The sequence below is a fragment of the Streptococcus parasanguinis genome, assembly GCF_016648925.1.
Taxonomy (GTDB): Bacteria; Bacillota; Bacilli; order Lactobacillales; family Streptococcaceae; genus Streptococcus.
In genome coordinates, this window is record NZ_JACLQX010000011.1 from 1 (window position 1) to 55,567 (window position 55,567).

Below are 55,567 nucleotides of genomic sequence, written 5' to 3' on the forward strand. Positions count from 1 at the left end.
AGCTTTTACAGCCCTACTCAACTGTGCGGAGGTGGGACAACGAAATCGAATTCTAACGAATTACCGATTTCTGTCCCACTCTCTATTTTTCAATGATGACAGGGCCATCTGGTGTCCCTACAATCACTTTTGAAATCATATTCAAGAATAAACCGTGCTCTACAACCCCGACGGTGTGATCCAGTTCATTTGCCAGAGCTTCTGTATCCTCGATCACCTTGAGATCCAAGTCAATGATAAAGTTACCTTGGTCGGTGACAAAACGTTGATCATCCGCGAGACGGAAAGCAGGATGGTAGCCTTTTTGCTCAAAGTGACGGAAAAGATTTTCAGCCCCGTATTGCACTACTTCCACTGGAAGTTTGAAAGCCCCAAGAGTTGCGACTTGTTTGGATTCATCCACGATCCAAATGCAATCTTTTGAATTGGTTGCGACGATCTTTTCCATGAGGAGAGCACCACCGCCACCTTTGATCCCATTCAATTGAGGATCCACTTCATCTGCACCATCCACTGTCACATCGACCACTTCGACATCGTCGATAGCCTTGAGCGGGATGCCTAAACTTTCAGCCTGATCATAGGTCACACTCGACGTTGTGACAGCTGTGATCTGCAAGCCTTCTTCTTTGATGCGACGACCCAATTCAGCCACAAAATAATAAGCAGTTGACCCTGTACCGAGACCGACAATCATGCCGTCTTTGACAAACTCAGCCGCTTTAATACCTACCTGTTCCTTTAGGTTTACCATCATAGACCTCCTTTTATATTCTATTACAGTATAGCATATTCTGTAAGAGATTTCACTAATTATTTGAAAACCTTTCCATCTTTTAGTTCTAAAAGCAAAACCTTGCCCGTCTGCTGACTTTACGATAGAATAGAGATGAATCTACAGGAAAAGAGAAATGACATGATTACTAAAGAATTTGATACCATTGCTGCCATCTCGACACCTCTTGGTGAGGGGGCGATCGGGATCGTCCGCTTAAGTGGGACAGACAGTTTTGCCATCGCGCAAAAGATCTTTAAGGGAAAAGATTTAAGCAAGGTGGCTAGCCACACGCTCAACTACGGCCATATCGTAGATCCAGATAAGAACGAGATTCTCGACGAAGTCATGGTTGGAGCCATGCGCTCGCCGAAGACCTTCACCCGTGAAGACATCATCGAGATCAATACCCACGGCGGGATTGCTGTGACCAATGAAATCCTGCAATTGGTGATCCGTGAAGGCGCTCGTCTGGCAGAACCTGGTGAGTTTACCAAGCGGGCCTTTCTGAACGGTCGGGTCGATTTAACACAGGCCGAAGCCGTCATGGACATCATTCGCGCCAAGACCGACAAGGCTATGAACATCGCCGTTAAGCAACTAGATGGTTCCCTGTCTGACCTCATCAACAACACCCGCCAAGAGATCCTCAATACTCTGGCTCAGGTCGAAGTCAATATCGACTATCCTGAGTACGATGATGTTGAAGAAGCAACCACTGAGATCATCCGTGAAAAGACCAGTGAATTTGAAGCCCTCTTGACCAACCTCCTCAAGACTGCCCGTCGCGGTAAGATCTTGCGTGAAGGGATTTCTACTGCTATCATCGGTCGTCCAAACGTCGGCAAGTCCAGCCTCCTCAATAATCTTCTTCGTGAAGAAAAAGCCATCGTGACCGATATCGAAGGAACCACCCGTGACGTTATCGAGGAATACGTCAACATCAATGGGGTTCCCCTCAAACTAGTCGATACAGCTGGTATCCGGGAAACCGAAGACATCGTTGAGCAGATCGGTGTCGAACGGTCGAAAAAAGCCCTCAAGGAAGCTGATCTGGTTCTTCTGGTTCTCAATGCTAGCGAGCCCTTGACCGATCAAGATCGCCAACTCCTTGAAATCTCTCAAGATAGTAACCGCATCATTCTCCTCAATAAGGTCGATCTCCCGCAGCAAATCGAGTTGGACGAGATTCCTGCCGATCATATCAAAATTTCTGTCCTGAAAAACCAAAATATCAACCAGATCGAAGACCGGATTAACGCCCTCTTCTTCGAGAATGCTGGACTGGTCGAGCAAGATGCTACTTATCTCTCAAATGCCCGCCACATCTCTCTTATTGAGAAAGCCGTTGAAAGCCTCCAAGCAGTCAACGAAGGCCTGGCTATGGGCATGCCAGTGGACCTGCTCCAAGTCGATCTGACCCGCACTTGGGAAATCCTTGGAGAGATTACAGGAGATGCTGCACCAGACGAGCTCATCACCCAACTCTTCAGCCAGTTCTGTCTTGGTAAATAACAAAAATGCGTATGTTTGCACACATACGCATTCTTTTTTTGTTTTATTTTCCTTGTTCTAATCGCTCGACGGTTTGATAAGCTTGGTAGATTAGGAAGAGCCCGGTAGCATTCAAAACTGGAATCGCAATCGGCAACTCGGTCACGATTTGTGAGAAGGGTGAATTTCCAACAAAATGGAGTCCAAACCCAGCTACTAAATAACCCCAGCCTGCTAGAGCTAGATCCTTGCGTCCTCTGCTAGCTTGGACAATCAAGTAGAAACCGAGCATGACAAGACCTGTGTAGACCCAGTGAGACATGGGTGCATTGGCCACACGACCAAGAATCCCTGACACCGTGTAAGAGAAACCTTCCGGCATATCCTGACGGATATAGGCAAAGTCCTCCACGATCTGGAAACCAAGACCAGAGGCAATCGCCAAGAGGAAGATCGACTTGATGCGACGGACACTGAACAAATAGAGAACAAAGAAGATGGGAATCAACTTAAAGGGTTCCTCAAAGAGTGGCGCAGCGATGGCACTCTCGTACTGGTTCCAAAAGTCGCTATTTGGAGCGATCGCTTGAATCATGTCATGGAAATAGGTATTGGCAAAGCTAGACAACCAACCGGCAACAAAGCCTCCACCTAGTAGAGAAAAGAGCACCGGTACCCATGACAACTTCCACTTCTTAGCAAAATGAAAGAGAGCCCAAACAGCAGGAAGTGCATAAACCAAAAGGATGAGGGTAGAAAGTCCCACAATCCCGTACTGACTACCAGACATCCAGCCTTCTGTCAGTGACTGGGTCTCATAGGCCAGCCCGATCGCTAGCAAGAGTATATAGAGAAACAAAATCGATTTGCGTTTCATAAAAGACCTTTCTATGGTGAAATGAAAAAGGCTGGAGGACCAGTCTTTTCCGTGTAGTATCATTGTAACAGGATCAGCTTAAAAAAACAATAAACTGAGCCCTCAAATTCAGATTTTACTTCAGTACGGCAAGAATCTGACGAATCATATCTGGATCCCCATCTGGCAAAGTCACCGTCTCCGCATGATCCAAGATTCCTTGGGTAAATTGCGTCATAAACTCCTCACTATTGAGCTCATCCGCAGACTGTTGCCAGTGGCTCGGTACAGGATAGATCGTCACCGTCCCATCACCGTTGGATGCATAAGTTACATGACCTTCTGCAGAAATAGGTGTAAACAACTGACGAACATCTTTAGGATAGTCAACTCCTAACCCACCAAAGTAAATTTTTGTACCAGCACTCTTTTCATTAATACTCAATTCTGTCGGTACAGACTTGATCACATAAGCCCAGACACGAGCAACTTCAACCTGAGCAGAGGTGTAGCCTGGATAATCATTCTGGTCTGCCTTCTTCGAAGACTTGACCTCACCATCCGAGCGAGTATTCCACTTCTTGGCTTTACTCATCTTAGAGGGACTACTGCTATCGTCTGTATCAGCTTGTTCCCGATCTTTCGGCTGCTCTTTCTTGCGATAGTAGAAATTGTCATTATCGCCATATGCCGGTGACTGACCAGCCCAGATCCGATCCTTGGACTTATCCGAAGCATCATCTTTGCCAGCTTTCTGACCTTTTGGAAGGAGCAAGAGACCGTATCCTCCAACACCCGACTTGGCACTGACCGTCATCTCTGCGATCTGGTCCTTCTGCTTAAAGCTCGATGCATCAAGCTCAACATCCTCGCTGACCAAGCCCTTGTCATCAAAGACCAGCTCATTGCCACGACCATCAATCCAAGTTCCCTTGATACTCGAGTAGTCCTTAGCCTTGATGGCTTTCAAGTCCATGCCAGATTGTTTCTTTTCTTCAGTGCTTGTCTGCTTGGTATCCGAACTCTTAGGCATCACCGTCTTCTGAGGACGACCACACGAAGCCAAGACCAAAGCAGAAAGCACAATCAAAAAACCTTTTTTCATATCAATCTCCCTTCACACACCTACTATTTTAGAAAAATAAGAAAGGAGAGTCAAAGAAAAAGAGGAGGGGGCATAAAAGTCTGTAAAATTATTATTTGAATTTCTAAAGAAATAGAAGTTCAATGTATCGAGCTCCTAGACCATCATTTTTTGTTTTTCTTGTTTTGGGATCATTCGAAAGAACACAGCTCTAAAACAAGGAAACATTGATACTATCAACTCCACACATCCTACATAGACAGTTTCCCTTATTTTTTTAATATGCTTCAAAACTATATTTTAAACAATTTATTTAATCTTTCTAACTCTGATACATTCATATATATTTCTACTCCAGTAACTACCCCCTTACTATAAATAATTCCACAAGAAAACACAATCCTCTTCTGACTCAAAATATTTGACAATATTACAAATGATTCCAAAACATAATCCTCTATAGTAATAAAACAATTATTTTCATCTTTAAAAAACTCTATAAATCCAATATCCTTACACGTATCACCCAAATGAAACCTAAGTGATTTTAAAAAATAATCAAAAAACACATCATTTTCCATAGAAAGCCCTTTCATTTTTAAAATATTATGTTATATCATACAAAAAATAGTTTTGGGACCATAGCTCCTCCAACTTCTTTAAAGAAGCTAATTTCGTAATAACCATCTGTTTCATATACAACAAATCCATCGCCTCTATGTACAATCGTATTGGAATGATTATAATCATCTAACTCATCTTTCTTTGGCCAACGATGATGTTCACAATAAAACATTACTTCTAAAGCATCTTTTTCTGATTTTGAAACACGTTCTGCTAATTTTTGGCTAATGGGAAAGTTAAGCACTTCTTTCCCTCTACTCCACAGAATCTGATAATCATTATTGTTTTTTAATACCGTACAATTTTTGTATTGTTGAATTTCTGTTGTCATACTATTTCTTTTTGTCTATTTCAATGGTGACACATAATCATCTGGAAGTTTGCCTCTCCAGTCAATCCATTTTTGTTCAGCAAGTGGAATTAATGTCTCAAGCTCTTCCTGAGTAAATAATTCCCAACTCTTAGGATTAGCTATTAAAGGAGTTAAGCCTTTTAATACAAATTGTTTCTCACTAGCCTTCTTTTCTTCTTCCGTCGGTGGCCAAGAATCGTGTTTAATCTTCCAAGATACTTCGAGTAGTGATCTCTCTCCACTATCTAATAGAGAGAATAATTCTTGGGGTAAATCATAGACTGCTAACCAAGAAGCCACAGTTCCCTCTTCTGAAACTAAAAAATATTTATCCTCATTTTTCCAAATTAACTTCCCGTATCCTTTTACTTCTTCAAACTGGATAACATCTTCCCATTTTAGGTTTGTTGGTTTCATTTTATATCTCCTAGTGCAGGTTATTTTCTCAACCAGAATATCATAAAATCAGGCTTCTTTTTCTCCTCCTCAATAGGCAATGCCATCTTTTACCCATTTTCTAGTTTCTAACTCCAAATTAAAATAGAAATCACTTCGACCAAATTTATCAAAGGAATCTTCTTTAAGAGCCTCGCATACAATTCTCAGTTTCTTCTTACTTATCTCAGAAATATATAGCATAGTAAACCCTGCAGGAGATTCAATTTGGTCAATTTTCTCACCTTCTAAATTATAAATCTCTAATTCTGAAGGGAGTCCAAAGTCACTTGATGAGCGAAATATACTGAAGATACGCTGATATTTAGGGCTAAAGCGAAGATGATGTAAATGATGAAAAACAATCTGGTGTTGACCATTATGATTCCAATCTACGGTTCCTTCTAGTAGATTTTGTTGCCCTAACAATTTTCCTTCTAAGCTAAAGTAGAAAATGATTTTACTTACAAAGTTTTCTCCACTATAGACGATAACAATGTTCTCATTTTTATTATATTCCGCATGAATGATATCTGGTAGTTCTATCTTTATTACACAACCATCCCACTCCCATGTGACCATCTGTTCACTGTAATCGATTCTCATCATCCTTCTCCTACTCTAACTCAGATAAATTCGATCTGTATTGTTTGCTCAGTCATCATGGAATCCACTTCCTCAACAAGTTTATCTATCTCGCTCTCTGTGATACGAATGTGGTTGTATGGTGGCTCCCAATTCTGTATACTTGACCTATATGCAGTAAAACTTCCATTGGTTAACAATTCTCCCTTTGCTTTTAAAACATAACCATTTTCATAGTCAAATGTGATGATAGACTTTGTACCAGAAATTTTCATTTTCTCACTTTTCTTATATCCCTTTCAGATTAAACTTTTAGAGCACTCATAATTTTTTTAATTTGGTATTCAAAAAAGGTAGGACTACCTTAAAATTCAGTGTCTCTTTTTCCACTATTATACCATACAAGAACTTTCCCTAAGATCCATCCTTGTATAAACCAAAAAAAAACACTGGCGAATCAGTGTTTTACTTATCTATATTGTCCCCTGCCGGAATCGAACCAGCAACTACTCCTTAGGAGGGAGTTGTTATATCCATTGAACTAAGGGGACCGATAAAAAAAGAAGCGAGATCACTCCCGCCTCCTTGTTCGTCTTAACGACGGATTTCTTTAATACGAGCTGCTTTACCTTGCAATGCACGAAGGTAGTACAATTTCGCACGACGTACTTTACCGTAACGTACAACTTCAATCTTTTCTACACGTGGAGTGTGTACTGGGAATGTACGTTCAACACCGACACCGTTAGAGATTTTACGAACAGTGTACATTTCAGTGTGTCCTTGACCTTTACGAGCGATAACAACGCCTTCAAAGATCTGGATACGTTCACGAGATCCTTCGACAACTTTCGCGTGTACACGAACAGTGTCACCAGGACGGAATGCAGGGATATCAGTACGAAGTTGACCTTCAGTCAAGCTTTGGATTAATGGATTCATTTTATTCTCCTATCTTCGTCAATCTTGAGGGACCTCCCTCAGCGGATAAACTGTATTTTTGTGCTTCCATTACGCACAGAAACTATCATATCAGATAATTTCAGGTTTGTAAAGCTCTTTTCTCTACTTTTTCGCAACTTTTTGGCCGGAATAAATGCTCCACTCTTTTGGTAGACAATAGGCGATGGCGCAAGCAATGACAAAGAAAGGAAGATTAGCATAACCAAAGACTTCTCCTCCGATCAAGATCGGTGCGAGCAAGGTCGTCGTCGCACTGCCAAAGACACTGGCATATCCGATAGCAGCCACGACTAAGACTGGTAAGCCCAGCATAGGAGCAAGAAAGACTCCAAGCGTAGCTCCAATCGCAAAGAGCGGGGTCACTTCTCCTCCTTGATATCCAGCAGAGATGGTCACCACGGTAAAGAGGAGCTTCAAGATCCAGTCATAACTCTGCGCACTGCCCTGATGAAAAGCCACATCAATCAGATTGGTTCCAAGTCCACTATAAGTTCCGACCTTGGTCAACTGGAGGGTCAAGAGGACCAAACTGAGTCCAACCCCTATAAGGGCAATCCGGATATAAGGATTAGGCAGTACTTTCGCGACTGTTTTCTTTAACCAGGAAAGGCTAACTGCAAAGAGTTTCCCAGCGAGGCCAAAAGCTAGGCCAAGAAGGGCAACTTTGATCAAGGTCTCTGGTGTCCAGCTCAGCGTTTCTCTTAGTGGCACAGCAAATTTCTCTAAACCAAGGGCATGAGAGGTGAAGCTAGCCACGATCGAGGCGATGAGCGCTGGATAGAGAGCCATCAACTGCAACTCCCCAACTGTCAGGACTTCAAGTGCAAAGAAGGTTGCTGCGAGTGGCGTCTGAAAGAGCCCCGCAAAACCTGCTGCCATCCCAGTCATGAGAAAGATACGCGAAGCATCTGGAATCTTGATATGACGGGCAAAACGATGCGAAAGGGTCGCACCGATCTGGACTGCTACACCTTCCCGACCGACCGAACCACCAAAGAGATGGCTCATCCAGGTCGTCAGCATGATCAAAGGTACCAAGACCAAGGGGATTTTCTCCTCACGCGCGTGTCCGACATCAAAAATGAGGCCCATCCCTTTTGAAGCCTTGCCACCAAAACGTTTATAAAGATAAATGATGACAAGACCCGCTATGGCTAGAAAAAGAATCAAGGGCCAATGCTGGCTTCGGACATCTCCAATCAAGAGAAGACCTTGACCAAAAATCATGTCAATGGCACCAACCAAGAGACCAATGAAAAGCGCCATCCCTGTTAGGACCACATACTGTTGTGCTTTTTGCTTGATAGATAGACTAGTCACGCGCCCTCACCTCCTCTTGGAAGTCTCTCGAGCGCTTCATCATATCTTGAAACTGAGCTTGAATAGTCGCCCGATACTGCTCATCCGTCACAAGAGAGCCGACTTTCTCAAGCACTTCTCTTTCCCTTCCTTGATCGAGCACAGGTAAGCCCTGCTGCTCCTTATATTCTATAATCTGACTGACACAAACCATCCGTTTTTCCAGCAAGGCTACAAGCTCTTGATCGATCTGGTCAATGTCCTTACGAATCTGATCTAAATCCATGTGTCTCCTCTTTATTTTGGATATAAATCGAGGCTGTAATCCATCAATCCAGCCTCTTTGTCATTAATTTGCTTTTGCTACGAGTTCTTCCGCAAAGGCTTCTAATTTTTCAATGTCTTCGTCTTCTGCAGACAAATCAACTTTGACACACTCAGAACCTTTTTCAGCACCAGTCGCAGCGAAGCAACGGTCGAAATCATCAACTGCTTTACAGAATTCATCGTAGAAGGTATCACCTGATCCTACAACACCGTAAAGTTTGCCTTTGAGATCAAGGCCAGCCAAATCTTCGTAGAAATCTTGGATCTCATCTGGAAGCTCTCCATCGCCGTATGTATAAGTCGCTACTACTGCGATATCCGTATCAAGGAAGTCCTCCGCATCCACAGTTGTACACTCATCCACATCTACTTCGACACCAAGATCACGGAATTTGTCCGCTACGATATCAGCAATTTCTTCAGTATTTCCAGTCATACTAGCAAAAACAATCTTCGCTACAGTCATAATTTCCTCCCAAAAGCTATTTCCCGTATTATACCACTTTTTCAAGCATTTTGCACGAAACCTTTCCCGATAAGCTGAAAGAAGGGACACGTTTCAAGAATTTGGACCGATTCAACCTAATCACCCTCATTTTCTTCTTGAATTGCTTTAATAGTTCAATTATTATCTGTTTTCCTTCTCCAACTCGTACTCCTCTTTAATATCTTTAATACGCTGGATTTCTTCATCTAGTTTTTTATTAAATTCAGATTCAGTCTTATATGGATATGAAAAACGGCTCCAGGTATACCACTTCAACCCATCTTTACCTTTAAAATACCATTCAAGTTTGATCGGTAAATAATCTTGATTATAGGTGATCCGAACTTTGGAAAATTGATTCTTTTCATTTAAAACTTTGGCTTCAAAATCAGGTGTCTTCCCTTCCTTCACTAGAGATTTAGTAATCAACGATTTCGGATCTCGCTCAATAACAAAGTTTGATTTTTCGATCTCTTCTCTCGAAACTTTTAAGTTCAAAATTGCGGAAGTAATATTTCGGTATAAGTCTCTATGATACCTATCGGATGGTTTTTCGTCCGAATAACTGCCATATTTTTTCCCATTTTTTACTACTACTTGAGTTTTACTATAAGAATTATTGCTCCTCAAGTCATAGCCATTCTCAAAATAAGATCGATATAAATTTTCATCGCCCGAATCATCCACAACAATAAACCGCTGTTGTTCTAATATCGATTTTGAATTTTCTTGAATCTTGCCTCTGCGGAATGCAATGAAAACACCAGCAACAACTACTAGAGACAAAGCAACTAGAAAGACTTTCGAACTGAATCCTCTCTGTTTAATTTCTTTCATCATATCCATCACATTCTAGCAAAATATACATCCAAAGTGAAGTGTTAAACTATTCAAAAAGCTGAGACATATGTAAGCTCAGCTTTATCTCAAAACTAGGTTAATCTCCCTCATTTTCCTCTTGAATTTCTTTAATATTTTCAATTTCTTCATCCAGCTTTTTATCAAAATCAGACTTATTTTTGAAGGGATACGAATAGGTGCGCCAAGTGTACCATTTTAGTCCTTCTTCACCCTTATAGTACCACTCAATTTTTGTTGGTAGAAATTCTTTGTTGTAGGTGATACGGACTTTGGAAAACTGACTATCCTTGATAGAATATCTACCTTCAAATTCAGGCGGATGTTTTTCTTCTAATAATTTTTTATTGATGAATGAATCAGTTGAACGAGTGATTTGATAGTTGGAATCTTTTATATCTTTAATATTAATTTGGTGATTTAAAAGTGCTGAAGTGAGCTCAATATCTAAAGCTCTTTTATAATACTCCGCAGCACTATATTCCTGACTACCACCATACAATTTATTATTTTTTATTGCAGCTCCATGGTAATAAAAAAAATCTTTTTCTTTTAAATCAAAACCTGCACTGATTGAGAATTTTTTATCATTATCTGAAATACTTTGAGTCTCAATATAACGTTTATTTATTAATATTGAATGAGTATCACTTATGCTCTTTGATGTACTCAGGGCTACGAGTATACTTATTATACCCGCGATCGCTAGGCTTAATGCCACTAGCATAACTTTTATATTTATTATACTCTTCCATTTTTTCTTTTTCTGACATTCCTTTTGTATTACGTTGCCATGCTTCATAGTCTTCATGTCCTCCTCCTTTTACAATATCCGCAAATTGACCTACATGAGCAGTTTTTTCATCTGTTTTACCCAAATCATTTTCATAGCGAAATAGTCTTTTTGCTTCAGTTCGAGTAGCTGGCTCAGGAGTACCATCCACATCAAGCATTCCATGTTTTCCTTGATAAATTCCCGAAACATCCGTATTATTACCTTTTGAAGGGCCGTAATTAAATGATTCCGTGTTAGCAATTTCCCTTAATTCATCTTTAAAATAATTATTTGGATTGGAATCATAGCGACCATCTGCTAGTTTATGATTGTCATAGGCATCCCATTGACTGTCAAACTCGCCGGTATCCAAATTCACAATAAATTCCACCATCCGTGCATTGTTTAAATCTTTTCCTTTAGCTGAATTGCCCTGAGGGACTTGAACCTTCATATTATAGGGACGTTTAAAGCCATCTTTTGGATTAAAGCGATTATGGTAGTTAGAGCCAGTTGTGTAATCAAATTCAATATTATTTTCTTTACCATATGCTAACAGTTTTTCGTAATCATTTGCGCCTTCGTAATGATTGCGAATATAGTAAATTGCTTGGCGATCCAGATAATAACGGAAAAAATGAACTTGCTGTCGCAATGCTATTTCTTTTTGACTAATTTTCTTAAGTTCTTCTTTACGTTCTTTATCAGTAAGTTTTTCACCGCTCAATGAATTAAGATGTTTATCACCGAATGCTTTTACAACATCACGTCTGAAATACATGTTGAAATCACCATGTGGTGGTAGATTCTCTGAAATCTTATGCGTTTTGCTTGTCAAATGCATAAACAGATTACCATCCGTTTCTGCACCTAATTGCTTAAGAACCAGTTCAACTTTCGCTTCAGAATCGAGTTTACTACTAGCATACATTTCTGTATAGATATCTGATCCAATCTCCTTGGTTTCTGCATACAAAGCATCTCTCCTTGCATTTAACTCACTGCCTGTCTTGGCATCAGCAGTTCTTTTTGAAACGCCTTTAACATAACCTTTGATGGCATCCTTATCCCAGCCATCTATTTCTTTGAGGTTCACTGATTGTTCACGTAATCCCGTAAGAAATTGGTTATATTCGAACGCTGTTACATCCTTTGGTTTCTTTGGCAAATATTCATTTTCAAACTCTTTATTCTTAATCGTTTCATTTACGAGATCAGACCAGGATAAATCCTTTGGAATAGAATACATTCCAGTATTTGGATTCCACGCTACGTTAATTTGATTGACAGCTATTTGAATAGCTTGGGCTAAGACATCAATTTCCCAGAAGATACTTGGCGATGATGCATTAAACGCTCTGAGTTTATTTAATTTTTCTTGTAGTTTATTTTTAGTAGCTTTAAAAATATTTTCTAATACGTTTAAGCCTTGAATCCTCTGTAATCTCTGCAACCGTTGAAAATCTCCAGCACTAGTCGATTTACTAGCAGCAATTTCATTGATCTCTGCATGAAAGATAGCAATCATCCGATCACACTGTTCAATATCAGAAACCAACTTTTCTTCCTGTAAGTCCTCGTCAGCCACCTCCGAGCGATAGGATGCTGGAAGCTTCTTCACGCTTTCTTGCGTAGCTTCTGCTAAAGCTACACCGGCCTCCTTCAATGGCTGGACAACACTTGTCACAAAGCTTCTAAAAGAGTCGTAAGCTTGGCCAGACAAGCGCGAGGCAGAATTTTCTATTTGAGTTAATGATGTTTCTAGTGATTCATAAGCTTTCAATTGTTGCTCAATCATAGTACCTGTGCTACTAGCTTGGCTATCCAAACTACCGCGATAAACTTCAATTCCCATCGTCACACTCCTTTTCAATCATTAATTTTTTCCGTTCATGATAGATATCATTTAAATCATCTTCGACTTTTCTTTTTTTAATAGCTAATTCATCCAGCTCTTCTAAATAACTATTTGAAATTTTTCGCGATTCATGAAGAAATCCCTCTTGAAGTTGGTCAAAAAAATTTCTAGAGGAAGGATAGGATTCAAATGCATCCCATAAATAACGGTGCGCATCAGAGCTATAGCCCTCAAAGCGGTTCAACTCATCTTCCAGATTTCTTTTTTCTCTTACAATTTCTCTTTCTTTTTGGAAAAGTTGGTCTTCTTGTCTTCTTAATTCCGATAGTTGTTGATCGTGATTCATCTTCCAACTCTCTCAAGCTATTGAATGCTCGCAGCAGTAGCTTCATCCACTGCTGTAAATCCAGTTGAAACGCTTTGCAGGTTGGTCCCGATTGATTCAATCGCCGCTGCAATTTCTTCTGCTTTGGTTTTAGCAGTATCAATGGCTTGATGGGCCGCTTCATTACCAGATAGTTTGGTTTGTTCATCTTTCGAAGCCGATGCAACTCCCGAAAGTGCATCTCCACTACTTTTTAAAGAAGCCGCTAACTCTTGTGCCGTTTCAGCATTACTTTTAATTTCAATCATCCTAGTCCCTCCCATACTAAATCTATTTATCCATTCTACCAAAATATTGATCTTCTGTAAAACCGCTTCCATAGCTCCTAATTAGTGATAAATGCTTGCTGGATGGGCCTTTCTTATGTTAAAATTGACAGAGAAAATGAGGTAATGTATGAACGTAATGAATGAAATTCTTGAAAAGATTCAAGCTTATGACACGATTATTATCCACCGCCATCAGAATCCGGATCCGGATGCGATTGGTAGCCAGGTGGGCTTGCGGGATCTCCTGCGTGCGCAATTCCCTCAAAAGCGGGTCTTGGCAACTGGCTATGATGAACCGACCTTGACTTGGCTTGCTGAGATGGATGAGGTCAAGGACGAGGACTATGCTGGAGCTTTGGTGATTGTCTGTGATACGGCTAATACTCCCCGCATCGATGATAAGCGCTATACGAATGGTGATTTCCTGATCAAGATCGACCACCACCCAAATGACGATGCTTATGGCGATCTGCTTTGGGTCGATACTGAGTCTAGCTCTACCAGTGAGTTAATCGCACTTTTTGCTAAGGAATTGGATCTTGAACTTCCTGTAAGTGCTGCGCGTCTTCTCTATGCTGGGATTGTCGGAGATACAGGTCGCTTCCTTTATCCTGCTACTTCGACTCGGACCTTTGAGATCGCTGCAACTCTTCGAAGCATTCCCTTTGATTTTACAGCACTTGCTCGTCAGATGGATACGATCAATCTCAAAACAGCTAAGCTTCAAGGCTATGTCTATGACCATCTTGAGATCGATGAACATGGTGCTGCGCGTGTGACCTTGACACAAGAGCTCTTGAAGAAATTCGATCTACGGGATTCAGAGACTGCTGCAATTGTCGGAGCCCCTGGACGCATAGATACCGTATCTGTTTGGGCCATCTTTGTCGAGCAGGCCGACGGTCACTTCCGTGTCCGGATGCGTAGCAAACGAAAAGTGATCAACGAGATTGCCAAACGACATAATGGTGGTGGCCATCCACTAGCGAGTGGAGCCAACTCCTACTCCCTCGAAGAAAACGATCAAATCTACAAAGAGCTACAAGAAGTGGCACGCACGAACGAAGGCTGAGAACGGTTTCTCAGCCTTTTTATCTTGGTCACGGGGTTTTCATTTGATCTTTCTTATGGTAAAATAAAGCTAATACAATTTTTAAGGAGACCTATTATGGAAAAAAATAGATTGTTTATCATTATCTCTGCTGCGGTAGCGATTCTTAGCTCTTTCTTGCCATGGGCAAGCCTTAATGCTGGAAATTTTGGTTCATACAGCTGGAATGGCCTTCGCGGAGATGGATGGTTTGTTATTATCTTCGCAGTCGTTGCGATTGTCCTTGCTTGCTTGAACGATGTGAAATCTTCACTACCAAAAGGTTTTGCAATTGGTGTTATCGTATCAGGGGCTCTCTCAACTATCGTAACATTGATCGATCTATTTGGTGTAAACAAATATGCTGTTGACTTCAATGGTTATGGCGTTTCAATTGGCTTTGGTTTGATCCTTGCTTTAATCGCATCAATCGCTATTGTTGTAACTGGTCTCTTGGCGATGTCAGGTGGTAAAATCACTAAAGGAACCTTCGAAGAACTTGCTGAATCTGGTAAAGGATTTGCCCAATCTGTTGGACGCGTGACAACTTCTACTGTAAAAACTGCTGTAAATGAAATCAAAAAAGAATCACACGAACACACTGAGGGACAAGCTGATCAACCAGTTGAAGCACCAAAAGATCCAAATCAATCTGAACAATAATAATATTAGATTCACCTTGGCTTAGCCAGGGTGATTTTTTTGATCATTATTTTAAATAAAATTAGTGAAAATACTTGTCAAGATCCTGGAAATTTGGTAAACTAGTTTAGTAACAATCTATGGCTCGGAAAGAGACCATGGCAGAAAGGAAATATTGCAAAATGAAAAAAGATATCCATCCAGAATATCGCCCTGTTGTCTTCATGGACACTACTACTGGTTACAAGTTCCTCAGCGGTTCAACTAAGTACTCTAGCGAAACAGTTGAATTTGAAGGTGAAACTTACCCATTGATCCGTGTTGAAATTTCATCAGACTCACACCCATTCTACACTGGACGTCAAAAGTTCACTCAAGCAGATGGACGTGTGGATCGTTTCAACAAAAAATACGGTCTCAAATAAGAACCAACACAGAACCACTCCCGAAAGGGAAGTGGTTTTTTTGAGTTCTATTTCCTTTATTGTGAATGCACAAAATAAGAGGTTAGGATGTTGATCCTGACCTCTTTTTTCATCTTAATGGAACTGCATTCCACCATCCACGATAATGGTTTGACCTGTGATGTAGTTTGAATCAGGTCCAGCAAGGAAGCTGACCGCTGCTGCTACATCTTCTGGTTCTGAAAGACGTTTCAAAGTGATATCTTTAGCGAATGTTTGCATACCCCATTCGTCGTCTTTGCCTGCATTCTTACCAACTTCATGAGCAATGTCAAACATCATTGGAGTCTTAACGATACCTGGTGCATAAGCATTGACAGTGATTCCTGAATCCGCCAAGTCACGCGCCAAGGTTTGCGTAATCCCACGAACAGCAAACTTGGTCCCACCATAAATGGTCAAGTTTGGATTTCCGACAACCCCTGCTTGTGAAGTCGCATTGATGATCTTCCCACCATGACCTAGTGCTTTGAACTGTGCTTGAGCTGCTTGTGCACCCCAAATCACACCACCAACGTTAATAGCAAATGTACGTGTGAATTGTTCTTCTGTAATCGTATCAAGTGGTGTAGTTGGTGCAACACCTGCATTGTTCACGACAACATTCAAATCTCCAAAATGGTCAACAACCTTTTGGAAAGCTGCAGCCACTTCTTCTTTTTTAGACACATCAGCTACGACTGCAAAAGCATTATCTGCGGACAACTCAGCAACTGCTTTTTCAGCTGTTTCAGCGTTGTAGTCCAATACTCCAACCTTAAAGCCATCTTGCACCAAACGTTTTGCGATTGCAAAACCGATTCCTTGACCAGCACCTGTGACAATAGCTACTTTAGACATATGATTCCTCCTTGGTATCAACGATACCAGCAAACGTTCCTATCAGAACAGCAAGGGTTGACAACTAGTTTTGATGGGGTCTATTATAAATTTCCGACAAAACTATGCTAATAGTATACTCTTTTGTGAAAAACATTTCAATCTCTAGCCTATTTTTTCAAAAAAATAGTTTATTTATATGATATTTTTATTTAGTGATAAATGAACGAAAGCGTGAAATAGAGTATGTCTTTTACTCACAATGGATCACTATTCTATTCTGTAACCCCTACATAAAAAGCCTTCTTTCGAAGGCTTCTCTTAGATCTCTTTAGTCATCAGACTCTGCAAATACTTGAGTGGCTTTGACTGCTTTCTTCCACCCCTTGTACAATTTCTCTTTGCGAGCTTCATCCATCTTTGGTTCAAAGATTTGAGCTGCTCCATGAAGAGATTTTAATTCATCTAAGTCCTTCCAATAGCCTACTGTCAGACCTGCTAGGAAAGCTGCCCCTAAAGCCGTTGTTTCCAAGTTTTTAGCGCGGGCAATTTCAATTCCAAGAATATCTGCCTGAAACTGCATTAAATAATCATTTTTCGCTGCCCCTCCATCTACTTTTAGGACAGGGATAGGAGTTTTGGCGTCTACCTGCATGGTGTCGATGATATCGCGTACTTGGTAGGCAATTGATTGAAGGGTTGCTTTGATAAAGTCTTCCTTGGTCGTTCCCCGAGTAAGTCCAAAGACAGAACCACGCGCCTCTTGATTCCAGTATGGGGCTCCAAGACCCGTAAAAGCAGGGACCACATAGATTTCATCCTGGTTCTGGGACTTCAGAGCATAGGCTTCCGATTCAGGAGAACTGTCGATCATACGCAGACCATCGCGAAGCCATTGAATAGCACTTCCAGCGATAAAGATAGAACCTTCTAATGCATAGTAGACCTTGCCATTGATCCCATATCCGATAGTCGTCAGCAAGTTATTTTCTGACAACTGCATCTCTTCACCCGTATTCATAATGATGAAGGATCCAGTTCCATAAGTATTTTTGACCATACCAGGTTCAAAAGCCAATTGACCAAAAAGGGCGGCTTGCTGGTCTCCTGCCATCCCCGCAATCGGTACTTGTCCACCGTAGAAATGGAAAGGGGCAGTCTTGCCATAGATTTCAGAGTTTGAACGCACCTCAGGAAGCATGGCTTTAGGAATGTTGAGGATTTCTAAGATTTCATCGTCCCATTTCAGATCCTTGATATTGTAGAGCATGGTACGGGCAGCATTGGAATAGTCTGTCACATGGGCTGCTCCATCCGTCAGCTTCCAGACCAACCAAGTATCAATAGTCCCAAAGAGCAATTCTCCTTTTTCCGCACGCTCTTGTGCTCCTTTAACATGATCCAAAATCCAACGAACTTTAGTTGCTGAAAAGTAAGCATCGATGACCAAACCTGTCTTTTGGTGGAAGGTTTCTACATAGCCTTGGTTTTTGAGCTCTTCAGCTAGTGGAGCAGTTTGCCGTGATTGCCAGACAATAGCATTGTAAATGGGAAGACCCGTATTCTTATCCCAAACAACTGTCGTTTCCCGTTGATTGGTAATACCGATCGCCTCGATTTGATTGGGCTTGATGCCACTTTCAATAAAGACTTCAGCGATCACCGACTGTACAGAGTTCCAAATCTCATTAGCATTGTGCTCCACCCAACCAGCCTGCGGAAAAATCTGAGTGAATTCCTTTTGACTAGAGCTAACTTGCTCGCCTTTTTTGTTAAAAATGATGGCCCGCGAACTAGTGGTTCCCTGGTCAATCGCCATGATATAGGTTTCTATTGACATAAACTGTCCTCCTAAATAAGGTACTTAAACATCTTGTTCTTTCATAAACTAGTATACTCTATTTCATCTAGGAATTGTATCCATTTTTTTAATAAATTACTGTCTAAATTTTCCAACTGCTTCTAACTCTATCAGATCTAATTAAAAGAGCCCTAAGGCTCTTCTTAGTATTTCAAATGTTTTCAAGATTTGCTCAGATCTAAGCGATTTAAGAACTCCATGGTCGGACTGTCCTGGTAAAGTTCTTTGAGAGGAATCTTATGATAGGCAGAAATCTCTTCTGATGTTACACCGTAACGAATCAGGAGATCATAAATACGATTTAAATCATGACGTAATTCATCCGTAATGAGGACATTATCGCTCGTTTCTTTTGTTTTCCAATAATAAGATGGCAGAACTTCCTTGGTTTCTATTAAAATATTTTGCAATAAAGTTCCCCCATGACTATCCTTCTGAGAGATATCTGCTCCAAGTTCTAACATTTTTTTAAAAACCTTGAAGGATTGGTCAGCTTTTTCCTTAGACGAATACAACTGATATTGACCATTCCAACGTTTAATCATGCGCCTGCAGTCAAATACAGCTCTTCCACCGGCTGTTTGGATGACTGGTTGACAAAATGGATTCAGCTCTGTCGGCTCTTCGATAAAGTTAAGATCTGCCCCTCTATCAATGAGTAAGTCTGAAATATCTAAATGTCCCGATTTGATAGCGACTTGAAGGAGCGACTGTCCTTGATCTCTTTTAGGTTTGTCACCCGAGACAGCATTGACTTCTTCAGGCTTTTTATCCAATATCTGACGAACTCCCTCTAGATCTCCTCTTCGCAACAACTGAAAGGTTTTTTGCATGGTTTTCCCCCTCTCTCATTATAGATAAGAATAACACTGTGTTGATACTTTGATCCTATCTCTAGGTTCTTCGTTAAACTGATTATACCATTTTATGAACTCTACATTGAAGTCCTAAAGGATAAAGATGACAGACTCCCACCGAAAGAGGTACAACTCTATTTCTATTATTTTCGTGCAGCCACCAGCCAAGAGGCTACTAGGATTTCGAAAATAACTAGAAGGATAATCTGAGGAAGAGAACTTTGAACCAGCATAAGAACAGCTAGACTATCAATTAGCATATGAGCGAGGATACATGAAACAGCTCCTTTCGAGTACTCCCTAAGCGCTCCAAATAGGAAGGTATTCCCTAAGATCATCAGGTAAAAGATGAGATAATTGGACGAGCCAGCTGTAATCCATGGGAGTTGATAAATAGGTATATGCCAGAGGAACCAGACAATGGAAAGAACCATCATTTTAGGTATAAAGTGCTTACTAAAGGAAAGATGATCTTGTAAAAACCAACGCCAACCGACTTCTTCTAGGCCTCCATATAATAAGGTCCAGGGGAAATAAAGGAAGAAGGCCAAGAGGGAGTTCCCAGTAAAGTGAACATTCATGAGCAGGATGGAAAACCCATAATAGATGAAAGGGATGAAGAGAGCTAGAATCCAGGATAGGGGAGTTTCTTTTTGAAGAAAGACCTTTTTGAAAAATTCACCCAAGGAGTTGACTTCACCAAGGACAAGAGAAAAGACAGCAGCCACAATCATGGGAATACAGTTCATTAGGATAAACAGGAGCGACGCCCCCATACTAGTCCTATCTGGGAAACACCAAAGAATCACTTGCCCTACTATAAATGTAGTAAGGAGGGCAGTCAATGCATACCAGATAGCGACTGATTGTTTTGAAATAAATTTGCTCAAACCTTTCTCGATTTCCTCCTGTTCATTTTCTGTAAAATCTTTTAAGTCCATAACCTACTCCTCTTTATCTTTATATAGTAGATTTTACACTCTTACATGTGAATATACAACTAATTGGGATGGGATGCTGCTAGCTGTGAACAATCATAGAATAAGGAAAATCATGATTTCTTTTTTCCTAAAATACCGTACAAAAAGATCTGATGGATTTGCTTAACGTCTGTTTCTAAATTATCACTATGGGCTAACTGATTTCCTACACTATTAAGAGCATCCATGACATTTAAAATAAGCTCTGTTGACAAGTCTCTAGCAATCAGCCCCTCTTCTTTCCCGAGATTAATATAAGTGCGATAAATATCCCGTTTTTTTGCGGTTATCGCTTTCGTTAGGAGACTTGAGAAAGCGGGATCTCTCAGCGTTTTATCTTGAAAATAGTACGAGATTTGCTGACTCATTTTCTCCTGACATAGGTCTAAAGCCTGGTCCAATTTTGTATTAAAAGCTAGATTACTTTTTAAAATATCCTCGGCTTGCTGGGTTATTTCTTCAAACAAGTCATTAACACAGAGAGCCACCAAATTATCTTTGCTCTTAAAATAATTGTAAATAGAAACAGGTGATACTTCTGCTACCTCTGCAATAGATTTTATACTCGTTTCCTTAAAACCTTTTTCTTTGAATAGACGCAAAGCTGCCTGAATAATCGCTTGCTTCTTTTTCTCAGTCGTCTTTTGATATTGATTCATATGAACACCTCAGTTACTACCAATTGTAGCATAAGTTTGAAATATATACCTGTATATTTCATTTTTTCTTGCTATTCTGACTACTTTTCTCTATAATAAAGTTTGAAATTTAATTATTGCTATTTCAAACTTTATTTGCAAAAAGGTGAGGAACATGTTCATTCAATATCTTATAAAGCAATCTAGAAATCCGAGTGGTTTTGTTGGCCGAGTGATTACCAACATCTGGTCGTCCTATTTTAAGGAACTCAGCCTTTGGGCAATAAAACAAACCACTATCCCTAATAATAGTCGGATTTTAGAAATCGGTTATGGCGGTGGTAGCACTATCAAAAACCTACTTGCTTTAGATAAAAATCTTTACATTCATGGCATTGATATTTCCAAGGAGTCTTATCAAACTGCTAAACGGATGCTTTTAAAGTCAATAGAAAACGATAGTGTCCAGCTGATGGTTGGAAATGTTGAAAACCTTCCCTACCAAAATCATTATTTTGATCTTGTCTTTGCCATTCAGACTCATATTTTCTGGAAAGAATTAAAACAAAGCTTTCAGGAAATCTATCGAGTCATGTCCAATCATTCTACTCTGATTATTGCTTCCGAAAAAGAAAAAATTAAGTATCATATGACAGATTATGGAACAAGTTCTGAATTGAGTCAGTTATTAACAAATGTTGGCTTTTCAAAGATTGAAGAAAGGCAAAATCACCAATGGGTTTTATATATTGTCACGAAAAGTGAAAAAAATAAGAGTCAAATGGCGACCAAATAGCTCTTACTCTACTTGTTGAGCTTGAATTCACCCTAAAAGTATTTAGGGCATAGGAAAAGATGACGAGTTCATTAGATTTTTACTAAAACCTTAAAGCCATATCAAAAGAGCAGTTCAAAATAACTGCTCTTTTGATTTATAACTATATGAAGCAATGGAAATCAAGCCATCTTAGGATTTCACTTTCTCCATACTGCTACTAGCAATTCTCATGGCAAAAAAGATAATAAGCACCTTAATCACAAGGGATAATCCAAGGCTCTCCTCAGTTGATGACAGTTGCGATAAAGCATTGATCAACGCATGTGTCATCACACACAGCCAAAGACTTCTGGTCTTTGTATAAATGGCGGATAGGATGAAACAATTGCTTAATAAACCAAGCAAAAATGGTATCAAATTAACCATTGCGAGAGATCCATCAATGTAAAAATAGAGCAAATGCCACAGTGACCAGGCTACAAATGTACAAAGCGTCGATACTATATAGGTTAACTTTTCTTGCAAAGTAGGCTGAAAAAAATAACGCCAACCGATTTCTTCGATACCACCAAAGACGAGGGCTTTTACAAATAAAATTATGGGGAGATACCAAGTTGGAATAATCATTTTCCCACTCAAAACCAATGGTAAAAAATCCAATCCTATAAAAATGAGGACTAAGAGATAGTTAAGAGGAGCTTGTTTGACTTGAAAAAAATCTTTTAGAACTTGTTTGAAACTAGATTGATGGTAGTCAATACTGGCAAGACTACCCCAAAAAGCTGATGACAAGCCACCTACAATAATAGCGATGATCCCAAATGATGATGTAAAATCAACCTTGACTCCTCCTGCTCTTAAAAACCACACCAGAAGGCAGACTCCTAATACTTGACCAAAGGTCCCTAACAAATACATAGATAGGGCTTGTTTTCTACTCATTCGTGATTCCTTTTTCTCTCATTTAATTTCCAGTGCTATCTACCTTAAACCCATACCTACCTGCATTTCGTTTTAGCTTCTCCACCAGCTCTTCATTCCGCTTGCTTTTTCCAAAAAAGAAGGGAATAGTCTTTCCATTTCTAAGCTCGATATAAAAAGCATAGCGAGCCCCGCCACCAGATCGTCCACGAAAAATTGCATAGGTGATTTGCTTGATCTCTTTCAGTGGGATCATTCGCCGACTGAAACACAGAGCGACATGGATATAGAAGATTCCAAGGCTAATATGGAAAGGAGCAAAGAAGGGACCACTACTACCCCTCGCGATTGCCCTTCTTCTCAGGTAAAGAAGAACAGTGGAAAAGAGCAAGAAAACTAACACATATAGAATCGGAGCATACTCCATTATCTTTCTAAATTCTAACACGCTGTCTTTCATCCTCTACTTCATCTCAACCCATTTTTCATTGTCCATGATAAAGGGCTTAGCCAGACCTTCGCCTGTGTAGTCTTGGTATTTGGTCTCCAAGTATTTGTAGACATCTTCCTTGGTCGCAAACTTGATGGCTTGATAGGGCTCTTCGAAGGTTAGCTTTTCGACAAAGAGATAGCTGTCCTTGGCAGGTACCAAAACGCCCACGTGACCAACAAAAAGGGTATTACCGTCAAGGTTATCATGAACGATGACAGAAAGCATGCGCGCATTTTCATTGAACTTGAAATGAGCAAAGTATTCTTCCATCTTCTTGGCATGGACCTTGACATCTGTTGTCGCCTCTGTCGGAACCCGTGAATACAGAATGTTAAAAGCTTCCTTGTCTGCCTCATCGAAGATCTTCCCTTTGTCAATGGCATCATTATCCACGAATAAAAGTTCACTATCCGCTTTCATCTTAGGAATCTCGATGCGATTCTTCAGAAGAGTATAGCTATTGATCCGGCAGTTGGTCCCGACGAAATCGCCCTTTTTCTTGGTCCACAAGTCACTGATCTTCTCAACATTGTAGTCTGTTTTCTTGAACTTACTGAAGTCACCCGTCAAGCCAACAGAGCCGACAATGCTATCGTAATCCGTTACTAGACCCAAAAACTTGTCTACACTGTCCTTATCCAAATAAGCAGACAAAAGACTCCGCACTTCTTCGACACTTGCCTTGCTATTAAGGTTGCTGTAGGTGCCCTTGTAGCGCTCCTTATCTGAACTAGATTTCTGTACAGTGGAACTTGCCTGCTTTTCCTTGGATTGCTTTTGGTTGCTACCACAAGCCGCTAAAGCAAAGATCGCCAAGGCACAGCTAGCAAGGAGCATGATTTTTTTAGATGGTTTCATAAAGTGGTTCCTTCTCTATTGATTAAAATGTTTGTTCTATACATTTTTCATATCGATAATCCTTTTCCTCTATTATAGTTTAAAACTAGCTTTGCTCCAACTATTTTTTACGAAATGAGAAAAGTTTATAAGTAACAAAAAAGAGCTGGCAGACTGTCCAGCTCTTTAATATGTTACAAAAATCAAAATTAAAATTATCGTTTAATCAGACCAATCTATTTTGGCATGTTCTATTGCGTACTCGGCTTCTTCTTGAGTAAATTTTCTTTTTTCAACAAGTATTTCTAATATCTTTTCTTTCGTAATCTTGCGACCGTTTGCATAAGATTCCGCTTCTTTCACAGCGTCCTCCTTCCAATCGAAATTAACATGTTCTACAGCATAGTCAGCCTCTTCTTGAGTAAATAGTTCAACATTTATAAGTTGCCAAACTAATTTTTCTTTTGAATAACGATACCTTTGAAGTGATTTTGCTGCTAAAACAGCCTGCTCTTTCCAGTCCATATTAAGCTTATATATAGCGTACTGGTTAGCTCCTTCTGAATAATTATAAATCTTTATTTTATTTTTGATAGCCTGCTTCGAAATAGGAGAATCCTTTGACAGTTGCTTAGCTGTTGCATATGCCCTTTTAAATTCTTCTTCTACTAAAGTTGGATGAAAAAGTTTTTTCACAAGCAAATTAAATAATAATTCTAAATCGTCCTCATTTTCATCACTTGAAGAAGTGTATTTTCTATAATCATAATTCTGTGTACTAGAACTTGAAGTAGCGTATTCTTGTTTTGATGATTCAAAATCATCCTTATTTCCATCACTTGAAGAAGAGTATTTTTGTACAGGATTAGTCAACTGTGATCCTGAACGTGAATTTATCCATTTATTATAATTTATTTCATAATCAATTACTATAAGAGCTAGCATTCCTGCAAATAATCCAAAAATTGTAAAAATAAATATCAAAAACTTTTTCATCATGACTCCCTTTACTTGTTTCTCTCCAATGAAATTTTCATCCCTCTGGAACTGCTTTCATTAGTATTATATCATGAAATATTGTTCATTTTTATTTACTAGTGTAAAAGTCTCTATGCTAGCAAATTAAAAAGTGACTGCATTTCAACTGCAATCACTCGTTCATTTGTGAGATAAAAAATAACAAAAGTATTATAAAAGATTATTTAATCTTATGTTTGTTCATCTTTTCTTCAAAGATGCCTGTCATAATCTTGCGGAGCTCTTCTCCTTCTTTTTCAGGAAGGTCTCCTTGGCGCTTGGCCACGGCATAGAGTTCAGGGTATTGCTTGGCTACACGCTCAACTGTCTTGGTCGTCGCATGTCCTCTGACAAAGAAAGGAATGCGTTTAATCCATTCTTGTGGAACAAGAGCGAGCAACTTCTTCGCCGCTTCCTTATCAGAAATCTCAGCCGTGCTCAATCCTTGCTTGATTTGTTCTTGTTCTTTTTCTGTAAAATCTTTTAAATCCATAGTAAACTCCTTATTTGTTTATCTAAGGACACATTATACACCTATGTAGAGGAATGTACAACTAAAGGATTTTGGAAAATAGTACACAAATGCGTCCATTAGACATTGATTTATCCGTTCAGTTCTTCTCTACAAATAACAAATCCATTTGGTTGAATGATCAATCGATCATCGGAAATGCTTCCAAGACTGATCAGATCTGCTTGTTCTCTTTCTAAGACAAAGACTTTCTTGGAGTGGTTAAAGTAGGCTTTGAGAAGGTGGCCTTCATGCTGCCATTCTACTGCTACTACATCTAGCTCTACTTCTTTCAGACTCACTTTACCATTCTGGATCAAGCCGGCTACTTCTTTTCGGAGCTGGATCAAGTCCTTCATAAAATTCAGCATGTCATTATCCGCTGACACGCGCTCCCAAGGCATGACACGCCGGCAATCTGGGTCTGGACCACCGATGAGGGCTAGCTCCGTCCCATAATAGATACAAGGCGTTCCGCGTTGCAGATAGAGGAAGGCGAGGGCAGACTTGACAGACTGAAGATCGCCTTTGGCCGTCGTCAAGATGCGCTCTGTATCATGCGAGTCCAAGAGGTTGAACATAACCTCAGAGATCTGTTGCCTGTAGTACATCGACTGGCTATTGATCTCCCAAATGAAGCGCTGGGTCTCCTTATGGCCCCGCAGGAAATAATCCTTGATACTTTCAGAAAGGGGATAGTTCATCACCGCATGAAACTCATCACCATTGAGCCATGGTTGGGACGAATGCCAGATTTCCCCAAGGATATAGAGATCCGGCTTCTTGGCCAAGACCGCCTTACGGAAATCCCGCCAAAATTGATGGTCGATTTCATTGGCCACATCCAGTCGCCAAGCATCAATATCAAACTCTTCAATCCAGTAAGTCGCCACCTTCAAGAGATAGGCCTTCACCTCAGGATTAGCCGTATTGAGCTTAGGCATAAAGCCCGCAAAGGCAAAAGCATGGTAAGACAAGTCGCGACTATTCCACAGATTTTCTGAGGAGACAGGGAACTCTTTGATATGGAACCAGTCCTTGTAAATCGAATCCTCCCCGTATTTGACCACATCCTGCCATTGGGGTGAATCATAACCAATATGGTTGAAGACGGCATCCAGCATAATCTTCATCCCACGCGCGTGGGCCTCTTTCACTAGCTGGCGGAAGGTCTCCTTATCACCAAAATGTCGATCAATTTCAAAATAATCAATGGTATCGTACTTGTGGTTACTTGGAGACTCAAAAATCGGGCAAAGATAGAGCCCTGTGATCCCTAACTCCTGCAAGTAGTCCAGATGATCGATGATCCCTTGCAAATCACCACCAAAGAAATCCAATACTTGAGGAGCAATAGAGGCATCCCAAGGACGAACACCTTTTGGCGAAATAGCTGGATTCCCATTGGCAAAGCGCTCAGGAAAAATCTGATACCAAACCGTCTGCGCCACCCAATCCGGAACAGCACACCCATCAATCTCATGGATAAAAGGAAGCTTAAAGCCGTTCATGACAAAGTCCAGGTTCTCCTTGGTGTAGGCTGCCACACCTCGATCTCCGTACAAGATCTTCTCTCCCGCTGTGTCCTCTAATTCAAAGAGGTACTGGATCCGTGCATGACGAACCGATACCGACACTTGCCAATAATCAAAGAGGTCGTCTGTCGTCACCTTGTCCATTTCCTTAGTTGCCTCATAAAGATCCTCTATAAAAACAAAGGGATCCCCATAGTGCAAGACAATCCGTTTGATATCTTCTTTCTTGGTCCGGATGCGAATATGGAGCTGGCCATCCTTATAAAGATAGGCGTACTCTGATTCAGGCCTGTGATAAATCGCTGTTAATTCCATCTGTCTCGTCTCCTACTATACTCTCTTTTCATCATTTACCGTTTTATGCAAACGATTCCATAAACTATTTCTAGTATACTACTTTATAAAAACGTTTGCAAGATTCTGAGAGATAATTTTAGATTACAAGCTTTTTAAGATTGTAATGCAACACAAAAAGCCCAGCAATTGGGCTTAAAGATTTTTGTTGAAGTAATGACTTTACCTTATAAGCATCACTTTATACTGTTTCCTACTAAAATATACTACAGATCTATATTTCTGTTAATAGTTTATTGAACAGTTGTTCGAGCTTACTAGTATCTCCATAAACTGTTCCATCCATATATAAGTGATAGATATCATCATCTAAACCAATTGAAATTTCACATTCATAGCCTTTCATCAAAGCTAAAGAACGGATAACTTCTCGTTGAGTACGACCATTTCCTTCTCGAAATGGGTGAAAATAATTTAGATTATCTAATATCTCAGCTAAACTTTTACAAATCTCAATTTTATTATTTGCGTTAAGTAAATAGTTTGAAAGCAAAGTATTTAAAAATTTTTCTGCCATATCAAAAGACTGAACTGGCATAAAAGCATTTCCACTTTTAGAGATATTTACTTGACGGTATTGACCTGCCCAAGTATACATTCCTTCAAAAAGAAACTTATGAATCTTTAAAATATCTGAAACAGTATTTACTTCAATTGGATTAATAAACAGTTTTAAACTTTGGCTTGCTACTAAACGATATTCTAATTCTCGTGCTTTATTATCATTTTTCTCATTAAATTTATTTATGAGAACAGATGAATGGGGATAAGTGTATAAATTATCAGGGTCTATATAATCATACCCATCATATATTTTTCTGACCATTATCCAACTCCTAATGCAACTGCCTCTTCTCTCAGTCGCTCCACGTCTTCTACCGTGGGATGCCATCCTTCAATCATATTGGTGCTCAGAGCAAACCAGACACTCTTAAATACCTTTTTGTTGTCAAAAATCACACCCATAATCATCATTTTTTCTTTATCTACATCTAAGGTCATATTCTACCTCCGTCCTATTATTATAGCATATTTTCAATCATTTTAGTTCTCCTATTTAGTACTTACCCTACACAAAAAGCCCAACAATTGGGCTTCTTCATTAGCAGAATAACTGATCCTCATTCCTTACTTGTATGCCGCTTTCCAAGACTTAGCGCTTGCTCTTCTGACATTTGAACAACCTTAGAAAAATTAGTATTGCGAGGCATACTGTCCAAAGAATACCAATAAACTTCCGCACTCCCATTTCTGGCTACATAAACTACTGGAGCCAGTTGAGGAGTTGGCTCTGCAGGCTCGACAGATTGAACTGGCTGAGCTGGCTCTACTGCTTGACTCGGTTGAGGGGCTTGACTTGGTTGCGTCTCTACAGAAGGACTAGCAGGTTGAGGTTGACTACTTGGTTCTGTCGGCACTAAAGATGGCTTGGCAGTCCCCTTCAGATAGTCAATGGTCGCATTCTTGGAATAATTATCCAAGGTAACGGTGGTGATCCCATAAGCATCTACCGACTCTTTGGGACTACTTAAATTGATTGGTAGAAGGTTGCCATCTCGATCAATTCCTACATATTGCAAGGTCACCTGCCGAGGAATCAATTCATCCCCCGTATATACCGGAGTCACCTTGTAGTCTAACCAGTAATTTTGGTGGGTGGCCAGCCAGCTATCGAGTCGTTTCTCGTAGTAGAGCATGCCCTCCACATTGCTATCCGCTGTCCCTTTATAATTCCCCGTATTGGTCCAGGCAGTTAGAGAAACCAGATTTTTTCCTTCATTGGTCAGACCACTAAACTGATACCCGATCAAATGCCCTCTATGGAACAACCAGGCCTTCTTTCCTTTATTTCCATAAGCAATCTTATAATTGTGCCAACCAACCGGATTATAGCTGAGACGCGGTTCTCTTTTTTTCTTTGGCTCATCCTTGTCCTGCAGCTGAATATGAGCGGAGGTCGCACGACCTAAATGATCAAAATCCCCCAGTACTAGCTGCTTATTGCCATTAAAAGGCAGTAGATGAAGACTCTGGTAATCGAATCCAGTTTGCTGAGCTTGAGCCCCTTGAACAACAACCAAGGACATAAAAACCGAGACTATCGCAACAATAACATTTTTCAAAAACCGTTTTGTAACCATGATTGAAACTCCCACATTTCTATCTAGTGATATTATAGCAGAAAAAACGGTTACAAAAAATTTATTTTTTCAAAAACTCTTGTTCATGACCTTACGTAACGATGTATAATAAGTATGAGGAGGTGGGTAATGATGACTAAATACAGAGCAATTCCGGAAGGATTTATGACGGTTGGGGAACTTGCTAATAAAATGAACGTTACTGTCCGTACTCTACAATATTATGATAAAGAAGGGGTGCTTTCCCCATCGGCAGAAAGTGAGGGTGGTCGCAGGCTCTATACCGATAAAGACTTAGTGTTACTCCATCAGATATTGTCTTTAAAATCATTAGGTTTTTCTCTCAAGGATATAAAGGGGCGTTTGATCTCTTTGAAAACACCTGATGATGTTGCCAATGCTCTTACAGAGCAAGCAGATACTATTCGTAAAAATATTGAACAACTTAAGGATTCTTTAGTCGCAATAGAGCAGTTAAAGGCAGAAGTTTTACAAATACAGACGGTCAATTTTAAGAAGTATGCAGACATCATCGTCAATCTACAGATGAAGAATGACTCCTACTCTCTCATTAAGCGCTTTGATGATAATACACTCGACCAGATACGCAGTCGATTTGACAAGAAAAGCGGACTTGACTTTATGGACAGATTGAACCGCCTAAGTGATCAAATCGTAGAGCTTCAAAAAGAAAACGTACCAGCTGAAAGCGAACAAAGCCAACAGGTTGTGAAAGAATACTGGGGCTTGATTATGGAGTTTACAAATGGTGATATGAGCATGCTTCCTAAGTTGATGGAAGTTGGTACTATTGATACCGCCTCAAACGCTTGGGAAGAAAAGCAAAAAATCGTCAATGATTATATAGGACCCGCCCTACAAGTCTATTTTTCAAGGCTTGGAACAAATCCTTTTGAGGAGGTAGAACCATGAAAAACGCAATAGAGGTTTCTGGATTAAAGAAAAGTTATGGTAGCAATATGGTTCTTAGTGGTCTCGATTTTCAAATCAAACAAGGAGAAATCTTTGCTCTGCTCGGAGTGAACGGAGCTGGTAAAACAACAACGCTTGAATGTATCGAAGGTCTGAGAAAATATGACGAAGGCACTATAGTTGTAAATGGGAAAACCGGAATTCAACTACAGTTCTCCTCTCTACCCGTCCACATCAAACCAATGGAAGCCATAAAGCTCTTTGCAAAATGGAATCATACATACATTGATGATGCTATGCTAAAGGCCCTTGGAATAAAAGAAATTGAACAGTCGCAATACATAGAATTATCCACCGGTCAAAAAAGGAGATTACATCTTGCTCTTGCACTTATCAGTAACCCGGATATTATTTTTCTCGATGAACCGACAGCGGGACTTGATGTTGAAGGACGACTATCTCTCCATGAACAAATCCGAAAGCTCAAATCACAGGAAAAGACAATCGTCTTGGCAAGCCACGATATGGCCGAAGTTGAAACCCTATGTGACCGCATTGCTATTTTGAATAGTGGAAAGATTGTCTTTTGTGGTACTCCTTCAGAACTGACAGACAGGTTGGGAAGAAAATATTTCATCCATTTAAAGACCCGGGACGGAGAGGAATCTTTTGAAACAGATACGATCGAGGATAGCTTAATTTCATTATTGGAAGAATGCAAACAGAAAAATATCCAGATATTGGATATCAAGGTTGATCGTGGCACACTGGAGCAGCATTTCATTGAAATGGCAAGGAGGGGTTTGGAATGAATGGTTTTTTATATAGCCTAACATTACAGTGGAAATTGGACATACGAAGTAAGTCTCTCTTGGTTACTTACTATATTGTACCGATTATTTTCTTTCTTCTCATGGGTGGTATTTTTACTTCCGTTATGCCTGAAATGGGTAGCACACTTATACAGTCAATGATTGTCATGAGTGTTTCAATGGGAGCCTTTCTCGGTTTACCGCCTTCCTTGATTGAAACATACGGAAGCGACATAAAAAAGATTTATAAAGCAAATGGTGTGCCTATTCATTTAGGATTGGTGACCATAGTTCTCTCTGCCTTTGTTCATTTGATAATGACTTGCATAGTGATCCTACTACTTGCTCCAATTTTATTTAAAGCAAGTCTACCAAGTCAATTTCCCTTATTCTTTCTCGCGCTTGCCATCTACATTTTTGTATCGTTGAGTATCGGAAGTATACTGGGCCTTACTGTAAAAAATCAAGCAAAGCTGACCATGATAGCGCAACTTGTATTTTTACCCTCAATTATGCTCTCAGGAATCATGTTTCCCATCACCTTACTGCCTGATTTTCTTCAAGCAATCGGGCGTCTTTTCCCCGCTTCTTGGGGATACCGCTTGATGCTAGATCATGGTTTTGGTCTTGAAAATCTTTGGTATCTGATTCTTGTATCTTGCATTGCAATAATATCATCTATCCTCCTGTTGAATAAACAAAAATCTAACTAGATGCCTGAATAATTCCATGCCAGCTTTTACTTTAAAGCAAAAGCGAGATAGATCGTAAAATCAAATGAAGAGAACACCAACAAAAAATCATCTGTTGGTGTTCTCTTCATTTTTAGATTTCTGAAAAAACCTCTTGTCCATGTATCAGTAGGTACCCTTTAACTCTATTTTTCATGAACATTGTTTTATAAACAGTAGATTACAGTCTTAATATATATGGAGATATACAACTGTTCTATATCAACTTATATTCATACCAATTTTCATCTACTTTCTGAAATCCCAAAGCCAAAAACATTCTTTGACTTTGAGTATTAAAAGGATAAATTTGTGCAGTTACCTTAACCATTTCTTTCTCTTTAGCCAGCTGTATCATTTCAGAAATACATCGTCTTCCTATCTGTAAATTTTGATACTCTTTGCTGACCACTATAGAAAGTTCCGAGTTATCTTGAAGTGTCACATCCCCAACTAACACTCCCTCATATTGGATATAATAGCAAGATCCGTGTGAAGTTAGGTAATCATACATTTTATGAAGTTTTGTTAGATCGTAAATCTGATCAGTATTATCTACTTGTTTGCAAACCTCACTATCTTGATACCAAAGAAGGGAAATGTCATCATTCCTATAATAAGGAATAAGTACTATCTGATCATCTACTATTCTATTCATCATGACTTTTTCTTTCATCATAAATGGTTTCTATTTCCATTTAGCTCTATCTTATCAGAAAAATAACCGGTCTTATCTCTAATGGACCTACTCCCGGATCACTTTGATTTTTCTTCTATTTGCAATGAAATTACTCAAGAAACTAATCATGGTAATCAGCCCAATGACAAGAGGGAAAATAAAAGTGAAATACATTTCAAAGCTTATCTTATTTTCTTGTAGCAATCCTGTTCTCCAAAGACCAATCGCAACAAAAATAGCTAGTCCCATCACAATCAAGGTTTGAAGGAAAGTTCTTTTTAGCATCTTTTTCTTTGCCTCTCCTACTTCATCTTCTGAAACCTCATAGATGTCGAGTTCCAAACGATGAATCACTTGCTCTTGTTGGTACAGGGAGTAGCAAAATACTAAAAACGTGATCACACTGACAGAATCCGTATTAAACATGAAACTGAGCAGGAATCCAAGGATAATTCCCGACATAAAGAGCATGTACATGTTGTTCCCAAAAGTACTCAATTCTTTTTCCTTGTATTCGTCAAGCTCACCTGTAATATCGTAGAAAGCTTTCACACATTTCAATTGCCAGTTTTTATTCATCATCATCGATCCTCCAAAATAAAGAATTCAAATCCGTCCCAAGCTCTTTTGCTAGATTGATACAGATATCTAGGGAAGGGTTATACTTCCCATTCTCAATCATATTAATCGTTTGCCTGGAAACTCCAATACTTTTTGCCAAAGCCAATTGAGAAAGTCCAAGATTGACTCTGTATTCTTTCACACGGTTCACTTGGCACCTCCTAAATGTAAATGTGTCAAATATATTTGATACATTTATTTTACAATACTAGTTGCCGGATGTCAACTATATTTGACATCATTTCCTAAAACTATTTTCTCAACTTTAAAAGCATTAAAAAACGATAGACGTCTGTAGCTATCGTTGTGATTTCTTTTATATACTATCTAGAGGTTTCTTCCGATACTTCAATATTCCCCATCACCCAATTGGACATCTTTTTGCCTTTGTCTTTATAAGGGTTAGGAGGAAACAAGGTGAAAGGGGGGATGCTGGCATCTGGGAAGAATAGTTCTACGCTTATCGTTCGCTCGCGATTATGATTGACGTAGGCTGTAAAATAGATATGGTAATGTCCACTCACATCACCACCATTATCATACTCTCCTCTAGCAGTATTTGGCAATAAGGTCACGGACTTTATGCCCTGCTTTTCCTGGGCTAGATGTACGATGATCTCACGCTTAATAGCAGTCTCATGATTTCTGACGAAATTCCCATCATCACTGTATCCAGGATGCTCACTAAGAGAATAGAAAATAAGGACCATCAGAAAGGGGAGAGAAATTAAAAAAATAATCAGCTTATTGGATTTTAACATGGGGGTTCCTCAATCTACTTATAAAAAATATTCACCCAATCCTGCTTTGCACTGAGTATACGAGCAACATACACTGTATGCTTCTCCATATAATAAAATGCGAGATAGTTCTCTATTGGCATATAACGATAGGGTTTTCCATCATTCGTCATCTCACCATAGCCCCGGCTTGATACCAGAGGACAGGCTTCTGGAAAGAGTTCTAGGGTCTCAAGAGCACTTAATAACAAATCAACTTTGCTGTCTGCAGCTTGCTGGCTATAAAAATTCACAAGAATATAGTCGTGAATATCACGCAAGTCCTGCTTAGCCCGATCTGCAAGAAAGACCTGATAGCGTTTCAACTTAGTCAAGACCAAATTCCTTTCTCACATCGGCTACAGAAGTAACTTTTCCTTGAGCGATTTCCTGGTGCCCCACTAAAATCTCCTTCTTCAAATCCTCAAAGGCCACTTGATACTGCGTGTTCTGCAAATCACTCGAAACAAAATCTTCTGGATCCACAGTCCCGTTGGCAATTTTTCGAAGTGCTGCATTTAGGACATCTGACACAGAAATTTTTTGATCCGCAAGCACCTCTTTTGTTTTCTGGTAAAACATCGCATCTGCTCGAAAATTCACTGCTTTCGTGTTTGCCATTTCTACCTCTCCTTTGTACATACAATTTGTATATACATTCTACCATACGAAAGAGAAGGGATTCAAGTGAAAAATGGATTCTTCTTTCACTAAATCTAATTAAGAGATACCGTTAGTTAATCTATATTCTTTCTCTCGTGTCAACTGATACCTCTTAGAATCAACAATTTAAGTAGATTCCACATCTTAATTTAACAACTCCAAGTAATTTTAGTCAATTATATTAGATATATTTTATTAATTTCTTTATAGTAAATTCCTATTTCTCTAGCCAAAAGAACGCTTGGTTTAACATCTCTTTTGTTTGTCCAATGATACACGGTCCATGAGAAATAATAATATTCTTAGGTTCCCATTTCTTTATTTTATGATAACTCTTCAATGCTTGTTTTTTACCAAATAAAAAGGTCATTCTTAAATCTCTTGGTGTTTTACCATTTGGATAGTGATTATCACCTATTTTTAACAGTAGCTTTTCAAAAATCGATAAATTTTCTGTTTCTATGTTTTCAATAAGATCCGTTAAAATTAGAGTTGAACTTTCAGTATGGAAAAAAACAACCTCTTTCACGTAAAAACTTCCCTCAAATGTTGTAAAACAAATTTCCTCGTTCCAATTGGCTTTCTCTAGTTCATGACCATAATATAAATTCATTCCCGATTTTCTGGCACGCTTTTGAACACCACTAGCTAGCCATACTTCTGCTTCCGGAAATAGTTCGTGCCACTCATTTATATAACTATAATGTAAGACATTGGGTGCAATAAGGTGTTTTACCTCACCTAATTGCTTGATTTCAAAAAGTAAATTATCACTAGGCTTAATCGGCGAATGCACCCAAAGACCACCATTCTGCAGACGGATAACTGTCATTCTAGTTGAAAAAGGCACTTTGAAGAGTTTGAAATTCATCAGTACTTCTTCCCCATCTACAATCCAGAGGTTATCTGCTATCTTTTTTAATGAATTGAGCGGACTATATTTTTTGACTTCCATGAAACTCTGCTTTCTAAATTAATAAAGTATAATCAATCGTTATTCTCCAAAAATGGTACCACCAAATCAATCCACTCTTGAGGCAGGTAAGCTGATAGATAGCCATGGTTATACCCCTTTGCTTCATACAGGATAGTGTTGGGATGTAGCTGCTGAAATAATTTCGCCGATGCTTTCACACAGTTCAATTCTTTTTCACCGTAGATATACAGAACCTGCGCCTTACTGGCAGAAATCGTGTCCTTCAGCTTGTAACGCCCCAGATAGGTTTTGTAAATGGTCACCAATGTTTTGATAGGCGTCCTTGGCAGATCCTCCAAATAATAAGCTTTTATTTCCTCTGGATAAGCGAGTTTAGGATAGAGTTTGTTCATCATGCTTAATTGAAGTTTGCAAGAGAATTTACTGAACATCAGTTTACCAAATAAGGATACTAGAAAGATGCTGATTTTAGCTAACCTTGGTTGAGGAATACAGAGGCTTCCATCTATGATAACCTTCTCAGCTATCTCGCTGTCTAATGACAAAAGTTCCATGGCAATTTGACCACCAAGAGAAACGCCACCGATCGCAAACAACTTCCCACCACAGTTTGCTTTGATATAGTCTAGGATCTCCAAAGCAGAATCTTCAGTAGAAACATAATCGAGTTGATATTCTTCACCGTGACCATTCAAAGTAGGTAAAATAACACGGTAGTCTTTTGATAAGATACGTGCTTGACGAAGATAATTCCACCAAGAACTGCCACCGCCATGTATCAGTAAGATAGGAGGCAAGTTCTTATCACCAAATTCATGGAATTTCATATTTAAACTCCTTACTATACCAGTTTAACTTGTATTGATTAAAATCACCCATATTAAAGATAGTCAGATGTGTTTAAATTTGGGCAAATAATCGTGTCATATTTTCCAAAAATGATATTCCAACGTTTACATTATTCAGTCTTCTTCTTGTTCAAGTACCAACTAGGAATGATTTGATTCATATCATCATACCATTCTAAAATTTCCTTAGCTTGATGTTGCATTACTGATATTTCTTCAGCTCCGTAAGGTACAGCCCATGACAGAGCACCAACTATGTTATTTAGAATATAGATAGCGAGAAGCTTCCAAAATAAATCCGGAACCTTATGATCAAAATATCCATCTATCATACCAGACGCAAAAGAGGGAGAGACTTGAGCAGACCATACAATACGATTGAATTCCTCCCAAGGATCCCCGACGTCAAAGCGATCAAAATCAATGACATAAATTTTACGATCTTCACCAATCATGAAATTTCCTATATGATAATCTCCATGTTGGAAAACCTGAGGTCTATCTTTTAACAATTCTCGATTTGCATTTAAAAACTCAATAAAGATCTGACCATTTTCATATTGAACTGGACATTCTTTGTATTTGGAGATTTTGTCATCAATTTTTCGATTATAAAAGACCTCCCAATCATCACGAACTTCTGTAACTAGGAGTGAATGAATTTTTCGAAGGATTCTTCCTGCTTCTAGTCCGTAAATGTATTGTTGTTCTTTTGAAACAGTTAAAATTGTTTCTCGAGCATCTTTCCCATCTATCCATTCATGTAAAGAATTTACTTCGTCATCGCAGAGTTCAAAGCTAATTGGTTTACACATCGGAACTCCAAGAGAAGCTACTTTCTCCATCATATCAAATTCAAATTTTTTAGAATCTAACTTCTCCTTATCAGAAACACGCAAGAAATATTTTTGCTGATTTTGATCTGTCACACAATATTTTTTATCATCTGACCAGCCTTTATTTATGGCTATCTTACTACTAAAATTCATCACGCACTCTCCGATTCACTTTCCAACACTTCTTGCAGTTTTCACTAGTAACCCATCCAGTTTGTCTACACTTTAGTTACCTAGATCAAGATTTAGATAATGAAAACTAGTCAATTTTCTCAATAATGTTTCCAAGTTTATCCAATACAAGACATGAATGATCATTTAGTGGAATTATGGGAACATGAACGAGTTCTTCAGCTCTATCCTTATTAGCTTTATCATTCCAGGAATCATAATGGACACTAATTAAAAACTGACTAAAGAGTCCTAATCCATTTTTTATCTTTATATGATGATCTGAATGATCATTAGGTGAAACATAGACTTTTTCTCCTAATAATAGGGCTCCTGCAGAAAATCCCATAACTTTCGCCCCTTTATTCAGCATATGAACGATATAATTTTTGAACTCCTGATTGACATAAGTAGCTAGATACTTTTCCGTATTTCCACCACCGATGATGATGACATCAGCATCTAGATAGCTATCAAAATCAATCTGCTCAGTGTCCAAGAGTAAGTAATCAGTGTTTAGGTTAGAAAAATGGCTTCGGAAAACTTCCGTGTACTTTTTCATATACGGTTCCCAATTTTCTCGATAAACTGTAAAAATGACAATTCTTTCGATCTTCCTTGATGACACAATTTTATTAACAATCTTATGATTCTTTATCGGCGGATTTCCACCCATCAAAAAAATTTGTGCTTCCATTTTTTCTTTGTCCTTTCTCAAAAACGAGGCAAAGATGGTACTCCAACTTTTAATCTGTCCATACAAGTTTTACCGATAGCTCTCAGAAACTCTTCGCATCTACCGAATTTCAGAACAAAGGCAGCTCATTCTGATTTCATATCAGCCTCTCGTAATAGCCTATCTTCTATTTGCTTTTACCTATCTTTTTCCTCTGCTAGACACTCTAGCTCCTCGATAGAATGACGATGTCTGTGCTTCTCTTCTGTTAGATAATGCTTGTGGACATGCGAATGCCTTACCGTATGCGTGTGGGTACTTCCGCCATGGCTATGCGTGAATGTATGCTGGTGTTCATGGTCATGTTGGCGAATAAACGTATCGACTACCACTAAAGCAGAACCAATGACCATCACGATCAAGGCGATCACATACATCCAGGATAAGGATTCACTTAAAAATACAAAAGCAAGGAGAGCCCCGATCAAGGGATTGACAGCATAATAGGCACTAGTTTTAGCTGCTCCGAGAACATTCTGGGCTCTCACATACATGAAAATGCTGAGTCCGTAGGCTACAAAACCTAAAGCCAAGGCAATGGCGATAAAGCCAAATCCTGGAAAGGACTCTCTTTTTATCAGGGCAATGACCAGGGCTCCAAGACCAGAGCATAGGCCTTTTAGCATCACAATTTGATAAGTGCTCTTTGATGATAGTTCTCTAGTGCAGTTATTTTCAAGTCCCCAGCAAACGGTAGCCATGATCACCAGCAAAGAACCATAAGAGAAATGAAAGCTGTCTGTTCCTTCAAACGACAGCAAGATGCTTGACAGGGTGATTAGCCCAATAGCTACCCATAATCTTTTGGTTACAGCTTCTTTAAAGAGAATCAGTGCAATGACCGTCGTCGCCACAATTTCAAAATTCCCGAGAAGCGAGGCATTAGCTGAGGAACCATAGCTGATTCCAAGCATCAGAAAAATCGGTGCAGCAATATCGAGAACAATCATTCCGACAATATAGGGAAGATCTGCTTTTGTCAGGCTCTCAGCTTTCTCTCTATCCTTCTTATTAAAAAGTGACATCATCCCAATACCAATCCCGGCACCGAGATACAGCAATGCTGCCATTGTAGTCGGGCCCACATGCTGCAAAAGAACCTTTGATATCGGTACATTTATGGCATAAAAAACAGCTGCCAGAAAGGCAAACATAATTGCTTTGAGCTTATTTTGCTCCATCAATTTTACTCCTCTATTTCATTATTTCTGGTCATGACATCTATATCACAGCCCAGATCCAAACCAAAGTATCACTCCATCCAAACAGGTATTTCTCTTAGAACTCAAAAGGTTTGGGGAGTTCAAAGCTCCAGTGGAGCTTTGAAGCCTCTCAGCTTGAAATGTCAAAGCGAGATGTTTAACTGCGTTTTATTAACAAACTTATACACTCGACATGCGCAGTCATCGAGAACATATTCACATACTTTTTAACGATAGCATAAGATTATCGTTAAATGGTATTACCTAGATAAACTGAGATTTTATTATTTCTTTTTCTTTGGTTTTGGTGCAGGTAACTCATCATACATTGAATTAAATAAGCCGGTTAAATATTCTTTGTTGTCAACATCATCTACCAATAGCATTTCCTTTGCACCTTCATAAGGCAATTCGTATTCTACATTCGGCATATACGCTATTGCAGATTTGACAGGCTTCACTAAAAATCTATCATCATAAATTCCACCCATGATTTTCCCTCGATAATAAATTATATACTCACCCATCATTGCTCTATATGATATTTCTTCCAACTCGGACAATTGTTCTAAAATGAAATCTAAATATTCTTTACTTGAAGCCATTTTTGCTATCTCCCTTAATTACTAAAATTTCAATAGTCCATTTTCATCAAATTGAAAATTGGGTCCCCAAGAAACTTCCCAATAATATCCATCTAAGTACGAAAAATATGCGTGATATCCACCCCAGAAAAGTACCTGTGGCTCTTTTACAGTTTTTCCACCTGATTTTACTAATTCTATTACTAGCCAATATAGTATAAATTAAATAAGCAATAAAATGATAATAAAAATAACATAGCAGCCAGTCTTACAACTTACTACTTTTCATATGATAATTTACAAATGTCTTTCCAGCCACTCGATCTTTTTAAAATCCTTATTGTTATTGTGATCATTTCGATAGGAGTCTTGAGAAGAAGCTTTGTAAATACTTAGATACTGCTCCAGACTTGGAAGACGAAAAGTGATGCCTTCAATGTGAATAAGCTCTATATCCGATTCCGAAACTCCTGCAAAATCAGGTAAGGAATCGATACTTCCAAATTCAACACTCACTCTATCCTTTTGGAATTCATGCTCATGAATGTCTATTAAGACGTAGCCTAAGTCTTTCATCACTTTCATTATCTTGTCCCAGTCATAAATTCTGAGATGATCAGGTGCTTCCCAACCTCTAGGGTCACCAGGCACATGAATGTCAATGTCAGACGGTCCCCAATTTTCTTTCGTTCTAAACTCCAATCCCAAAGACCCCATCAGTGTCGGTGTAATTCCGACTCGATTTAAATGGAAACAAATGGTTTTAAATTCTTCAAATAAGAGACTCATGTTTACTCTAAACCTTTCATATAAATGTTCGTTTACACTTTAGTTACCTAAAACAAGATTTAGATAATGAAAACTAGTCAATTTTCTCAATAATGTTTCCAAGTTTATCCAATACAAGACAGGAATGATCATTTAGTGGAATTATGGGAACATTAACGAGTTCTTCAGCTCTATCCTTATTAGCTTTATCATTCCAGTAATCATAATGGACACTAATTAAAAACTGACTAAAAAGTCCCAATCCATTTTTAATCTTTATCTGATGATCTGAATGATCATTAGGTGAGATATAGACCTTTTCTCCTAATAATAGGGCTCCTGCTGAAAATCCTATAACTTTCGCCCCTTTATTCAGCATATGATCGATATAATTCTTGAACTGCTGATTGACGTAAGTAGCTATATACTTTTCCGTATTTCCACCACCGATAATAATTAGATCAGCATCTAGATAGCTATCAAAATCAATCTGCTCAGTGTCCAAGAGTAAGTAATCAGTGTTTAGATTAGGAAATTGACTTTGGAAAACTTCCGTGTACTTTTTCATATAGGGTTGCCAATTATCTCGAAAAACTGTAAAAATGATAATTCTTTCGATCTTCCTTGATGACACAATTATATTAATAATCGTATGGTTCTTTATCGGCGGATTTCCACCCATCAAAAAAATTTGTTCGTCCAATCTTTCACACTTCCTAAAGATACATGAATTTTGACCACGTTCTGAAATTATAATTTCTTCTTAAAATGAATAATTCTATTTGCCTCCTGAAATCCAATATTGAGATGAAATCTTATAGAATCCGTATTCGTTAAAGTACAGTCACTTGCAAATTCCTTACATCCTTTATTTTTCGCCCATTCCTCACATTTTGTACAGAGATTTTTAGCAATATCCTTTAAACGATATTCCTCGTCGACAATAATCCCTTCTAAGAATCCAACAGGACTATATTTACAACCTTCAACATAATCAAATCTGAGTGAACATAGTGCTAGACCTACAATTGTGTCACCTTCAACTTCAGTAAAGATTGCAGTATTTTTGCCATTCGTATATCTTTTTACTTCATCAATAGCTTCTTTATCGGTCAATTGGGGCCATAATTGTTTCATTAGTTTAGCCGTTTTTATAGAATCTTTTGTTATTCCATCCATATTGATGTTCCTCCGCAAATTACAAGAAAATGTTTCGAATCATGCCGTTACTTTGTTACTCATTGATTGATACCAATACCATCCCCTTCTACTTTTCGACTGTCTCAGATCGGAAGAGCAAAGCCACACACTCGGCGCTTCGCTGTTGCCGTATCATCGCGTCGGTTTCCCTCCTCATTCTACGAGTACTATCGCATGGGCGGAACATCTCCTTCTACTTCGCTGATGCCTCAGCTCGTACAAGCAGTGATACCGCCTCAACATGATGCGTTTGTGGACTCAAAAGGTTCAGTGAACCTTTTGAGGATTATCTGCATTTTACCAACAAGCTTACACATTCGACGTGATGTGTTTGTGGGACTCAAAAGGTTCAGTGAACCTTTTGAGGATTAGTTGCGTTTTATTAACAAGCTTACACACTCGACGTGATGCGTCTGCGGAAACAAATCCACCGGCTGGACTTTCTTCAATTCGTAGCCCAACACTTGATAGATTTTGATATCACGCGCCATGGTTGCGACGTTACAGGAGATATAGGCGATGCGGTCAGCGCCTGTTTGGGCACTTGCTTTGATAAAGCTTTCGGTCAAGCCCTTGCGTGGTGGGTCGACCAGGATGGCAGTTGGTTGGATGCCTTCCTTGAGCCAATTCTTCATGGCATTTTCTGCCGTATCACAGACATAGTGGGCATTGGTGATGCCATTTAAGCTGGCATTCTTCTGGCTATTTTCTACTGCTTCGGGGATAACTTCAACACCATAAACTTCCTTAACATGCTTAGCGACAGATAATCCAATAGTTCCGATTCCTGAATAGGCATCGATCACCACATCGTCTTCTCTTAACTCCGCAAAGTCAATGGCTGTCTGGTAGAGCTTCTCTGCCATTTCGGTATTGACCTGATAAAAGGCTGGTCCAGAGATTTGGAAATCATTTCCCAACATTTGATCCGTAATATAGTCTTGACCGTAAAGCGTACGCCATTCTTTTCCAAAAATGGCATTGGTATTCTGGTCATTAATATTTTGCATAACAGATTTGATGGCTGGGAATTGCTTGATCAGCTGCTCGATCAACTGGTCCACACGGAACACCTTGGGACGAGTGGTGACCAAAATGACCATGATTTCTCCAGAATGATGTCCTCGACGAACGACAAGGTTCCGAATCAGGCCAGACTGTTCCTGCTCATCATAGGGCTTGAGGTCAAAACGACGAATCAAATCCCGAAGAGCCAAGACCACTTGGTCAATGACGGGATCTTGGATATAAAAGTCTTCAATCGGCATCAAATCATGAGAGTTCTTCCGAAAGAAGCCTGTTTCGACCTGACCATTGACACGACGAACAGGGACTTGGGCCTTGTTGCGGTATTGAACAGGATGGTCCATCCCCAAGGTCAGGGGTACTTCGATATCAGAGATTCCTGCCATCTTGTAGAGGCTATCCTTGACCTGTTTGGCCTTGAATTTCAGCTGCTCCGGATAAGCTAGGTGACCCAAGTCGGCGATTCCGCTTCGTAAATAGGCAAGATCCAGCTCTTCATTACGATGAGGGGATTTTTCTAAGTACTCCTCTACTTTTCCGTAGCCGATCTTTTTGTTGACTTTAAGCACGCGCATGCGGATCACTTCTCCTGGTAGGGCATTCTCCACAAAAAAGACCAGGCCATCGACCTTAGCCACTCCTGCTCCTTCGTGTGTCAAATCGACAATTTCAACCGTTACAATTTCATTTTTCTTTAACATCGTTTTCTATCTTTCTACAAATTAAAAGGGGTGGAGTCCAAAACTCCTATCCCCTTATTATATCATCTCAGTCCCATTTGGTACAATTTCTTTTTATAAGCATCAAAATCGACCAGCAGGCCTTGGCCACCATACATATCGTAGGCATCGACCCAATCCCCATTTTCTGGGATGGTCACTCGTTCAATTCCTTTTCCAGCACTTCCGACTAGTCCAAGTCCATTGGTCAATAGGAAAGAGAAAGGAACATTGGTAGACGTCATCGCAAAGACTTTCCCAAGGGCTTCCGATCCCGTAAAGAGTTTGGTTGGATCCTTGATCTGATGCATGATAGCGGACATGACCTCTTGTTGGCGACGGGTCCGACCAAAGTCTCCTTCATCATCCTTGCGGAAACGCGAGTAATTGAGAAGTGTCCGGCCATCCATCCGTTGTTTTCCAACCTTGATGGTTTGCTGCGGAACGACACCGTCTTTCATGTTCAAATCATCTGGTACTTCTACTTCACTGACCTTTTCGCCATCAACCGTTGAAAATTGCGCATTCATCTCGACCCCATTTGGGAAGAGGGTATCGATCGCTGTCGCAAAGGTCTTGAAATCGACCATGGCGTAATATTGGATGTCAATGTCAAAGTTATCTTTGAGCATCTGACGGACCAATTCAGCCCCTTGGTTGTTATTTTGCTCCCCGATGGTGAAGGCCGTATTGAGCTTCTGGTCATAGTAGCCATCATATTCAGGAATATTTTGCTGGCTGACACCATCGATATGGACCAGTGTATCACGCATGAAGCTGACCATCTTGATCTTACCTTCTTTGTTATTGACATTGACCACCATGATGGAGTCTGTCCGTGTCTCATCTGACTTCTCACCGATCCGCCCATCTGTCCCCAAGATCAGGATATTGACCCCATCTCGCGACTTCTTGCCATTAAATTTCTCAACGACAGCCGGTTTGGCATCTGGACCTGTCGGCTTGCTGTTCAGGCCTTTCACAAACATGAAGACCATGCCACCGATAATGAGCAAGAAAAAGAGAGCAAGCCACTTGAGAATCCGTTTGACGCGGATCTTTTTCCGTGGTTTCTTAGGTATATCGCTCGTCGCAGCAACTGCTTTCTTCTTAGACTTTTTGCTACGTGATTGGTAAACAGGAAGGTCACCAATCGGTTCAGTAATCTCCCCTTGCACTTCTTCTGTAGCGTCTACCTCAGGTTGAAGGGCTTCTGCTTCCTCATAAGCTCCTTGGCTCTTCTTGAGCAGGTAATTGTATTCTAGTTGTTCTCGTTCATTTAAATAATGAAAATTTGAGTATAAGTACTCTAATCGCTTTCGCTCGTGGTGAGATAGAAAGTTGGATTCGTTACTCATCTTTTCTCCATTCCGTTATCTTTTAAGGTATAGACCTGATACTGACCCAAGACTTTTGTCTGAATGCCCAAACTGTCTAATTCTTGATAGGCAAATTGCAGAAGATCAGGCGCTTCGTTTAGGAGGTCAATAATGAAAAAGTATTCTCCTAAAGCTGTTTTTAGGGGGCGACTTTCAATCTTGGTTAAATTGATCCCCCGCCAAGCAAAAGTAGACAAGCCCTTATAGAGGGCTCCTGCCAAGTTACTTGGTAAGGTCAAGGCCAAGCTAACTTTTTGAAGGGCTGGACTTAAAGTTTCTGAGATCGCTGGCTCTTTGGCCCCTAAAATCCAAAAACGTGTATAATTGTCCTCGATTTCTTGGATGTCTTTGGCCTGGACTTCCAAGCCGTATTCACTGGCTGCTGCCAGAGGGGCAATCGCTGCAATTTCCAAGTCTGGATGCTCTGCTACATAGCGAGCCGCATAGGCTGTTGAAGCCGTCATTTCCATAGCCGCATCTGGATAATGGGCTCTTAAAAAAGCCTTCCCTTGGGCCAAGGCCTGTGGATGCGAATAGACCGTTCGAATGGGCCGGTCTTTTTTAGCCACCAAGAGCTGTTGCTTGATGGGATAGACCACTTCTGCAACGGCCTGGATGGTCCCTTGGTGAAAGAGGTAATCAAGGGTCTCATGGACACTGCCTTCAATCGAGTTTTCAACTGGGACGACTGCAAAATCAATTTCTTGATTCTCATAAGCCTTGATGACATCTGTGATCGTCCGATAGGCGATTCGTTCAGAAGTTGGAAAGCTATGAGTAACCACATCATGAGTAAAGGATCCCTTGGGACCAAGATAGCCTACAAGCATCGAATGATCTCCGCAATTTCTTCAGGTGTTTTGTCCTCGACATCCACAATATGGGTAGCAATATCCTCATACAAAGGCAAACGTCCATCAAAAATCTTCTTGAATTCTTCTTTGGTGTGGTTTAAAAAGAGGGGGCGTTGCATGGCTTTGTCATTTTGAATGCGGCTGTACAAGGTTTCAAAATCTACCCGCAGATAAATGTTGTGAGGATTTTTTTCCAAGAGTGCACGGTTATGAGGATTGACGACAATCCCTCCACCAGGGGAAATAATGGCTGCCTCGTTTTCCAATAAACGCTCCAGCATTTCAGCCTCGCGACGACGAAAGGCTGCTTCTCCTTCCACTGCGAAATAGTCATTGATCGACATGCCGATTTCTTCAACAATTAATTCATCCATATCATGGAATTTTGGATCAAGAATGCGACCAACGGTCGTTTTACCTGTTCCCATAAAACCAAGTAAAATTTTAGCCATGCAGTAAGGTCTCCAAATCTTCAAAAAAACTAGGGTAACTGGTGTTAATGGCCTCTGCCCGATCCAGCATCACATTTCCTTCACTCACCAATAAGGCAGCAATGGCAGCCATCATCCCAATCCGGTGATCTCCAAAGGTCTCTAAGTCAGCTCCATGTAGGGGAGTCGGTCCAGTGATGATCATGCCGTCTTCCGTTGGCACGACATTGGCTCCCATAGCATTGAGGCTATCTGCTACGACCTGGATGCGGTCCGTTTCTTTCACACGAAGCTCTTCAGCATCCGCAATCACGGTCTGACCATTTGCTTGTGTCGCTAGTAAAGCAATAATCGGCAATTCATCAATCAAGCGTGGAATCAACTCCCCATCAATCCGAATCCCTTTTAAGGACGAGGTCTTGACAGTGAGACTTGCAGAGACCGCTTTTTCATCGCGATCCTCAATGGTGAGATCTCCCCCCATTTCTTGAATCACTTCGAGAATCCCTGTCCGCGTTTGGTTGATGCCAACATTTTCAATCTTGATCACACTCTCTGGCAGAATGAGGCCAGCCACTAACCAAAAGGCTGCACTGGAAATATCTCCAGGAACGATGACTGTTTGACCTTGGAACTCTTGTCCACCTTGGATGCGGATGGTTTTTCCATCCACCTGGATCTCTCCACCAAATTGGCGAATCATATCCTCCGTATGGTCACGCGTCTTTTCCTTCTCGATAATCGTTGATTCACCCTCAGCCTGTAAAGCTGCAAAAATGAGAGCAGACTTAACTTGGGCCGATGCGACTGGCAAACGGTAATGAATGGGTTGAAGCTGATGCGTCCCTTTTTCATGCAAAGGTGGGCAATCGCGATCTCCCTGACCAGAAATCTCTACCCCCATCTGACGCAGTGGGATCGCCACACGATCCATGGGCCGTTTGGAAAGACTGTCGTCTCCAACCATGGTCACAGCAAAATCCTGACCTGCTAGGACACCTGAAATCAAACGTATAGACGTTCCTGAATTGCCCATATCAAGGGGAGCGGTCGGAGCTTGAAGACCCTGAAAGCCTACCCCTTGAATCCGAATCACATCCCCATCATCTTGGATAGAAACTCCCAAGTCTCGAAACACCTGGATGGTAGAAAGCACATCTTCGCCTCGCAAGATATCATAAACCTTGGTTTCGCCTTTTGCAAGACTTCCAAAAATAATGGAGCGGTGACTAATCGACTTATCACCAGGTACGCGAATGGTGCCCCTGAGGCCCTTGCTATTGGTTTTTAATTTCATTGCCTTCTCCAGAGTGCTTTTCCTCATATTCTATCATAATTAGGGCATGAATTCAATTTTTGATCCAAAATTTGGAACAAAAAACGAATGTTTCCAAGCTTTTTTTGCGTTTCTTTTCTTCTACTGGCGAACGAAAATACCAGAGTCGAAATTACAACTCTGGTAGAAATTTCTACTTGTATAAATCTTGAATCGGCTCAAAGATGATCTTTTCAAGATCTGCAAGATAAATAGACAATTGTTGTTGTTTGGTGAAGAATTCATTCACAATCGGACTTGCTTGGATTTTTTCCATGTAGTCCTTCATTTCTTGTTGCACAGCTTCTGTTGGAAGTTGACCGGATTGCATCAAGCCTTGTAGTTGATTTTGGAAAGCGACGTATTCGTCAAACAGCGTTTTCGCTTCTGGATTCGCTTCGATCGCTTGCTTGCTTTCTACGACAGCCTTATATTCAGGAAGGTCTCGAAGGGTGCGAGAGAGTTCATTTGCTAGATCATAAATATTTGTCATTTTATGGGCTCCTTTACTGATAAGATACTTCTATTATACTGCTTTTCCCTCAATATTCCTAAAATGAAGCAGGGATTTTGACGCAAATCCTTCTTTAGATCTAGCGAGCAAGGACGGTATAAGATGTCGCCTGGCTGATCAATGTTTGAGCCCGCTCTTGATCCTCTGCATTTTTAAAGGTCAGCTGCAAAATCCCGTGGATATCTTCACGATTCTCTTCATTGATGTGAATATTGACCAAAGAAATCCCTTGTACAATTTGCAAAATCTCAAGAATGACGCCTTCCTTATCTGGAACATCGATAAAGAGATCATAGGCACTATCGCGTCCAGCACGCTGATGGATCTGCATTTCTTTTCGGTGCTTCCGTCCTTCATGGAAAAAGGACCAAATAGCCTCTTCGTTATCTGCTTGAATGGTCTCAGCCACCTGATCCAAACGGTCTTTGAAATCTTCAATCCGCTCTAATATCGCTTGAGGGTTGGACAAGAGAATAGAAGTCCACATGCTTGGCTCACTTTCCGCAATCCGTGTCATATCCCGAAAGCCACCAGCCGCAAAACGGCGGGTCATTTCATGCTCTTCCCCATAAGCTACGGCCTGCTCGACCAGAGTGGAGGCTAAAATATGAGGAAAATGGCTGATCTGGGAAGTCACTCGATCGTGTTCCGCGGCATCGATTTCAATAAAGCGGGATCCCAATCCACTCAGAAGCTCTTTCAACTCTTCCATGGCACCTCCTGTCGTCAAGCTGGAAGGAGTAAAAATATAATAGGCATTTTCAAATAAGGTTGCATCTGCCGCTGCTGCACCTGTCTTATGACTACCAGCCATGGGGTGTCCTCCCACAAAGCGTACGGCCTTATCTGTAAATACCTTTTCAGCTTGTGCAACAATTTCTGCCTTGGTAGAGCCTGCATCAGTCACCAGTACCTGGTCTTTCAAATTCAGGCCAGCTAAGGTTCCTAAGTAAGACTTGGTTTGCTTAATCGGAAGCGCCAAAATAATAATATCCGCTAAAGGGGCAAAGGCTGCGAAATCATCCGTCACTTGATCAACCATTCCTCTTTCAAGGGCGATGTTTCGAGAGGCTTCACTACGATTGTACCCAAAAACGGTCACATTTGGGTGGGCCCTCTTAATGCCTAGCGCAAGTGAAGCACCAATCAAGCCCAACCCTGCAATATAAACAACTTTCTTCTCCAAAGGAAAACTCTTTCTCTTAAAAATTCTTAGTAAATTCTCGGTGATTAGCAACGGCTTCTTTCAATTCTTCCAAGTTATCGGATGAGAATTTTTCAAGCACTTCTGTAGCAAGGACTGTTGCGACCACTGCTTCCATTACCACTCCTGCAGCTGGTAGAGCCGTTGGGTCGCTGCGCTCAACTGTTGCCTTATAAGGCTCATGAGTTTCAATATCCACACTCATCAAAGGTTTGTAGAGGGTCGGAATAGGTTTCATGACACCACGAACCAGAATGGGCTCACCATTGGTCATGCCCCCTTCAAAACCACCAAGATTATTGGTGCGACGCGTATAGCCAGTGTCCTGAGACCAGATGATTTCATCCATGACTTGACTACCTTTTAGGCGACCTGCGTCGAACCCAAGACCAAACTCAACTCCCTTAAAGGCATTGATAGAGACCACTCCTTGAGCGATTTTAGCGTCCAATTTCTTGTCCCATTGCACATAGGATCCTAGTCCAACAGGCACACCCCCAACCAAGGTTTCCACAATTCCCCCGATGGTATCGCCATCTTTTTTCACTTGGTCAATGTAAGCCTTAACGGCTTCTTCTTGTTCTGGCACCACGATCGAAACTTCCGACTGACCTGCCTTTTCCTTGATTTCTGAAACGGTTAGATTCTCAGGAATTGCAATCTCGATTCCCCCAAAATTAACAATGTGGCTGGCTACTTCAACGCCGATCTCTTCTAAAATCCGTTTAGCAACTGCACCAACGGCTACACGCATGGTCGTCTCACGGGCAGAAGAACGTTCGAGCGAATTACGAAGATCGTCAAAACGGTATTTGATCCCTCCGACTAGATCGGCATGACCAGGACGTGGCTTGGTGATCTTACGCAGATTTTTCTTTTTCTCGTCGACCGGTGCTACATTCATGATCTCCAGCCATTTTTGGTGATCCAGATTGGTCACGTTCAGAGTAATCGGACCTCCCATGGTCAATCCATGACGGACCCCTGATGTGATCTCAACACGGTCACTCTCGATTTTCATCCGAGCACCGCGGCCATAGCCACCTTGTCGACGTTTGAGCTCTTTATTAATATCCTCTTCAGATAAAGGAAGGCCTGCCGGAACCCCCTCGATGATGGCTGTTAGTCGAGGCCCATGGGACTCTCCTGCTGTTAAATATCTCATACCGACCTTATTCCTTTCTTTCTAAAAAGTCCTTCATTTCTTGAAGAGGGATTTGATGAATCGCTGCTTGTCCTAACTCTGGAACAATTACTAATTTCAAGTTCGTCCCACGCGCTTTTTTGTCATGAGTCAAGGCTTGATAAAGGGCTTCTTTATCCCAGTTCTCATAGGTCACCGGAAGGCCAAATTTCCGGCACATTTCTTCGATTTTTTGAGTGATTCCCTTTGGCATCAGGCCCTTTTCTTCTGCAACTCGGGACAACTGTACCATGCCCATACTAACGGCTTCCCCATGCATAACCTGTCCATAACCAGCTGTCGCTTCAATGGCATGCCCGATGGTATGACCAAAATTGAGATACAGTCGAATACCATTGTCCAACTCATCTGCCACCACATGGTCTCGCTTCACCAGGCAAGAATGAGAAATGATGCTCTCTGCATGCTCTAAAATACTCTGGACAGAACCATCCATGGCTTCCAATTCTTCCCAAAGTTCCGTATCTTGGATGAGGCCGTACTTGATGACTTCGCCCATCCCCTCGATCAATTCACGTTGCCCTAAAGTGCTTAACACTTCAGGATCAATAAACACACCATCTGGTTGAGCAAAGGTCCCTACCATGTTTTTAGCAAGTGTTGTGTTGACTCCCGTCTTTCCTCCGATAGAAGAATCCACCTGTGCAGTCAAGCTAGTCGGGATCTGAACAAAGGAAATTCCCCGCATATAGGTCGAGGCAGCAAAACCAGCCAAATCACCAACTACGCCACCCCCAAGAGCAACGATTCCATCACTGCGCGTCATGCTCTGGGTAGCTAGAAAGTCATAGACTTTTGAAACAGTGGTTAGATTCTTACTGGCTTCCCCTTGAAGAAACTCAAAGCGCACCACTTGAAAACCAGCTTTCTCAAGGCTCTTCTCTACGATAGAGGCATATAGCTTAGCCACGCGGTTATCGGAAATAATCGCGACTTTTTTATCGCTCCAAAGAGTGCGCAACCAGTCTCCAACCTGGTTAAGACCACCTCTTTCAATCACAATATCATAGGAATGTCCTGGAATAGGTACCGATACGTTCATAGGAATCTCCTTCACGTTTTTCTTTGATTCTATCTTATCATGAAATAGGGCACATGTCTCAATCAAAATGAAAAAGAGACTAGAGCAAGACTGTTTTTTAAAAAATCAGTTCCTGTTCTAATCTCATAAAGCTTTTTCAATAGGAAAAGGTAAAACCCTCTCTTAGTCACATACAAATTGGCGATATTCTGTTGTCAATGCTTCCCATACAGACTCTGTAGGAAATACTTTCCCAGTCATTAATTCAAAGGCTGCTTCAGCTTGATAAAAGAGCATTCCCAGCCCATTTTCCCTCTGGTTTCCTTGATTCACTGCTAATTGCAGAAAGGGGGGCACTGCCGGATAGTAAGCCATCTCTACGATTAAGGCCTGTGGGGGAAAGGTCAAGTGACTCGCTATCGGAAGAGACTGACCATCCATCCCAACACCAGTCGCATTTAAGATGAGATCGGCTTGATTAAAGGAGCTTTGAACGTCTTCATCTTTCTCAATCGCATACAATTCTATCAAGAAATCAAAGCCTTCTTCAATCAACTGAACTATTGAACGATAATGAACCAATCTTTCCTCTCTCACAAAGACAAGGATACGTTTTACACCTAGATGAATCGCCTGTGCAATAATCGCTAAAGCTGCACCACCTGCACCTAAGAGAACCATTGTTTTTCCCTTAATAGAGAAAGCAGGAGGTAAACTACGAAAGAAACCAATCCCATCCGTATTATAGCCTTTAAGTTTACCATCGCGGTGAACGATAGTATTGACAGAACCGATCTTTCGGGCCATCTCATCCACTTCATCTAAGTAAGGAAAGACCTTCTGCTTGTAGGGCATGGAGATATTGGCCCCAATCATATCCAACTTACGAATTTGGCTGATGGTGCTTTCTAAGTCTTCTTCAGCAATATCCCAAGCTAGATAAGCAGCATTGGTCGCTGTTAATTCATAGGCTAGATTATGAATGAAAGGAGAGATACTATGACGAATGGGATGGGCAATGACCGCTGCCATCCGAGTAAATCCGTCAATCTTCATTTAATAACTCCCGAATTCTTCTCATATTTTCAAGAGGAATTTGACCTGGGGCACTTTCATCTCCAACTCTAGCATAAGACCAGGAAGAACCTGTCAAATCAGCTGTCAAGCGCGAAATCTTCCCGACCTTGCCCATGGAAATCGTTACATATTCTTGCTCAGGGTTCAGTGTCTTGAAACCACGCGTATAATTCATCAAGTCAAGAACATCTTGTTCATTGTGGGCCATGACAGATACTTTGACTAATTTTGGAGAAAAGCTGGTCAATTCCGATAAGATCTCCATCATATTTTCCGGAGTTTCTTGGAAGTTATGGTAGCTGAGAACAAGATTTGAAAATTCCAACATCTCTTCAAAGACTTCACGGTGACTATAATACTCGAAATCGATATAATCCGGATGATAGATGGATTGAATATCTTTCAGGATTCCAACATATTCCTCGTTGGTCAGCTCCATCTCTCCCCCTTCAGCTCGAGTCCGCAAGGTGAATAAAATCTCGCGTCCAGCAAATTTTTCAAAAACTGCAGGAGCAACAGTTAAGATCTCGCTTTTTTCTAAAAAGTCCGCACGCCACTCAATAACATCTGCATCCTCGTAACGCGAACTATCTAGTTGTTGCGCCTCTTCTAAGGAGCGAGGCATAATCGAAACAACTAACTTCATACATCCACCCTAATCGTAAATACTTTTAAGTAATTACTACTTTCTTCTTTCTTGTTCCATCGAAAATCTCCCGGAAGGCCGTATTCCGCTACATAGCGATGCTTACGTCCTTGAAATCCCTTTTCGATTTGTTTTTTAAATTTATCTTTGGTCACATTTGCCGCATTGGTACTGAGAATCAAGGTCCCACCTGGATTTAAAATCTCGAGGGCCTCGCTCACCAACCGATGATAGTCTTTAGCGACTGAAAAGGTCCGTTTTTTATTTCGCGCAAAGCTAGGCGGATCGAGTACGATCACATCATAGCTTAGGTCATGGCGTTTGGCATATTTGTAATAGTCAAAGACATCCATCACGACAAAACGATGAGCATCCAGCGCCAAGCCATTTGCCACAAAATGCGCTTCTGATAATTCTCTACTTCTCTTAGCCAGATCGACCGAAGTTGTCTCAACTGCTCCACCCATTGCCGCAGCAACAGAAAAGGCCGCCGTATAAGAGAACATATTGAGCAAGGACTGTCCTGCTGCTATGCCATCGACCAAGCTACCTCGGACTTCATGTTGATCCAAAAAGATCCCCGTCATCAAGCCATCATTGAGAAAGACTTGGTAAGAGACCCCATTTTCCAGAATCAAAAATTCTTGCGGAGCTTCTTCTCCATAGACATGAGCCGATTCATAGTCCAAACCTTTAAAGCGAATCTTTTCATAGCCACCTCGGACTTCTGAAAAAGCTTCTTGAAAGGCTGCTAGAATGGTTTCCTTGATCTGAAATACGAAAGAATTGTACCAAGAAAAGACAACAAACTCACCATACAAGTCAACCGTGAAGCCACCAAAACCATCTCCCTCTTGGTTAAAAAGACGAAAGGCTGTCGTCGTTTCATCCGCATAATAAGAACGACGGTATTGCTTGGCTTTGATGAAAAGCTTTTTAAAAAAGTCTTGATCAAAAGCGACCAACTCTTGTGAAACAAACCATCCAATCCCTTTATTTTGTTCAGATAAGTATCCGACCCCGAGGGATTGTCCATCTCCTGAAAGCAATTGAACCGCTTGATCAAAAGCGGGAAGTGAGTCAAAATCTTGCTTTTCAAGAAGAGATTGTCCTTGTTTAATTTTTGTTGCGACTTGGCGACTGACCGTGAGTTTTTTCATACCCTCTATTATAGCAAAAGTCTGTGTTTTTCACAAAGAGAGGCTTTATTTACTGGAACTTTTTTTACCATTTTATCCTAGCTCTCATCATTTAGCTTTGAACGATATAAAATACCGTATCTCTCCTATTTCTTTCCTCTTCTTTACAGTCATTTTTTTCTTTCTCCATAAAAATGTGGTATACTTGTATATGAAAATTTTTAGGAAATAAGACAAGGAAGTAACATTTTGTGAAAAAAATTACGAATTCGATACTCAATTTCATGAGTACCAGACTAGGATTTGTCTTGACCCTTCTGCTGCTCTACTGGTTCAAAACCATGTGGGCCTATTCAGTTGATTTTAATTTAGACATTCAGGGACCTTATCAGATCTTTCTAGCAGTGATCAACCCATTGCCGATCAGTTTGCTCTTCATCGGTCTAGCACTCTATATCAAACCTACCAAGCTCTTTTATAGTTTGGCTTTTGGGATCTACCTTCTCTTATTTATCTGGTTGATTTCCAATTCCATTTATTATCGAGAATTTACAGACTTTGTAACAGTTAATACCATGTTGGCTTCGAGCAAAGTGTCTGCCGGTCTCGGAGCTGCTGCTTTAGAATTGTTCCGCCCTTGGGATGTGATTTATATTTTGGATTTCCCGATTCTAGCTTTCTTCTTCTTTAAGAAATGGATTCGAATGGATAACCGTCCCTTCAATAAACGAGCTAGTTTTGCGATCACATCTTTGTCTGCTATGCTCTTTTCGGCCAATCTTTTCCTTGCAGAAATTGACCGGCCTGAGCTCTTGACACGTGGGTTCTCAAACTACTATGTTGTTCGTGCCTTGGGTCTTCCAGCTTTTCTAGGATACAGCGCTAATCAAACTTATGTTGCAAACAAAGAGCGTTCTAAAGCCTCTGAGGCAGATCTAAAACCGGTTGAAGAATATATCCAACAGCATTATGCTAAGCCTAATCCTGAGTACTTTGGAATGGCCAAAGGCCGTAATGTCATCTACATTCACTTGGAAAGTTTCCAACAATTCTTGATCGATTACAAGTTGAAAGTAGACGATAAAGAATATGAAGTGACACCTTTCTTAAACTCACTTTACCACTCGAAAGAAACCTTTGCCTTTTCAAACGTCTTTAACCAAGTCAAGGCAGG

The 55,567-nt window shown here is 40.4% G+C and carries 66 protein-coding genes, 1 tRNA gene and 2 pseudogenes (1 of these 69 cut by a window edge); 9 read left to right on the forward strand and 60 right to left on the reverse strand.

Translation table 11 applies throughout. The features are described from left to right. Positions 1-82 precede the first annotated feature (82 nt). Complete coding sequence (gene rpiA / locus H7T97_RS05325; protein ID WP_195529516.1) at positions 83-754, reverse strand: ribose-5-phosphate isomerase RpiA; 672 nt, start codon at positions 752-754, stop codon at positions 83-85. Positions 755-916: 162 nt separating this feature from the next. On the opposite strand from rpiA, the gene mnmE reads away from it, so the two are divergent. After that, positions 917-2,290, forward strand: coding sequence for a tRNA uridine-5-carboxymethylaminomethyl(34) synthesis GTPase MnmE (gene mnmE, locus H7T97_RS05330; RefSeq protein WP_195529490.1), 1,374 nt, complete (start codon positions 917-919; stop codon positions 2,288-2,290). A 43-nt stretch (positions 2,291-2,333) separates the two neighbouring features. On the opposite strand, the gene H7T97_RS05335 is transcribed toward mnmE, so the two are convergent. From H7T97_RS05335 to H7T97_RS05415, 17 genes and pseudogenes are all read right to left on the reverse strand, one after another. Then, a complete protein-coding gene (locus H7T97_RS05335; protein ID WP_195529489.1) occupies positions 2,334-3,146 on the reverse strand; it encodes a PrsW family glutamic-type intramembrane protease in 813 nt (270 codons plus the stop codon). 115 nt (positions 3,147-3,261) lie between these two features. Next, positions 3,262-4,230 carry a DUF6287 domain-containing protein gene (locus H7T97_RS05340; protein WP_201089641.1) on the reverse strand — a complete coding sequence of 323 codons (969 nt, stop codon included), beginning with the start codon at positions 4,228-4,230 and terminating at the stop codon, positions 3,262-3,264. A 272-nt stretch (positions 4,231-4,502) separates the two neighbouring features. Then, a complete protein-coding gene (locus H7T97_RS05345; protein WP_241672467.1) occupies positions 4,503-4,790 on the reverse strand; it encodes a hypothetical protein in 288 nt (95 codons plus the stop codon). A 41-nt stretch (positions 4,791-4,831) separates the two neighbouring features. Next, positions 4,832-5,164: pseudogene (locus tag H7T97_RS05350) on the reverse strand (hypothetical protein); the annotation flags it as partial. Positions 5,165-5,179: 15 nt separating this feature from the next. Further along, entirely contained in the window at positions 5,180-5,602 is a 423-nt protein-coding gene (locus tag H7T97_RS05355; protein WP_201089643.1) for a hypothetical protein, read from the reverse strand. Between the two features lie 69 nt (positions 5,603-5,671). After that, positions 5,672-6,226, reverse strand: a complete 555-nt coding sequence (locus tag H7T97_RS05360) for a hypothetical protein (protein WP_070505644.1) — start codon at positions 6,224-6,226, stop codon at positions 5,672-5,674. Positions 6,227-6,246: 20 nt separating this feature from the next. Further along, on the reverse strand, positions 6,247-6,480 hold the full coding sequence (locus H7T97_RS05365; RefSeq protein WP_155167766.1) for an Imm74 family immunity protein: 234 nt from the start codon (positions 6,478-6,480) through the stop codon (positions 6,247-6,249). Positions 6,481-6,684: 204 nt separating this feature from the next. Continuing rightward, positions 6,685-6,756 (reverse strand) — tRNA-Arg (locus H7T97_RS05370). A gap of 43 nt (positions 6,757-6,799) precedes the next feature. Further along, positions 6,800-7,147 (reverse strand): 50S ribosomal protein L19, encoded by a 348-nt coding sequence (gene rplS / locus H7T97_RS05375; RefSeq protein ID WP_003003254.1) that lies wholly within the window; start codon positions 7,145-7,147, stop codon positions 6,800-6,802. A gap of 123 nt (positions 7,148-7,270) precedes the next feature. Further along, the gene (locus H7T97_RS05380) at positions 7,271-8,434 is read right to left on the reverse strand and encodes a chloride channel protein (protein WP_201087813.1); all 1,164 of its coding nucleotides are present in this window, start codon (positions 8,432-8,434) and stop codon (positions 7,271-7,273) included. Positions 8,435-8,480: 46 nt separating this feature from the next. Continuing rightward, positions 8,481-8,753, reverse strand: coding sequence for a chorismate mutase (locus H7T97_RS05385; RefSeq protein WP_201087789.1), 273 nt, complete (start codon positions 8,751-8,753; stop codon positions 8,481-8,483). A gap of 63 nt (positions 8,754-8,816) precedes the next feature. Further along, on the reverse strand, positions 8,817-9,260 hold the full coding sequence (locus H7T97_RS05390) for a flavodoxin (RefSeq protein WP_201037104.1): 444 nt from the start codon (positions 9,258-9,260) through the stop codon (positions 8,817-8,819). Between the two features lie 162 nt (positions 9,261-9,422). Further along, positions 9,423-10,121, reverse strand: a complete 699-nt coding sequence (locus H7T97_RS05395) for a hypothetical protein (RefSeq protein ID WP_229099228.1) — start codon at positions 10,119-10,121, stop codon at positions 9,423-9,425. Between the two features lie 97 nt (positions 10,122-10,218). Further along, complete coding sequence (locus H7T97_RS05400) at positions 10,219-10,866, reverse strand: hypothetical protein (RefSeq protein WP_260314070.1); 648 nt, start codon at positions 10,864-10,866, stop codon at positions 10,219-10,221. After that, positions 10,787-12,769 carry a DUF3114 domain-containing protein gene (locus H7T97_RS05405; protein WP_201087790.1) on the reverse strand — a complete coding sequence of 661 codons (1,983 nt, stop codon included), beginning with the start codon at positions 12,767-12,769 and terminating at the stop codon, positions 10,787-10,789. Before H7T97_RS05405 ends, H7T97_RS05400 begins: the two co-directional genes overlap by 80 nt. Then, positions 12,759-13,118: a DUF3958 family protein gene (locus H7T97_RS05410; RefSeq protein ID WP_201087791.1), complete on the reverse strand. Its 360-nt coding sequence runs from the start codon at positions 13,116-13,118 to the stop codon at positions 12,759-12,761. The genes H7T97_RS05405 and H7T97_RS05410 overlap by 11 nt, the downstream gene beginning before the upstream one ends. Before the next feature lie 17 nt (positions 13,119-13,135). Next, positions 13,136-13,405 carry a TIGR04197 family type VII secretion effector gene (locus H7T97_RS05415; RefSeq protein WP_201089645.1) on the reverse strand — a complete coding sequence of 90 codons (270 nt, stop codon included), beginning with the start codon at positions 13,403-13,405 and terminating at the stop codon, positions 13,136-13,138. Positions 13,406-13,553: 148 nt separating this feature from the next. Here H7T97_RS05415 and H7T97_RS05420 point away from each other — a divergent pair, with 148 nt between their 5' ends. From H7T97_RS05420 to H7T97_RS05430, 3 genes are all read left to right on the forward strand, one after another. Continuing rightward, complete coding sequence (locus H7T97_RS05420) at positions 13,554-14,498, forward strand: DHH family phosphoesterase (protein WP_049474861.1); 945 nt, start codon at positions 13,554-13,556, stop codon at positions 14,496-14,498. A 96-nt stretch (positions 14,499-14,594) separates the two neighbouring features. Continuing rightward, the gene (locus H7T97_RS05425; protein WP_201089647.1) at positions 14,595-15,179 is read left to right on the forward strand and encodes a lantibiotic ABC transporter permease; all 585 of its coding nucleotides are present in this window, start codon (positions 14,595-14,597) and stop codon (positions 15,177-15,179) included. A gap of 161 nt (positions 15,180-15,340) precedes the next feature. Then, complete coding sequence (locus H7T97_RS05430; RefSeq protein WP_003016441.1) at positions 15,341-15,583, forward strand: type B 50S ribosomal protein L31; 243 nt, start codon at positions 15,341-15,343, stop codon at positions 15,581-15,583. A 114-nt stretch (positions 15,584-15,697) separates the two neighbouring features. Here H7T97_RS05430 and H7T97_RS05435 read toward each other — a convergent pair whose 3' ends face one another. The 5 genes from H7T97_RS05435 to H7T97_RS05455 all read right to left on the reverse strand — a co-directional run bounded on the left by H7T97_RS05435 (position 15,698) and on the right by H7T97_RS05455 (position 20,798). Beyond that, positions 15,698-16,462 carry a (S)-acetoin forming diacetyl reductase gene (locus H7T97_RS05435; RefSeq protein ID WP_070594517.1) on the reverse strand — a complete coding sequence of 255 codons (765 nt, stop codon included), beginning with the start codon at positions 16,460-16,462 and terminating at the stop codon, positions 15,698-15,700. Positions 16,463-16,772: 310 nt separating this feature from the next. Beyond that, positions 16,773-18,281: a glycerol kinase GlpK gene (gene glpK / locus H7T97_RS05440; protein ID WP_201089649.1), complete on the reverse strand. Its 1,509-nt coding sequence runs from the start codon at positions 18,279-18,281 to the stop codon at positions 16,773-16,775. A gap of 182 nt (positions 18,282-18,463) precedes the next feature. Then, a complete protein-coding gene (locus H7T97_RS05445; RefSeq protein WP_201089650.1) occupies positions 18,464-19,135 on the reverse strand; it encodes an ankyrin repeat domain-containing protein in 672 nt (223 codons plus the stop codon). A 167-nt stretch (positions 19,136-19,302) separates the two neighbouring features. Next, on the reverse strand, positions 19,303-20,049 hold the full coding sequence (locus H7T97_RS05450; RefSeq protein ID WP_201089691.1) for a CPBP family intramembrane glutamic endopeptidase: 747 nt from the start codon (positions 20,047-20,049) through the stop codon (positions 19,303-19,305). A gap of 161 nt (positions 20,050-20,210) precedes the next feature. After that, positions 20,211-20,798: a TetR/AcrR family transcriptional regulator gene (locus tag H7T97_RS05455; protein WP_134974846.1), complete on the reverse strand. Its 588-nt coding sequence runs from the start codon at positions 20,796-20,798 to the stop codon at positions 20,211-20,213. Positions 20,799-20,952: 154 nt separating this feature from the next. On the opposite strand from H7T97_RS05455, the gene H7T97_RS05460 reads away from it, so the two are divergent. Continuing rightward, the gene (locus H7T97_RS05460; RefSeq protein ID WP_201089652.1) at positions 20,953-21,573 is read left to right on the forward strand and encodes a class I SAM-dependent methyltransferase; all 621 of its coding nucleotides are present in this window, start codon (positions 20,953-20,955) and stop codon (positions 21,571-21,573) included. Between the two features lie 171 nt (positions 21,574-21,744). Here the strand turns inward: H7T97_RS05460 and H7T97_RS05465 are convergent, their stop codons facing one another. The 9 genes from H7T97_RS05465 to H7T97_RS05505 all read right to left on the reverse strand — a co-directional run bounded on the left by H7T97_RS05465 (position 21,745) and on the right by H7T97_RS05505 (position 29,364). Beyond that, positions 21,745-22,497: a CPBP family intramembrane glutamic endopeptidase gene (locus H7T97_RS05465; protein WP_201089654.1), complete on the reverse strand. Its 753-nt coding sequence runs from the start codon at positions 22,495-22,497 to the stop codon at positions 21,745-21,747. A 22-nt stretch (positions 22,498-22,519) separates the two neighbouring features. Beyond that, on the reverse strand, positions 22,520-22,936 hold the full coding sequence (locus H7T97_RS05470) for a hypothetical protein (RefSeq protein ID WP_049490771.1): 417 nt from the start codon (positions 22,934-22,936) through the stop codon (positions 22,520-22,522). A gap of 3 nt (positions 22,937-22,939) precedes the next feature. After that, a complete protein-coding gene (locus tag H7T97_RS05475) occupies positions 22,940-23,827 on the reverse strand; it encodes a DUF4300 family protein (RefSeq protein WP_201089656.1) in 888 nt (295 codons plus the stop codon). Between the two features lie 201 nt (positions 23,828-24,028). Then, positions 24,029-24,802, reverse strand: coding sequence for an Ltp family lipoprotein (locus H7T97_RS05480; RefSeq protein ID WP_195529062.1), 774 nt, complete (start codon positions 24,800-24,802; stop codon positions 24,029-24,031). 202 nt (positions 24,803-25,004) lie between these two features. After that, positions 25,005-25,316, reverse strand: coding sequence for a hypothetical protein (locus tag H7T97_RS05485; protein WP_195529063.1), 312 nt, complete (start codon positions 25,314-25,316; stop codon positions 25,005-25,007). A gap of 110 nt (positions 25,317-25,426) precedes the next feature. After that, on the reverse strand, positions 25,427-27,184 hold the full coding sequence (locus H7T97_RS05490) for a glycoside hydrolase family 13 protein (RefSeq protein ID WP_201089658.1): 1,758 nt from the start codon (positions 27,182-27,184) through the stop codon (positions 25,427-25,429). A gap of 253 nt (positions 27,185-27,437) precedes the next feature. Next, the gene (locus H7T97_RS05495; RefSeq protein WP_023023568.1) at positions 27,438-28,049 is read right to left on the reverse strand and encodes a Fic/DOC family protein; all 612 of its coding nucleotides are present in this window, start codon (positions 28,047-28,049) and stop codon (positions 27,438-27,440) included. Next, positions 28,049-28,225 (reverse strand): hypothetical protein, encoded by a 177-nt coding sequence (locus H7T97_RS05500; protein ID WP_003017298.1) that lies wholly within the window; start codon positions 28,223-28,225, stop codon positions 28,049-28,051. Before H7T97_RS05500 ends, H7T97_RS05495 begins: the two co-directional genes overlap by 1 nt. Before the next feature lie 119 nt (positions 28,226-28,344). Continuing rightward, the gene (locus H7T97_RS05505; RefSeq protein ID WP_155125324.1) at positions 28,345-29,364 is read right to left on the reverse strand and encodes a DNA/RNA non-specific endonuclease; all 1,020 of its coding nucleotides are present in this window, start codon (positions 29,362-29,364) and stop codon (positions 28,345-28,347) included. 129 nt (positions 29,365-29,493) lie between these two features. Between H7T97_RS05505 and H7T97_RS05510 the strand changes: the two genes are divergently transcribed. The 3 genes from H7T97_RS05510 to H7T97_RS05520 are packed head-to-tail and all read left to right on the forward strand — an operon-like array spanning position 29,494 to position 31,822. After that, positions 29,494-30,297 carry a MerR family transcriptional regulator gene (locus tag H7T97_RS05510; protein ID WP_201089660.1) on the forward strand — a complete coding sequence of 268 codons (804 nt, stop codon included), beginning with the start codon at positions 29,494-29,496 and terminating at the stop codon, positions 30,295-30,297. Further along, a complete protein-coding gene (locus H7T97_RS05515; protein ID WP_023917889.1) occupies positions 30,294-31,109 on the forward strand; it encodes an ABC transporter ATP-binding protein in 816 nt (271 codons plus the stop codon). The genes H7T97_RS05510 and H7T97_RS05515 overlap by 4 nt, the downstream gene beginning before the upstream one ends. Next, positions 31,106-31,822 (forward strand): ABC transporter permease, encoded by a 717-nt coding sequence (locus H7T97_RS05520; RefSeq protein WP_023917887.1) that lies wholly within the window; start codon positions 31,106-31,108, stop codon positions 31,820-31,822. The genes H7T97_RS05515 and H7T97_RS05520 overlap by 4 nt, the downstream gene beginning before the upstream one ends. 235 nt (positions 31,823-32,057) lie before the next feature. Here H7T97_RS05520 and H7T97_RS05525 read toward each other — a convergent pair whose 3' ends face one another. The 28 genes and pseudogenes from H7T97_RS05525 to H7T97_RS05660 all read right to left on the reverse strand — a co-directional run bounded on the left by H7T97_RS05525 (position 32,058) and on the right by H7T97_RS05660 (position 54,414). Continuing rightward, positions 32,058-32,501 (reverse strand): GNAT family N-acetyltransferase, encoded by a 444-nt coding sequence (locus H7T97_RS05525; protein WP_195529104.1) that lies wholly within the window; start codon positions 32,499-32,501, stop codon positions 32,058-32,060. Positions 32,502-32,585: 84 nt separating this feature from the next. Further along, positions 32,586-33,104, reverse strand: a complete 519-nt coding sequence (locus H7T97_RS05530; protein ID WP_195529066.1) for a DUF3278 domain-containing protein — start codon at positions 33,102-33,104, stop codon at positions 32,586-32,588. Further along, entirely contained in the window at positions 33,091-33,291 is a 201-nt protein-coding gene (locus tag H7T97_RS05535; RefSeq protein WP_021153061.1) for a helix-turn-helix transcriptional regulator, read from the reverse strand. The genes H7T97_RS05530 and H7T97_RS05535 overlap by 14 nt, the downstream gene beginning before the upstream one ends. Positions 33,292-33,463: 172 nt before the next feature. Further along, positions 33,464-33,901 carry a hypothetical protein gene (locus H7T97_RS05540; protein WP_195529067.1) on the reverse strand — a complete coding sequence of 146 codons (438 nt, stop codon included), beginning with the start codon at positions 33,899-33,901 and terminating at the stop codon, positions 33,464-33,466. Positions 33,902-33,915: 14 nt separating this feature from the next. Next, a complete protein-coding gene (locus H7T97_RS05545) occupies positions 33,916-34,254 on the reverse strand; it encodes a type II toxin-antitoxin system RelE/ParE family toxin (protein WP_021153060.1) in 339 nt (112 codons plus the stop codon). Further along, positions 34,247-34,540, reverse strand: coding sequence for a type II toxin-antitoxin system RelB/ParD family antitoxin (gene relB / locus H7T97_RS05550; protein ID WP_195423090.1), 294 nt, complete (start codon positions 34,538-34,540; stop codon positions 34,247-34,249). The genes H7T97_RS05545 and relB overlap by 8 nt, the downstream gene beginning before the upstream one ends. A 259-nt stretch (positions 34,541-34,799) precedes the next feature. Further along, entirely contained in the window at positions 34,800-35,537 is a 738-nt protein-coding gene (locus H7T97_RS05555) for a DUF4336 domain-containing protein (RefSeq protein ID WP_003003604.1), read from the reverse strand. 32 nt (positions 35,538-35,569) lie between these two features. Next, a complete protein-coding gene (locus H7T97_RS05560; RefSeq protein WP_201089662.1) occupies positions 35,570-36,346 on the reverse strand; it encodes an alpha/beta fold hydrolase in 777 nt (258 codons plus the stop codon). A gap of 131 nt (positions 36,347-36,477) precedes the next feature. After that, entirely contained in the window at positions 36,478-37,356 is an 879-nt protein-coding gene (locus H7T97_RS05565) for an aminoglycoside phosphotransferase family protein (protein WP_201089664.1), read from the reverse strand. Positions 37,357-37,462: 106 nt separating this feature from the next. Beyond that, entirely contained in the window at positions 37,463-38,071 is a 609-nt protein-coding gene (locus H7T97_RS05570; RefSeq protein WP_195487131.1) for a Type 1 glutamine amidotransferase-like domain-containing protein, read from the reverse strand. Positions 38,072-38,247: 176 nt separating this feature from the next. Then, a complete protein-coding gene (locus H7T97_RS05575) occupies positions 38,248-39,291 on the reverse strand; it encodes a DMT family transporter (protein ID WP_195487130.1) in 1,044 nt (347 codons plus the stop codon). A 305-nt stretch (positions 39,292-39,596) separates the two neighbouring features. Next, positions 39,597-39,917, reverse strand: coding sequence for a TfoX/Sxy family protein (locus H7T97_RS05580; RefSeq protein WP_070845560.1), 321 nt, complete (start codon positions 39,915-39,917; stop codon positions 39,597-39,599). Between the two features lie 21 nt (positions 39,918-39,938). Further along, a pseudogene (locus H7T97_RS05585) lies at positions 39,939-40,100 on the reverse strand (VOC family protein); the annotation flags it as partial. 93 nt (positions 40,101-40,193) lie between these two features. Next, positions 40,194-40,685 (reverse strand): nucleotidyltransferase, encoded by a 492-nt coding sequence (locus tag H7T97_RS05590; protein WP_070845563.1) that lies wholly within the window; start codon positions 40,683-40,685, stop codon positions 40,194-40,196. A gap of 73 nt (positions 40,686-40,758) precedes the next feature. Beyond that, positions 40,759-41,367 (reverse strand): Type 1 glutamine amidotransferase-like domain-containing protein, encoded by a 609-nt coding sequence (locus tag H7T97_RS05595; protein WP_201089666.1) that lies wholly within the window; start codon positions 41,365-41,367, stop codon positions 40,759-40,761. A gap of 47 nt (positions 41,368-41,414) precedes the next feature. Further along, a complete protein-coding gene (gene aac(6') / locus H7T97_RS05600) occupies positions 41,415-41,843 on the reverse strand; it encodes an aminoglycoside 6'-N-acetyltransferase (protein WP_002912789.1) in 429 nt (142 codons plus the stop codon). A 389-nt stretch (positions 41,844-42,232) separates the two neighbouring features. After that, a complete protein-coding gene (rlmD, locus tag H7T97_RS05605) occupies positions 42,233-43,591 on the reverse strand; it encodes a 23S rRNA (uracil(1939)-C(5))-methyltransferase RlmD (RefSeq protein WP_201089668.1) in 1,359 nt (452 codons plus the stop codon). A gap of 62 nt (positions 43,592-43,653) precedes the next feature. Continuing rightward, positions 43,654-44,967 carry an LCP family protein gene (locus tag H7T97_RS05610; RefSeq protein WP_201089670.1) on the reverse strand — a complete coding sequence of 438 codons (1,314 nt, stop codon included), beginning with the start codon at positions 44,965-44,967 and terminating at the stop codon, positions 43,654-43,656. Next, a complete protein-coding gene (gene pheA, locus H7T97_RS05615) occupies positions 44,964-45,818 on the reverse strand; it encodes a prephenate dehydratase (RefSeq protein WP_155167784.1) in 855 nt (284 codons plus the stop codon). Before pheA ends, H7T97_RS05610 begins: the two co-directional genes overlap by 4 nt. Continuing rightward, positions 45,809-46,294: a shikimate kinase gene (locus tag H7T97_RS05620; RefSeq protein ID WP_155167785.1), complete on the reverse strand. Its 486-nt coding sequence runs from the start codon at positions 46,292-46,294 to the stop codon at positions 45,809-45,811. The genes pheA and H7T97_RS05620 overlap by 10 nt, the downstream gene beginning before the upstream one ends. Continuing rightward, on the reverse strand, positions 46,287-47,570 hold the full coding sequence (aroA, locus tag H7T97_RS05625; RefSeq protein WP_201089673.1) for a 3-phosphoshikimate 1-carboxyvinyltransferase: 1,284 nt from the start codon (positions 47,568-47,570) through the stop codon (positions 46,287-46,289). The genes H7T97_RS05620 and aroA overlap by 8 nt, the downstream gene beginning before the upstream one ends. Before the next feature lie 172 nt (positions 47,571-47,742). Further along, complete coding sequence (locus tag H7T97_RS05630; RefSeq protein WP_049518204.1) at positions 47,743-48,081, reverse strand: YlbF/YmcA family competence regulator; 339 nt, start codon at positions 48,079-48,081, stop codon at positions 47,743-47,745. Positions 48,082-48,181: 100 nt separating this feature from the next. Beyond that, positions 48,182-49,288, reverse strand: coding sequence for a prephenate dehydrogenase (locus H7T97_RS05635; RefSeq protein ID WP_201089675.1), 1,107 nt, complete (start codon positions 49,286-49,288; stop codon positions 48,182-48,184). Between the two features lie 16 nt (positions 49,289-49,304). Continuing rightward, positions 49,305-50,471 (reverse strand): chorismate synthase, encoded by a 1,167-nt coding sequence (aroC, locus tag H7T97_RS05640; RefSeq protein WP_201089677.1) that lies wholly within the window; start codon positions 50,469-50,471, stop codon positions 49,305-49,307. Positions 50,472-50,478: 7 nt separating this feature from the next. After that, positions 50,479-51,552 (reverse strand): 3-dehydroquinate synthase, encoded by a 1,074-nt coding sequence (aroB, locus tag H7T97_RS05645; protein ID WP_201089679.1) that lies wholly within the window; start codon positions 51,550-51,552, stop codon positions 50,479-50,481. 162 nt (positions 51,553-51,714) lie between these two features. Next, the gene (locus tag H7T97_RS05650; protein ID WP_201089680.1) at positions 51,715-52,587 is read right to left on the reverse strand and encodes a shikimate dehydrogenase; all 873 of its coding nucleotides are present in this window, start codon (positions 52,585-52,587) and stop codon (positions 51,715-51,717) included. Next, entirely contained in the window at positions 52,577-53,254 is a 678-nt protein-coding gene (gene aroD, locus H7T97_RS05655; protein WP_003014374.1) for a type I 3-dehydroquinate dehydratase, read from the reverse strand. Before aroD ends, H7T97_RS05650 begins: the two co-directional genes overlap by 11 nt. Then, positions 53,251-54,414, reverse strand: coding sequence for a class I SAM-dependent rRNA methyltransferase (locus tag H7T97_RS05660; protein ID WP_003014386.1), 1,164 nt, complete (start codon positions 54,412-54,414; stop codon positions 53,251-53,253). The genes aroD and H7T97_RS05660 overlap by 4 nt, the downstream gene beginning before the upstream one ends. A gap of 230 nt (positions 54,415-54,644) precedes the next feature. Between H7T97_RS05660 and H7T97_RS05665 the strand changes: the two genes are divergently transcribed. Next, positions 54,645-55,567: the 5' portion of an LTA synthase family protein gene (locus H7T97_RS05665; protein WP_201089682.1), read on the forward strand. It continues 1,237 nt past the right edge of the window; only the first 923 of its 2,160 coding nucleotides appear in the window; it begins with the start codon at positions 54,645-54,647; the stop codon falls past the right edge of the window.

What these genes read in the sequence shown, in the direction of transcription:
- H7T97_RS05385 (WP_201087789.1), bottom strand. Translation starts at nt 8,753, where the DNA reads ATGGATTTAGATCAGATTCGTAAGGACATTGACCAGATCGATCAAGAG.
- H7T97_RS05650 (WP_201089680.1), bottom strand. Translation starts at nt 52,587, where the DNA reads ATGAAGATTGACGGATTTACTCGGATGGCAGCGGTCATTGCCCATCCC.
- pheA (WP_155167784.1), bottom strand. Translation starts at nt 45,818, where the DNA reads ATGCTTGTAGGCTATCTTGGTCCCAAGGGATCCTTTACTCATGATGTG.
- H7T97_RS05480 (WP_195529062.1), bottom strand. Translation starts at nt 24,802, where the DNA reads ATGAAAAAGTTTTTGATATTTATTTTTACAATTTTTGGATTATTTGCA.
- H7T97_RS05470 (WP_049490771.1), bottom strand. Translation starts at nt 22,936, where the DNA reads ATGAAAGACAGCGTGTTAGAATTTAGAAAGATAATGGAGTATGCTCCG.
- H7T97_RS05575 (WP_195487130.1), bottom strand. Translation starts at nt 39,291, where the DNA reads ATGGAGCAAAATAAGCTCAAAGCAATTATGTTTGCCTTTCTGGCAGCT.
- H7T97_RS05610 (WP_201089670.1), bottom strand. Translation starts at nt 44,967, where the DNA reads ATGAGTAACGAATCCAACTTTCTATCTCACCACGAGCGAAAGCGATTA.
- H7T97_RS05390 (WP_201037104.1), bottom strand. Translation starts at nt 9,260, where the DNA reads ATGACTGTAGCGAAGATTGTTTTTGCTAGTATGACTGGAAATACTGAA.
- H7T97_RS05420 (WP_049474861.1), top strand. Translation starts at nt 13,554, where the DNA reads ATGAACGTAATGAATGAAATTCTTGAAAAGATTCAAGCTTATGACACG.
- aroA (WP_201089673.1), bottom strand. Translation starts at nt 47,570, where the DNA reads ATGAAATTAAAAACCAATAGCAAGGGCCTCAGGGGCACCATTCGCGTA.
- H7T97_RS05520 (WP_023917887.1), top strand. Translation starts at nt 31,106, where the DNA reads ATGAATGGTTTTTTATATAGCCTAACATTACAGTGGAAATTGGACATA.
- H7T97_RS05570 (WP_195487131.1), bottom strand. Translation starts at nt 38,071, where the DNA reads ATGGAAGCACAAATTTTTTTGATGGGTGGAAATCCGCCGATAAAGAAT.
- H7T97_RS05620 (WP_155167785.1), bottom strand. Translation starts at nt 46,294, where the DNA reads ATGGCTAAAATTTTACTTGGTTTTATGGGAACAGGTAAAACGACCGTT.
- H7T97_RS05415 (WP_201089645.1), bottom strand. Translation starts at nt 13,405, where the DNA reads ATGATTGAAATTAAAAGTAATGCTGAAACGGCACAAGAGTTAGCGGCT.
- H7T97_RS05425 (WP_201089647.1), top strand. Translation starts at nt 14,595, where the DNA reads ATGGAAAAAAATAGATTGTTTATCATTATCTCTGCTGCGGTAGCGATT.
- H7T97_RS05505 (WP_155125324.1), bottom strand. Translation starts at nt 29,364, where the DNA reads ATGGTTACAAAACGGTTTTTGAAAAATGTTATTGTTGCGATAGTCTCG.
- glpK (WP_201089649.1), bottom strand. Translation starts at nt 18,281, where the DNA reads ATGTCAATAGAAACCTATATCATGGCGATTGACCAGGGAACCACTAGT.
- H7T97_RS05455 (WP_134974846.1), bottom strand. Translation starts at nt 20,798, where the DNA reads ATGAATCAATATCAAAAGACGACTGAGAAAAAGAAGCAAGCGATTATT.
- H7T97_RS05525 (WP_195529104.1), bottom strand. Translation starts at nt 32,501, where the DNA reads ATGATGAATAGAATAGTAGATGATCAGATAGTACTTATTCCTTATTAT.
- H7T97_RS05460 (WP_201089652.1), top strand. Translation starts at nt 20,953, where the DNA reads ATGTTCATTCAATATCTTATAAAGCAATCTAGAAATCCGAGTGGTTTT.
- H7T97_RS05500 (WP_003017298.1), bottom strand. Translation starts at nt 28,225, where the DNA reads ATGACCTTAGATGTAGATAAAGAAAAAATGATGATTATGGGTGTGATT.
- H7T97_RS05345 (WP_241672467.1), bottom strand. Translation starts at nt 4,790, where the DNA reads ATGGAAAATGATGTGTTTTTTGATTATTTTTTAAAATCACTTAGGTTT.
- H7T97_RS05560 (WP_201089662.1), bottom strand. Translation starts at nt 36,346, where the DNA reads ATGAAATTCCATGAATTTGGTGATAAGAACTTGCCTCCTATCTTACTG.
- H7T97_RS05475 (WP_201089656.1), bottom strand. Translation starts at nt 23,827, where the DNA reads ATGAAACCATCTAAAAAAATCATGCTCCTTGCTAGCTGTGCCTTGGCG.
- H7T97_RS05515 (WP_023917889.1), top strand. Translation starts at nt 30,294, where the DNA reads ATGAAAAACGCAATAGAGGTTTCTGGATTAAAGAAAAGTTATGGTAGC.
- aroC (WP_201089677.1), bottom strand. Translation starts at nt 50,471, where the DNA reads ATGAGATATTTAACAGCAGGAGAGTCCCATGGGCCTCGACTAACAGCC.
- H7T97_RS05405 (WP_201087790.1), bottom strand. Translation starts at nt 12,769, where the DNA reads ATGGGAATTGAAGTTTATCGCGGTAGTTTGGATAGCCAAGCTAGTAGC.
- H7T97_RS05660 (WP_003014386.1), bottom strand. Translation starts at nt 54,414, where the DNA reads ATGAAAAAACTCACGGTCAGTCGCCAAGTCGCAACAAAAATTAAACAA.
- H7T97_RS05495 (WP_023023568.1), bottom strand. Translation starts at nt 28,049, where the DNA reads ATGGTCAGAAAAATATATGATGGGTATGATTATATAGACCCTGATAAT.
- H7T97_RS05510 (WP_201089660.1), top strand. Translation starts at nt 29,494, where the DNA reads ATGATGACTAAATACAGAGCAATTCCGGAAGGATTTATGACGGTTGGG.
- H7T97_RS05410 (WP_201087791.1), bottom strand. Translation starts at nt 13,118, where the DNA reads ATGAATCACGATCAACAACTATCGGAATTAAGAAGACAAGAAGACCAA.
- H7T97_RS05540 (WP_195529067.1), bottom strand. Translation starts at nt 33,901, where the DNA reads ATGTTAAAATCCAATAAGCTGATTATTTTTTTAATTTCTCTCCCCTTT.
- H7T97_RS05530 (WP_195529066.1), bottom strand. Translation starts at nt 33,104, where the DNA reads ATGATGATGAATAAAAACTGGCAATTGAAATGTGTGAAAGCTTTCTAC.
- H7T97_RS05400 (WP_260314070.1), bottom strand. Translation starts at nt 10,866, where the DNA reads ATGCTAGTGGCATTAAGCCTAGCGATCGCGGGTATAATAAGTATACTC.
- H7T97_RS05445 (WP_201089650.1), bottom strand. Translation starts at nt 19,135, where the DNA reads ATGCAAAAAACCTTTCAGTTGTTGCGAAGAGGAGATCTAGAGGGAGTT.
- H7T97_RS05430 (WP_003016441.1), top strand. Translation starts at nt 15,341, where the DNA reads ATGAAAAAAGATATCCATCCAGAATATCGCCCTGTTGTCTTCATGGAC.
- H7T97_RS05360 (WP_070505644.1), bottom strand. Translation starts at nt 6,226, where the DNA reads ATGAGAATCGATTACAGTGAACAGATGGTCACATGGGAGTGGGATGGT.
- aroD (WP_003014374.1), bottom strand. Translation starts at nt 53,254, where the DNA reads ATGAAGTTAGTTGTTTCGATTATGCCTCGCTCCTTAGAAGAGGCGCAA.
- H7T97_RS05380 (WP_201087813.1), bottom strand. Translation starts at nt 8,434, where the DNA reads ATGGCGCTTTTCATTGGTCTCTTGGTTGGTGCCATTGACATGATTTTT.
- H7T97_RS05335 (WP_195529489.1), bottom strand. Translation starts at nt 3,146, where the DNA reads ATGAAACGCAAATCGATTTTGTTTCTCTATATACTCTTGCTAGCGATC.
- H7T97_RS05490 (WP_201089658.1), bottom strand. Translation starts at nt 27,184, where the DNA reads ATGGAATTAACAGCGATTTATCACAGGCCTGAATCAGAGTACGCCTAT.
- H7T97_RS05355 (WP_201089643.1), bottom strand. Translation starts at nt 5,602, where the DNA reads ATGAAACCAACAAACCTAAAATGGGAAGATGTTATCCAGTTTGAAGAA.
- rpiA (WP_195529516.1), bottom strand. Translation starts at nt 754, where the DNA reads ATGGTAAACCTAAAGGAACAGGTAGGTATTAAAGCGGCTGAGTTTGTC.
- H7T97_RS05565 (WP_201089664.1), bottom strand. Translation starts at nt 37,356, where the DNA reads ATGAATTTTAGTAGTAAGATAGCCATAAATAAAGGCTGGTCAGATGAT.
- rlmD (WP_201089668.1), bottom strand. Translation starts at nt 43,591, where the DNA reads ATGTTAAAGAAAAATGAAATTGTAACGGTTGAAATTGTCGATTTGACA.
- H7T97_RS05395 (WP_229099228.1), bottom strand. Translation starts at nt 10,121, where the DNA reads ATGATGAAAGAAATTAAACAGAGAGGATTCAGTTCGAAAGTCTTTCTA.
- H7T97_RS05485 (WP_195529063.1), bottom strand. Translation starts at nt 25,316, where the DNA reads ATGGATTTAAAAGATTTTACAGAAAAAGAACAAGAACAAATCAAGCAA.
- H7T97_RS05555 (WP_003003604.1), bottom strand. Translation starts at nt 35,537, where the DNA reads ATGGAAGTCAAAAAATATAGTCCGCTCAATTCATTAAAAAAGATAGCA.
- H7T97_RS05340 (WP_201089641.1), bottom strand. Translation starts at nt 4,230, where the DNA reads ATGAAAAAAGGTTTTTTGATTGTGCTTTCTGCTTTGGTCTTGGCTTCG.
- H7T97_RS05365 (WP_155167766.1), bottom strand. Translation starts at nt 6,480, where the DNA reads ATGAAAATTTCTGGTACAAAGTCTATCATCACATTTGACTATGAAAAT.
- H7T97_RS05580 (WP_070845560.1), bottom strand. Translation starts at nt 39,917, where the DNA reads ATGGCTTCAAGTAAAGAATATTTAGATTTCATTTTAGAACAATTGTCC.
- relB (WP_195423090.1), bottom strand. Translation starts at nt 34,540, where the DNA reads ATGGCAAACACGAAAGCAGTGAATTTTCGAGCAGATGCGATGTTTTAC.
- H7T97_RS05630 (WP_049518204.1), bottom strand. Translation starts at nt 48,081, where the DNA reads ATGACAAATATTTATGATCTAGCAAATGAACTCTCTCGCACCCTTCGA.
- rplS (WP_003003254.1), bottom strand. Translation starts at nt 7,147, where the DNA reads ATGAATCCATTAATCCAAAGCTTGACTGAAGGTCAACTTCGTACTGAT.
- H7T97_RS05465 (WP_201089654.1), bottom strand. Translation starts at nt 22,497, where the DNA reads ATGAGTAGAAAACAAGCCCTATCTATGTATTTGTTAGGGACCTTTGGT.
- H7T97_RS05590 (WP_070845563.1), bottom strand. Translation starts at nt 40,685, where the DNA reads ATGAGTCTCTTATTTGAAGAATTTAAAACCATTTGTTTCCATTTAAAT.
- H7T97_RS05435 (WP_070594517.1), bottom strand. Translation starts at nt 16,462, where the DNA reads ATGTCTAAAGTAGCTATTGTCACAGGTGCTGGTCAAGGAATCGGTTTT.
- aroB (WP_201089679.1), bottom strand. Translation starts at nt 51,552, where the DNA reads ATGAACGTATCGGTACCTATTCCAGGACATTCCTATGATATTGTGATT.
- mnmE (WP_195529490.1), top strand. Translation starts at nt 917, where the DNA reads ATGATTACTAAAGAATTTGATACCATTGCTGCCATCTCGACACCTCTT.